Genomic DNA, 57,411 nt, shown 5'->3' on the forward strand with positions numbered 1-57,411 from the left:
GTCGGCGACGCGGTGAGTGTGGACGACTCGCTGTCCAACACCGGGCTGGTGCAGCTGGCCCTGGAGAACCGCAACCTGCGCGGCTCGGGCGTGGCGTTCGTGACCGCGCCGGTGGCCGGGCTGGAGCGGGAGGGGGCGCAGTCGGTCGTGTACCTGGACGAGCAGCGCAGCGCGCAGCTGTGGGGGGCGGTCCGCAACGGGTCGGTGGCGCAGTACGCGGACCTGAACCCGACCGAGGCGCTGAGCTCGACGCCGTCGTAGGAGACGACGACGGCCGGCCCGCCCGGGGGAGCGGACCGGCCGTCGCCGACGTCGGTCAGGCCCAGATCTTCCAGGGCGCCTCGCCGCGCGCCCACAGGCTGTTGAGGTACTCGTAGTCCTTGAAGGTGTCCATCGCCGACCAGAAGTCCTCGTGGCGGTGCACGTTGAGCTGCCCGTCGCGGGCCAGGCGCTGCAGCGGCTCGTGCTCGAGCCAGACGTCGTCGTCGCCGGGCTCGCCGAGGTAGGAGTCGAGGAACTCGCGCTTGAAGGCGAAGAAGCCGCCGGAGACGAAGCCCGTGACCTGGGTCGGCTTCTCGTTGAACTCGACGACCCGGTCGCCCTCGACCTGCATCTCGCCGAACTTCGAGGTCGGGTGCACCCCGGTGACGGTGCCGATCTTCCCGGACTGCTCGTGCTCCTTGGCCAGTGCGGTGATGTCGACGGTGGCGACGCCGTCGCCGTAGGTCAGGAAGAAGTTCTCGGTGTCCACGTAGGGCGCGATGGTGCGCACCCGGGAGCCGGTGGCGGCCTCCAGGCCGGTCTCGGCGAAGGTGATCTCCCAGTCCTCGTCGACGCCGCTGTGGAAGTCGATGCGGTGCCGGTCGGACATGGACAGGGTGAAGTCCGCGGAGCGGGCCCGGTAGTCGAGGAAGTACTCCTTGATCGCCCAGCTCTTGTACCCCAGGCACAGGACGAAGCGCCGGAAGCCGTGCTCCCGGTAGGTCTTCATGATGTGCCAGACGATCGGCCGTCCGCCGATCTCGACCATCGCCTTCGGCAGGCTCTCGGAGGCCTCCCGGATGCGGGTGCCCTTGCCTCCGCAGAGGATGACGACGGGGGTCTGGGGGTCCATGCGGTGTATCCGTTCCTTCGTGGGGAGCGTGGTGGGGCGACGGCGTCGTAGTGGTGCAACCGAACACCACTACCGCAGTGTTATCGACCGGGGGCTGTTCGCCGTCTCACACCGGGCGGAAACGGACAGCGGGGGGTCGCCGGGTCACGACCGGTCCGTCGACCCCTCCGCAGGTCATCCGGGGATCTGCTGTGGACGGGGCCGCCCGCCCGTCGTTTCCGTTCCGGAAACGACGGGGGCCCCGCCGGAGGTCAGGAGCGGGCGTCGACGAGGTCGAACACGCGGATCCGGCCGGCCGGACGGGCGGCACACGTCAGCGGCCGGTCCACCCCCACGAACCGTTCCCGCACCTCGACCACGTAGTCCGGGTGGTGGAACGTGACCCGCCAGGACGTGTGCCCGGGGGGCTGCCCGTCGGAGTCGACGCCCGCGACGCCCAGGTCGTCCACCCCGGTCGCGCCGGTGGCGACCCGCGCGTGGTGCTGGGCGGCCTGCACGGCGGGGGGCAGCGCGGAGCGGCCCCGCAGCGTGCCGGGGACGACGAGCCCGCGTCCGTACTCACGCACGACGGCGGGCCCCTCGGCCGGGGTCACGCCGCCGTAGGTCAGGCCGTGGGGGAGCAGCACCAGGGCGGGGGCGAACCGGCAGCCGCCGATGTGGCTGCACTCCCAGGTGCCGTCCGGATCGTCGGCGACGAGCGCGGCGGCGAGCGGCCGGCCGCGGACGGCGCAGCAGGCGTCGTGCCTGCCGTGGGCGCAGACCAGCACCAGCGGGTCCGGGTGCGGGTCGCCGTCGGCGTGGACGGCGGCGGCCAGCTCGGCGGGGGAGGACCAGGTGCCGGTCCGGACGTCCTCGTGCCCGGGCCGGGCGTCGACGCGGAACCAGCGCCGCCCCGGCTCGACGGCCTCGCGGTCCCGGCGCCCGGGCCGACGCACGAGCACGACCCGGGCGCCGACCAGGTCGGCCCACGTCCCGAGCGTGGTGGCGGTGTCCGGGTCGAGCGCGGCCAGTGCCTGACGCGGCCACGGCCCGGGGTGCTCGACGAGGAACCAGAACCGCGCGGGCGGCGCCGTGCCCTCGGCGGGGTCACCGGCCGCCTCGGCGAGGTCGGCGCAGCGCCGGAACCGTCGTGCGTCGCTCACGCGGTGGCCGGGACGACGACGCCCTCCCGCAGCAACCGCCGGACGAGGACGACCTGGTCGTCGGCGTCCAGACCGGGGAGGTCCCCGACGGTGTGGGTGCCGCCGCCGAGCAGGGCCCGCAGCGCGGGTACGACGACGGCGGGCAACGTCAGCGTCTTCTCGGCCAGCTCCAGCACGACCCGATCATCACCCGCGACGAGGCGGTGGTGCACCCCGAGGCGCCGGCGCACGGTGTCCCCGGGCGCGAGATCGCGGGCGAACGCGGCGGAGGCGACCGGCCGGACGGGTTCTGGGCGCCCGCCGGACCACACCCGGCCCCGGATCCGGCGCGACACGTCCTCGGCGGGGACGGCGGCGACGGCACCGGTCAGCGCGGTGCGCACCGCGTCCAGGTGCGGGGCGAGCTGCTCCGGGTCGGCCAGGTCGACGCCCAGCGGCAGGCTCGCACGGAGCCGCTCGTCCGAGGCGACCAGCGCCAGCAGCGACTCGACCAGCGCGTACCGGGTCACCACGTGCACGCCGACGGTCAGGTGCGCCGAGACGTCCCCGAGCGCGGTGGCGGAGTGCAGCCAGCCGCGGGGGAGGTAGAGCACGTCGCCGGGTTCGAGGACCCGGTCGATCACGGGCTCGTCGTCGCGGGCGCGGGCGGCGACGGCGTCGCCGTGGTCGCTCCAGGGCTGGCTGCGCAGCGGGTCGGTGTGGACCGGTGCGTGGACGCGCCAGTGCTTCTGCCCGGCCAGCTGCAGCACGAACACGTCGTGCACGTCGTAGTGGGCGGAGAAGCCCTGCGACTGCGGCGGGGTGATGTAGGCGTTCGCCTGGACCGGGTGGCCGAGGTCCTCGGCGAGCGCGGTGCAGAAGTCGATGACGCCGGGCCAGACGCGGTGCAGCGCCTGCAGGACGACGGTGCTGCCGTCGCCGAACAGCGCGGCGACCCTGTCGTCGCGGACCTGGTCGCCGATCTCGGCGCCCACCCCGCCCGGGCCGGTGAAGTCGGCCGAGCCGACGACGGACCCGTTGCGGGCCAGCCGCAGGAACGGGGTGCGCAGCCCGCGGCGGGACAGCAGCTCGTCGACGCCGTCGAGGTCGAGCAGGTCGCGGAACGCGCCGGTGTCCGCGCCGGTGCGCAGCAGCGCGGTGGTGCCCCAGTGCCGGGCGGCGAACGTGTCGGTGTCCGAGCCGACCAGCCGCGCGAGCGCACCGTTGCCGGACGCCGCACGCGCGCCGGCCGGTACCGGGGCGCCCGTGGGGGGCTGCCCGGCACCGGCCGTCGGCTCGCTCAGCTCAGTTCGCACCGCTGTCGGCGCCACCGTCGGCGCCGCCGTCGTGCTGGCCCGGGGTGCCCTCGCCGGCACCGGAGTCCGCGGGGCCCTCGGCGCCGGAGTCCGCGCCGCCGTCGGCGCCGCCGTCGTGCTGGCCGGGGGTGCCCTGGCCGGCACCGGAGTCGGCCGGGCCCTCGGCGCCGGAGTCCGCGCCGCCGTCGGCGCCGCCGTCGTGCTGGCCGGGGGTGCCCTGGCCGGCGCCGGAGTCCGCGGGGCCCTCGGGGCCGGAGCCGCCCGAGGTGGTGATGTCGTCGTCGTTCAGAGCCATGGTGTTCCTCCTGCGTGTGGCGGTGTGGACGGCGCTTACCCCGGACGGTCCGCGATCATGCGCCGGGACCGGCGGCCATGTCGTTCACCGCCCGACCCGGGCCCCGCCGCGGTGCTCGACGAACCAGCGGTAGGTCCGTTCGACGCCCTCACGCAGGCCGACGGCCGGCTCCCAGCCGAGCGCGGTGAGCCGGCTGACATCGAGCAGCTTGCGCGGGGTGCCGTCGGGCCGGTCGACGTCCTGCACGATCGCGCCGTCGAACCCGACGACGTCCGCTCGCGGATGGCCACGTCCGACCCCACACCGACGTCGATCACCGTGGGTACCGTGTCCAGCGACTCCACGTAGTGTTCGGCCACCGAATCATGCTTCACACGGAGAGGTCGTCGCGGGCCCGCGCGGTCCAGGCCGGGCCGGTGCTGAACACATCGCCGATCCGCAGACGCGGGACGCCGAGGGTCTTGCCGAAGCTCCTGAGCACGACCGCGCCGCACCGTCGAGCAGGACGACGTCATCCGGACGGCACACCTAGGTCTCGAAGTATCCCAGCACGACGGTGACGGTGGTGACGCAGTTCTCCTCCAGCGAGCCGATGAGCCGGTCGATGATGGTCCGGTCGCCGACCGGCAGCAGGGTCTTAATGGTGTCCCGGGTCAGCGCGCATCCGCGTCCCCCGCATCTCCTCGTCGACTCCACCGGCACGAGAGCCGTGTGGAGGGACTCGCGGAGCCCTGACCTCCTGTTACCCGGTGCGGGTGTCCCACCTCCGGGTGGTCCTCCGTCCGTCGCGCGGCGGGGCCCGGCGAACCGGGGAACGGTGTCGCGCATGACGATTCACCGCATTTCGCTCCTGATCGGACTGCTGTCGGCCGGCCTGCTCGTCACCGGCTGCGGAGGCAGCGACGCCGCTCCGGCCCCCGCACAGGCCCCGGCCGCGCTGTCGTCGGCGCCCACCACGGCCGCGCAGCAGCCCACCGGTGAGGCGTCGTCGGAGAGCGGGCAGGTGGCCCGCTGCACCAGCGGCACCGTGGAGGCGTCGGTCGGCACCACCCTGGGCGACAACCAGAAGGACACGACCATCGTCTGGCGCAACACCTCCGACGCGCCCTGCACGATGACCGGGTTCGGCGGCGTCGACCTGCGCGGCCCGGACGACCCGCAGTGGGGGCCGTCGTACTCGCTGCCGCGCGCCGGAGAGCAGCCCACCTCGGTCGTCGTGAAGCCGGGCGGCACCGCGCACACCGTGATCACCTGGCTGCCCGGCGACAGCTGGACGCCGACCGACATCGTCGTGACCGCGCCGGACGAGACCACGTCGACGACGCTGAAGTGGGACCAGGGCCCGGTCCTCCGCCAGGACGGCGCGACCCACCCCGGCACCTACATCCACCCGGTGGCGCCCGGGTCGGTCTGACGGGCAGATCGTCAATCGGCACGATTCGCCGGGGCCCGCCGCGTGATCGACTCGACCGATCCGCGGTGGCCCCGCCACCGTCGTCCCGAGCCAGGAGACCGACGACGACAACCCTGACGTTCGTCCCCGCCACGTCCGCCAAGTGGTTCCCCACGGGAGTCCACGTCGGTCGCGGCGGGACGGTCTCGATCACGGCGACGGGCCGGATCCGGATCCAGAACAGCGCGCGGGAGTTCGGTCCCGAGGGCGACGGCGGCCGGGCCGACGGCCGGTCGATGGTGGCGTCACTGCCCTCGGTCGCGCTCCTCGGCATGATCAGCCCGGAGGTGCCGCGCTACCCGCTCGCCCCGGACGCCCCGCCCCGTCCGGCCTTCCTCGTCGGACCGGCGGTGCAGCACACCGCGACCGAGGACGGCGAGCTGTACCTGATCGTCAACGACAACGTCGACTTCCACCACGACAACACCGGCTCGTTCACCGTGACCGTCGACGTGCGGTCGCCGGGGATCCCGGCGAAGACCGACCTGGAGCGCGGCCGCGAGTACACGTCGCCGTCGGGTGCCTATGCCCTGCGGTTCCAGGACGACGGGAACCTCGTCCTGTCCCGTCGCCCGGACGGCACCCCGGTCTGGGCGCTGCAGCGGGTGCTGGGTGACCGGTGGTCGGGCCACTCGCGCGTCGAGTTCGACGGCGACGGGCACCTCGTCGTCCACGACGCCTCCGGCGCCCCGGTGTGGACCAGCCCCGGTGCCGCCCGTCCCACGGCGCTCCTGTCCGTCACCGACGACGGCCGGATCGTCATCTCCGACAACGGAACGACGCTCTGGTCGAGTAGCTGACCGTGAGGACGGCGGCGGTCGCGCGCACGGAGCGTGACCGCCGTCGTTGCCCTCGCCACGGTCGTGGGGGGCCCCGATAACGGCCGACCGGCCCTGGCCGATGATGCCGGGCGTGGAGATTCACCAGACCCCGCTCCCCGGATCGGCTCTCATCGACCTGAAGCGACTCGAGGACGACCGCGGCTTCTTCGCCCGTGCCTTCTGCGAGCAGGAGTTCCGCGACGCCGGGCTGGACCCGACGATCACCCAGTGCAACCTCTCGTACAACCACGAGGCGGGCACCCTGCGCGGCTTCCACTACCAGCTGGAGCCGAACGCCGAGGTCAAGGTCATCCGCTGCGTCCGCGGCGCGATCTTCGACGTGATCGTGGACCTGCGCCCGGACTCCGACACCTACCTGCAGTGGTTCGGCGCCGAGCTGTCCCAGGACAACTACCGGGCGATGTACGTGCCGCGGAACTTCGCGCACGCCTACCTCACCCTCACCCCGGACGCGACGACGATCTACCAGGTCTCGACGCCCTACACCCCGGGCGCCGAGCGCGGCCTGCGCTGGGACGACCCGGCCCTGGACGTCGCGTGGCCGCACGCGGTCGACCACGTCTCGGACAAGGACGCGAACTGGCCGCTGCTGGCCGACAACGCCGACTTCCCGTCGGTCACCGGAGCCCGCTGATGCTGATCCTCGACACCGCCCTCGCGAAGCGCGCCGCCGAGAACCGCCCGATCCGCGTCGGTCTGGTCGGCGCCGGGTTCATGGGCCGCGGCCTGGTCAACCAGATCGTGAACTCCACCCCCGGGATGGACGTCGCCGCGATCGCCAACCGCACCGTCGCCACCGCCGTGCGCGCCTACACCGAGGCCGGGCTGGAGCCGGTCGAGGTGTCGACGACCGCGCAGGTCGAAGCCATGATCGCGAAGGGCGTCCCGGCCGTGCTGGACGACGCCTTCGCGCTGCTCGCGGCGGAGAACATCGACGTGCTCGTCGACGTCACCGGCGCGGTCGAGTTCGGCGCCCGGGTCACCGTCGCCGCCATCGAGCGCGGGCTGCCCGTCGTCACGATGAACGCCGAGCTCGACGGCACCGTCGGCCCGCTGCTCGCGCACCGGGCCCGCGCGGCCGGGGTCGTGCTGACCGGCGCCGACGGCGACCAGCCCGGCGTCCAGGCCAACCTGCTGCGCTTCGTGAAGGGCATCGGGGTCACCCCGCTCGTCGCCGGCAACATCAAGGGCCTGCAGGACGAGTACCGCACGCCCACCACGCAGCAGGCGTTCGCCGAGAAGTGGGGGCAGGACCCCTACATGGTCACCAGCTTCGCCGACGGCACCAAGGTGTCGTTCGAGCAGGCGATCGTGGCCAACGCGTTCGGCTTCACCGTCGGCAAGCGCGGCATGTACGGGCGCGACCACGCCGGGCACGTCGACGAGCTCACGCAGACCTACGACGTCGACGAGCTGCGCGAGCTGGGCGGCGTCGTCGACTACGTGGTCGGGGCCAAGCCGGGCCCCGGCATCTACGTGCTCGGCACCCACGACGACCCGAAGCAGCGCCACTACCTGAACCTGTACAAGCTCGGCGAGGGCCCGCTGTACAGCTTCTACACCCCGTACCACCTGTGTCACTTCGAGGTCCCGAACACCATCGTGCGGGCCGTGGACTTCGCCGACGCCGCGCTGAGCCCGCCCGCGGGGCAGCGGGTCGACGTCGTCGCCACCGCCAAGCAGGACCTGCGGGCCGGGCACACCGTCGACGGGCTGGGCGGCTACGACACCTACGGCGTCGCCGAGTCCTCGCCGGTCACGCGGTCGGAGCGGCTGCTCCCGATGGGTGTCGCGGAGGGCTGCACGCTCATCCGCGACGTCGCCAAGGACGCCGTGCTCACCTACGACGACGTGACCCTGCCCCCGGGCCGGCTCGTCGACGCGCTGCGCGAGGAGCAGGAGAAGCTCTTCGCCTGAGCGGCCCGCAGGCCGCGGCGCCGGGTCAGTAGGCGCCGCGGCTGCGGAGCACCGCGCCCACGGTCTTCCACAGGATCAGCAGGTCCAGCGCGGGGGTCCAGTTCTCGACGTAGCGCAGGTCGAGGCGGACCGACTCCTCCCAGGTCAGGGAGCTGCTGCCGCTGACCTGCCACAGGCCGGTCATGCCGGGCTTGACCAGCAGGCGGCGGCGGGCGTCGTCGGCGTAGGCGGCGACCTCGCGGGGCAGCGGCGGACGCGGCCCGACCAGGCTCATCGACCCGCCGAGGACGTTGAGCAGCTGCGGCAGCTCGTCGAGCGAGTACCGGCGCAGGAACGCCCCGACCCGGGTGACGCGCGGGTCGCGGCGCATCTTGAACAGCGGGCCGTCGCCGTGGTCGTTGGCCAGCGACGCGAGCCGCGCCTCGGCGTCGACGCACATCGACCGGAACTTCAGCATCCCGAAGGTCCGGCCGTGCGTCCCGACGCGCTCCTGGCGGAAGAACACCGGGCCGCCGTCGCCGAGCTTCACCGCGACGGCGAGCACCAGGAACAGCGGACCGACGAGCAGCATCAACAGCGCGGCCACCGCGCGGTCCGCGACGTACTTGACGATCTTCGACGCGCCCGAGAACCGCGGCTCGGACAGGCGCAGCAGCGGCATCCCGTCGACCGGGGTGATGTGCATGCGCGGCCCGGCGATCTCCATGAGGCCGGGATCGACGGCGAGCTCGGTCTCGGACCCCTCCAGGTCCCAGGCGAGGCGGTGCAGCCGCGCCGGACCCCAACCCGGCGAGCGGCAGATCGCGACGACCCGGTGCCCGCCGTCGCGGGCCAGCCCGGTCACGGCGTCGAGGTCGCCCAGCACCGGGACGCCGTCGACGACGTAGCCGCCCCCGGTGCCGGTGCCGGTCGGGGTGCACACCCCGGTGACCCGCCAGCCGAAGTACGGGTCGCGACGGGTGCGGCGGATCAGGTCCGCCACGCACGCCTCCTCGCCGACCGCCAGCACCGGGGCCAGGCCCCGGCCCCGCGCCCGCTGGGCGTGCAGCATCTTGCGCAGCGCGAACCGCACACCGAGCAGCGCGAGTCCGGTGCCCGGCACGAGCAGGAACACCCACTCCCGCGACGAGTCGACCATCAGCGCCAGGCCGCCCAGGGCCAGTGCCACGTCGGCGAGGACCACGGCCCGGGCCACCCGCACGAACTCCGCCGACCCGGTGCCGAGCACCCGGCCGTCCCAGGCGCGGGACAGCGGCAGCGCGACGGCCAGCAGACCGGCCGCGAGCAGACCCGAGCCGATCCGGGCGCGGTCGGCGGCCTCGAAGCCGGTGAGCCCCACCAGGACCGCGACCGCGGTGAGCACCGCGACGGTCGTGAGGTCGCCGAGGACGACCAGGGCGGTGAACCGTCGTCGCCCGTGCTCGGGGTCCGGATGCGGGCCGGGGCGGTGGGCCCCGCCGTCCGCCACGGGGACCCGTGGGCTCGGGACCGTCCACTCGGATGCGTGCGAGACGTCGGGGTGCGTGCTCACGGGACGGCAGGCTCCTTGGGAGAGGGGGCCACGGGGCCGCTGGGGTCGGCGCCGTCGCCCGGCCGGTACACGGAGTGCACCGTTCGCTGTCCCCGTTGTCGGCCCTCGCGCGCGGACCGTTAACGATCACCGGCCGGTATCCGCGGAAGTTGCGCCGATCGCCCTACAGCGGTCCGGAGGTTGTCATCACCTTTGTGGATCGCGGCGTCTCATCAGAATCGAGTAACGCCGCCGGGCCCGAATGCGACAGGTGATCGAACGATCATCCTGCGTGAGGAGGCGACGGGTGCCGTTGCGCCGCTTCGACCGGACGTCCTGGCCCGAGCACGGTCCGCACCGCGAGCTGCTCGACCTGCTCGACACCGTCCACGACCGGAACGGCTGCCGGTCCGAGCGCGACATCGCGCGCCGGCTGCGGACCCCGGTGACGCGGGTCCGCGGCATCGTCCGCGGACGGACCCTGCCCGACGACGAGGCCGCGACCCGCGCGCTGCTCGCCGCGCTGGCCGGGGACGGGGGAGTCGACCCCGCCACGGCCGACCGGGCCGCGGCGCTGACCGCGGCCGCCCGCCGGGAGCACGACGGCGTCGCGCCGTGGCCCGCCGCCCGCCGGACGGGCCGGCCCCTCTGGTCGCACCCGGGTACCGCCGCCACGTCGGCGGGTCCCACGACGGGGCGCCGACGGACGACGGTGGCCGCGGTCCTGGTCGTGCTCACCGCCGCCGTCGCCACGGCCGTCGTGCTGTCGGGGCACCTGCCGTTCTGAGCCTCCGGTGCCGGGGCCTCGCGGACCCGGGGCGCCGTGGGTAGTGTCCGGTGACGCCGGGGCGGCCTGATGACACCGCTCCCCGGTGAGCTCGTCCCCGCCCGGGCCCCGCACGCCTCCGCCGCGTGCCGCCCGGGACCGTTCCGCACCCGTTCCGCGGTGCCGTCATCAGGAGCTGCGATGCTCGACCGTCTTCCCGCCCTCGCCCTCGCCGAGCGCGGAGCCTCCCGCCCCGACCCGGTCGTCCTCGGTGGCGTCCCGGTCCTGCCGATGCCCGAGCACGTCGTCGAGGCGGTGCGTGCCGTGGCGGGCACCCCGTTCCCGCGGCTCAGCCGGGGGTCGCCCAGCCTGCGCGCGGCGCTCGCCGCGCGCATCGGCGCGGACGACCCGGACCGCGAGCTACTGGTCACCCACGGCGCCCAGCACGGCATGAGCGTGGCGCTGCGCGCGCTCCTCCGGCCCGGCGACGAGGTGCTGGTCCCGACCCCGACCTACTTCTTCGACGGCATGGTCCGGATGGCCGGCGCGCACCCGGTGCACGTCCCGGCCCGCGCCGACGACGGCTGGGCGGCCGACCCGGCGGCACTGGCGGCCGCGATCACCCCCGCCACCCGCGCGCTGCTGCTCTGCAACCCGAACAACCCGACCGGCCACACCCCCACCCGGGACCAGCTCGCCGAGCTCGTCGACCTCGCGGCGCGGCACGGGCTCGTCGTGCTCTCCGACGAGTCCTACGAGCGCTACGTCCACGACGGACCCGGCTACGTCCCGCTCCAGTCCCTGCGCGACCGGCACCCGGACCTGGTGACGGTGACGAGCCTCAGCAAGAACTACGCGTTCACCCACTGGCGGGTCGGCTACGTGCACGCCCCCGCGCCGTTGCTGGACCGCGTGCACACCGCGTTCGAGTGGGACGCGATCAACGTCGGGGACATCCCGCAGGCGGCCGCGGAGGCGGCGGTGACCGGCCCGCAGGACTGGCTCGACACGGTGTTCGGCCTGTTCCGGGGCAAGCGGGACCTGCTGGTCGAGACGCTGCGGACGGCGGACGTGCCGGTCGTGCCGCCGACGGCGGGCATCTTCGCGTTCGCCGACCTGTCCCGGATCGGCGCGGGCCGGGAGCTGGAGGACGCACTGCTCGCCCGGGGGATCGTCGCACTCGCGGGCGACGCGTTCGGCGGCCCCGCCGACCACGCCCGGCTGTTGTACGGCGGTCCGGACGCCGGGATCGTCGAGCTCGGGCGCCGACTCGCCTGACTACAGGGGGAGCGCGATCGGGGCGCTGGTCACCGCGGCACTCGCGGTCAGCGCCCCGACGATCTCCCGTTGCGCGGACGCCGTCCGCCGGGCCATCGCGGCCCGCGCGGTGTCCGGCTCCCGGGCGAGGACCGCGTCGACCAGGGCGCGGCGCTCGTCGATCCGCCCGGGCGGCATCGACGGGTCCAGCCGCAGCGCCAGCCGGACCACCCGCTCCATCTCGTCCAGCGTGTCGACCGCCGCCGCGGCGAGCCGGGCGTTGCGGCAGCCGTTGGCGATGATCGACTCGAACTCGTAGTTGTCCCGGAACCGCTCCTCGAAGCGCGGTCCGCCGAGCTGGCCGTCCTCGTCGTCGACGCAGAGCTCCTGCAGGCGGGCCGCCTCGGCGGCGGACAGGCCGTGCCGCGCGGTCAGCGCCGCGGTCTCGGACTGCAGCAGCGAGCGCATCGCGCACAGGTCGCCGACGTCGCTGAGGGTCACGGGGGAGACCACGTACCCGGCGCGGGGCTGCGGGGTGACCAGCCCGTCACGGTGCAGCCGGGCGAGCGCCTCGCGGACCGGGGTCTTGCTCAACCCGAACTCGCGCGCGACCGCCTGCTCGGAGAACTGGGTGCCCGGTGGACGGTGCAGCTCGATGATCGACCGCTTCAGCCGCCGGTAGGCGGTCTCCATCAGCCGGTCGGCCGGGGGCGGTTCGCGGAGCAGATCCGGCTCGTGACGCACCGTCGAACGATAGCAGCGCCCGGCCGGTGGAATATGTTGCAGCGACGCCAAGGATCTCAACGGGGTCTTGCTGAGATCTCAGAGGGCTTCTACTGTGCATTCCACTTGGCAACCCGGGCGGCGTCGCCCGTCATCACGACGCCGGTCCGGGTACCGCACTCGCGCAGACGGAGGTCGTTCGTGGCCCACTCACCCCCTGCCGGTTGGCGGGTCGGAGCCGATGTCGGTGGCACCTTCACCGACGTCGTCGCCCTCGGCCCCGGCGGACGGATCGTCCCCATGAAGGTGCTCTCGACCCCGCCGGCCTTCGGCGAGGGTGTCGTCACCGCGACGACGGCCGCGGTGCAGGCCGCGGGCGTCACCGCGGCGGAGGTGACCGGGATGCTGCACGGCACCACGGTCGCCACGAACGCGATCCTGGAGAAGGACGGCGCGGTGACCGCGCTGGTCACCACCGCCGGGTTCCGGGACGTGCTCGAGCTCGGACGGTTGCGTCGCCCCACGCTCTACGACCTCGGCTGGACCAAGCCCGCCCCGCTCGTCCCGCGCCGCAGGCGGTTCGAGGTCGACGGCCGGATCCACGCCGACTCCACCGTCGAGCCCGCCGCGTCGCCCGGGCGGATCGCACGGGTCGCGGAGGAGATCCGGGGCTCCGACGCCGCGTCCGTCGCGGTGTGCCTGGTGAACTCGCACCTGCGTGCCGACGAGGAGCGGCGGATCGCCGCGGAGCTCGGCCGGCTGCTCCCGGGCGTCTACGTGACCGCCTCGGTGGACCTCGGCGCCGAGCCCGGGGAGTTCGAGCGCACCAGCACCGCGGTGGTGAACTCCTACGTCGGCCCCACCGTCCAGGACTACCTGACCGTGCTGGAGCGGGACCTGGTCACCGCCGGGGTCACCGCCCCGCTGCTGGTGATGCAGTCCGGCGGCGGGCTGCTGGACGCGGAGAAGGTCGGCCGACGCCCGGTCGAGATCATCGAGTCCGGCCCGGCGGCCGGCGTGACCGCGGTGGCGGCGCTGGCCCGCGCGATGGACCTGCCCGGCGTCGTCGCCTTCGACATGGGCGGCACGACGGCCAAGGCCTCGCTGATCGAGGACGGGTCCCCGTTCGTCTCGGCCGACTACGAGGTCGGCGGCGGCATGAACGTGGCCCGCGGACTCGGCTCCGGCGCCGGCTACCCGGTGCGGGCGCCGTCGATCGACATCGCCGAGATCGGCGCCGGTGGCGGCAGCATCGTCCGCACCGACGCCGCCGGGGCGCTGCACGTCGGGCCGTCCAGCGCGGGCTCGCGCCCCGGCCCGGCCGCCTACGGCAACGGCGGGGAGCGGCCCACCCTGACCGACGCCAACGTCGTCCTCGGCTACCTCAACCCGGAGGCGATCGCCGGCGGGCGGGTGCGGATCCACCCCGACCTGGCCGCCAAGGCGCTCGCCGGGGTAGCCGCCGAGCTGGGCGCCGGGGTGCCCGAGACCGCCCGGGGCGCCTACGACGTCGCCGTCTCCGGGATGACCACCGCGGTCAAGGCCGTCACCAGCGAGCGCGGCCGCGACCCGCGCGAGACGACGATGGTCGCCTTCGGCGGGGCGGGCCCCCTCTACAGCGCCGCGCTGGCCCGCGAGCTGGGCATCGGCACCGTCGTCGTCCCCACCCACCCCGGCCTGTTCTCCGCGCTGGGGCTGCTCGTCGCCGACATCGAGCGGCACGCCTCGGCCGCCCACGACCCCGACCGGGCCGACGCGACCGCCGTCGGCGACGAGTTCGACCGGCTCGCCGCCGTCGTCGAGGCCGAGCTGCGGTCCGCCGCCGCGGACCGGGAGGTCGTCGTCGAGCGGTTCCTGGACCTGCGCTACCGCGGCCAGCGCTTCGAGCTCCGGGCGCCGGTGCCGTCCGGGCCGCTCGACGAGGCGGCGCTGGCCGCCGCCCGCGAGTGGTTCCACGCCGAGCACCGGCGCACCTACGGCCGCCGGGGCCCCGACGAGCTCGTCGAGATCGTGACCCTGCGCGTGGTCGGGCGGGTCGGGGCCGGTGTCCGGCTGGACGACGCGCTCGCCGCGCCGCTCCCGCCCGCGGCACCGGAGACCCGCCGCCGGTGCTTCTTCGACGGCCGGGAGGTCGACGTCCCGGTCGTCGGCCGGGCCGCGCTGGACGCGACCCCCCGGACCGGCCCGCTGGTCGTGGAGGACATGGACTCGACCACGCTCGTCCCGCCCGGTGCGACGGCGCACCGCGACCAGCTCAACAACATCGTCATCTCCTGGAGCCGACCGTGATCCGCGACGCCGCGACCTTCGAGGTCTTCCGCAACGCCGTCACCGGCGCCGCCGACGAGATGGCGATCACCGTGCTGCGCACCGCGCACAGCCAGATCGTCGCGTCGAGCATGGACTTCTCCGCCGCGCTGTGCGACGCCACCGGGCGGACCATCGCCCAGGCCAACACCTGCCCGGTGCACCTCGGCTCCATCCCCGACGCGATGGACGCGGTGCTGGAGCGCTTCGGCGACACGCTCGCCGACGGCGACGTCTACATCCTCAACGACCCCTCGCTCGGCGGGATGCACCTGCCCGACGTCTTCGCGGTGACCCCGGTCTTCGTCGACGCCGTGCTGGTCGGCTTCGCGGTCAGCGTCGTCAACCACGCCGACGTCGGGGGCTGGGCGGCCGGCTCGATGGCCGTCCAGTCGACGAGCATCTTCGCCGAGGGGGTGCAGATCCCGCCGTCCCGGCTCGTCGAGGCCGGCCGGACCAACGAGACGTTCCTCGAGCTGATCCTGCGCAACGTGCGCGAGCCCGAGCTGTTCCGCGGTGACCTGGAGTCCCAGCTCGCCGCCAACCACACCGGGGCCCGCGGCCTGCGGGAGCTGGTGGAGCGGCACGGCACCGGGGAGTTCGGCCGCCTCGTCGACGAGCTGCTGGACTACTCCGAGACCCTGCTGCGGGCCGAGCTCGACGGCGCGGTCGCAGGCACCTACGAGTTCGCCGACCGGATCGACGACGACGGGCTCGGCGGCGACCCCATCCCGTTCCGGGTCCGGGTCACCGTCGACCCCGACGGCCTCGGGTTCGACTTCACCGGCAGCTCGCCGCAGGTGGCCTCCGCGCTCAACGCCACGGCGTCGTTCACCCGCTCGGCCTGCTACGCCGCGGTGCAGGGCCTGCTCGCCGCCGACATCCCGGCCAACAGCGGCTTCCAGCGGGTGTTCCGCTTCGAGATCCCCACCGGCTCCATCCTCGACGCGCACCGGCCCGCCGCCCGCGGCGCGCGCGGGCTCGTCGCCTACCGGCTCATCGACACCGTCCTCGGCGCGCTCGCCCCGGTGTTCCCCGACCGCACCCCCGCGGCCGGCGACGGCGGGCCGAACTCGGTGGTGATCGGCGTGACCGGCGACGACGGCTCGTCCACCGTGCTCTGGGACGTCCTGTGCGGCGCCTGGGGAGCCCGGCCGGACCAGGACGGCATCGACGGGATCAGCCCGCTCGGCGCCAACCTCGCCAACACCCCGGTCGAGGACATCGAACGGTCCGGCCACGTCCGCATCGACGGCTACGGCTACCTCACCGACTCGGCGGGCGCCGGCCGCTACCGCGGCGGGCTCGCCACCTTCCGGGACATGACCGTCCTCGCGTCGCAGGCGACCGTCCAGATCCGGTCGGACCGGCGCACGTCGCTGCCCTACGGTCTCGCCGGTGGCTGCGACGGCACGCCGTCGGTGAACCTGCGCGACCCCGGCCCGGACGAGGTCCTGCTCGACACCAAGCCGCACCTCACGCTCCCCGCGGGCGCCCGGCACCGGCAGACCACCGCCGGCGGCGGGGGACACGGCGACCCGTTCACCCGCGACCCCGAGGCCGTGCTCGACGACGTCCTCGACCAGAAGGTCAGCCCCCGCGGCGCCCGCGAGGACTACCGCGTCGTCGTCACCGACGACGGGCACGTCGACCACCCCGCCACCGCACTCCTCCGCTCGGCCCACTGAGGCCACACACCGGAAGGCCACTGTCATGAGCAGCAGTGACGTCATGGGCACGGAACCGGAGATCCAGGACGAGGCGGAGCGCCGCCTGTGGCGCCGGATCGCCTGGCGCATCATCCCGATCGTCGGGCTCGCCTACCTGATGAGCTACATCGACCGGGCCAACCTGGGCTACGTCGCCCAGCCGATGTCCCGCGAGCTGGGGCTCGACGCGGCCCAGATCGGTCTGGCCGGTGGGCTGTTCTTCATCGGCTACGTCCTGGTCGAGGTGCCGAGCAACATGGCGCTGCGCCGCTTCGGGGCCCGCAAGTGGATCACGCGGATCATGGTCACCTGGGGCCTGATCACCGCGATGACCTCCTGGGTGGACTCCGCGACGCACCTCTACCTCGCCCGGCTGGCCCTGGGATTCGCCGAGGCCGGGCTCGCCGCCGGCATCCTGCTCTACCTCACCTTCTGGTTCCCCCGGAAGGTGCGGTCCTGGGTGATGGCGACGTTCTTCCTGATGATCCCGCTGTCGTCGATCGTGGGTGCCCCGCTCGCCGCGGCCCTGCTGTCCTGGGGCGACGCGCTGTTCCCGCTGGCCGCGTGGCGGTCGCTGTTCCTGGTCGAGGGCGTGCTGACGCTGCTGATCGCGGTGGTCGTCTTCTGCCTGCTGCCGGACCGTCCGTCCGACGCGAAGTGGCTGTCCGACGACGACCGCGCCCGGGTCGAGGCGGCCCTGCGCGCCGACGAGGAGAAGCGCATCGCCGGCGGGGCGATCAGCGGGTTCGGCGCCTCGCTGCGCAGCGGCCGGGTGTGGGGGCTCGCGATCGCGTTCTTCGCCGTCGTCTTCGGCCTCTACCCGCTCGCGTTCTTCCTGCCGACGATGATCTCCACGATCAGCGACGCGGCGGGCGGCGACGTGAACAGCGTGCTGGTCTCGGCGATCCCCGCGGCCTTCGCGATCGTCGTGATGATCATCTGGTCGCGGGTGTCGGGCCGGCTCAGCGCGGTCACGGCGACCGTGGTGCCGATGGCCGTCGGGGCCGCCGGGCTGGTGCTCGCGACCTTCGCCGGGAGCGGGTTCCTCTTCGTCGCGGCGGTGTGCCTGAGCACCGCCGGGATCTACAGCGCGATGCCGCAGTTCTGGCGGATCCCGCCGCTCGCGCTGACCGGCGCCGCCGCGGCCGCCGGCATCGCGGTGATCAACTCGGTGAGCAACCTGTCCGGCTTCGTCGGGCCCTACGTCACCGGTGCGATCCACGACGCGACCGGCAGCTACACCTGGGCGCTGCTGACGATCGCGGCGGTCATGGTGGCCGGCATCGGAGTCGTGCTGACCACGGGCCGGCGGATCGAGAGGACCATGGACCGCTGAGCCGCGCGGGCCGTCACGGTCGGGCCCGGGCCCGGCGCCGGTGGTCGCGGACCAGCAGCGCCCCGGTCACCAGGACGAGCAGCCCGGGGACGGCCGCGGCCACGGGCAGCGCGGCCAGCGACAGGCCGGCGTTCGCCGCCAGCGCCACGACGAGCAGCGTCCAGAGCAGCGGGCGGGACGGCGGGCGGGACGGTGCGGTCCGGTCGTCGGCGGTCATGGTGGTGCCTCCTCGCTGGTCGGCGGCCCGGGTGGCCGTCCGCTGCGACCGAGCCTGACCCGGCACGTGTCCCTCCGGCATCGGCCGGAGGGACACGGTCGGGCACCTCCGTCTTTCGATGCAGATCGCGCCCGGCCGCGCCCCGGGGCGGGCGCCGTGTCCGATGATGGGCGCGACCGATCGTCCCGCCGGGGGAGGCCCGCCGTGTCCACCGCAGCGCAGCAGCTCCGGCGAGCCCCGCTCCGGGTCCCGGCCGCGGCCGGGTGCGCGGCCCTCGCGACGGTCCTGCTGCTGGCCCTGCCGTCCGCCGTCGGAGGGGACCCGGACCTCGGGCCGGTGCCCCGCACCGGTGGGGCCGGGTGGTGGGCGGTCGTCGCGGTGCTGGTGGCCCAGGCGGTGACGGTCGTCTGGGTGAGCCGGGCGCCCGTCGTGGCGCTGCTCGGGGTGACCGCGCTGCCCCTGCTGCTCGCGTGGGCGGCGCCGGGCGGGGCGTACAGCCTGACCGCGGTCGCCGAGCTCGCCGCGGTGTTCCTCGCCGTCGTCGCCCGCCCCCTGCGACGGCTGTGGGGCGCCCTGGCCGGGGCCGGGCTGCTGCTGGCGACGGGCCAGTTCGTCAACGAGGTCGGCCGGGGAGCGGGTGCGGGGCCGGCCGCCGCCGGTGCGGTGGCGCAGGCGGCGGTCGTCGTCGGGCTGCCGTTGCTGGTCGGGCTGGTCGTCGCCGCCCGGCAGGACGCCGAACGGGCACGCCGCAACGAGGTGCTGGCGCTGCGCCGTGAGCAGGACGCGGTGCTCGCGGCCGCGATGTCCCGCCAGCGCACCGCGCTGTCCCGCGAGCTGCACGACATCGCCGCCCACCACCTGTCGGGGATCGCGGTCATGGCGGCGGCGATGGACCGGCAGATCGAGTCCGACCCGGCGACCGCGCGACGGTCGGCCCGCGGGATCCGGGAGCACAGCCGCGCCGTCCTCGACGACCTGCGCCGCCTGGTCGGTCTGCTGCGCGAGGAGACCGACGCCGACCGGCCGCCCGCCACCCTCGACGCGGTGGCCGCCCTGGTGCGGGCGCGGCGGGCGTCGGGCGCGGAGGTGGATCTCGTCGTGGCCGCACCGGAGGTCGACCTCGGGCCGCTCGCCCAGCTCGTCGCCCACCGGATGGTGCAGGAGTCCCTGGCCAACGCGGCCGTGCACGCACCGGGCGCCCGCTGCGTGGTCGAAATCGGCGCGCCCCGCGACGGGTGGGTCGCCGTCGTCGTCCGCAACGGTGTGCCCGCCGGACCCGACCCCGGCCCCGGCGGCGGGTTCGGGCTGGTCGGCATGGCGGAGCGGGCGCAGCTCGTCGGCGCGGACCTCACCCACGGGCCCACCGCCGACGGCGGCTGGGAGGTCCGGCTCACGCTCCCGCTCGGCGAGACGGTCGGTACGGTCGACGCGACCGCACCGCGCCCGGAGGCCCCTGCATGATCCATGTCCTCGTCGCCGACGACCAGCCGCTGGTGCGCGCGGGCCTGGCGTCGCTGCTCGGGGCGGAGCCGGACATCGACGTCGTGGGTGTCGCCGCCGACGGGACCCGGGCCCTCGAGCTGGCCCACGAGCTGCGGCCCGACGTCGCCTGCCTCGACATCCGGATGCCGGGCCGCAGCGGCATCGAGGTCGCCCGGGAGCTGGCCGCCGCCGGTGGCGAGGTGGCGGTGCTGGTCCTGACGACCTTCGACCTCGACGACTACGTGTTCGGCGCGCTGGAGGCCGGGGCGTCCGGGTTCCTCCTCAAGGACTCCGACCCCGACGACATCATCCGCGCGGTCCGCCAGGTCGCCGCGGGCCAGGGCACGATCGACCAGACCCTCACCCGCCGCATCCTGCGCGAGTTCGTGCACCGGCGGAGCCTGCAGCCGGTGACCGGCCGGCGGGCGGAGGAGCTGCTCACCCCGCGCGAGCACGAGATCCTCCTCCTGCTCGCCCAGGGGATGTCCAACGACGACATCGCCCGGACGCTGGTCGTCGAGCAGTCGACGGTGAAGTCCCACCTGGCCCGGATGCTGCCGAAGCTGGGGGTGACCTCGCGGCTGCAGGCGGTCGTCTGGGCCTACCAGAACCACGTCGTCGAGGTCCCCGACGCCCGGGGCACACCGGGCTGACACCGCGGCCCTGCATCCTTCGATGCAGCCGTGGAGCTTCCATCGCCGGTGGCTCGTCCGGGGGCCGTGACCGGCCGAGACTTCCCGGCATGGTCATCTCGACGGACAACCCGCCCAGGTCACGCGACGGATCCGGGCTCGCCGCGGCGATCCGGCGCCGCCCGCTGACGAGCTTCTTCCTGCTCGCCAACCTCATGAGCTGGACGGCGTGGACGCCCTACGTGCTCTCCCGCAACGGGCTCGGCGTCTGGGACTTCCGGTTCCCCGACGTCCTGGGGACCGGCCAGATCCTCGGCGTGCTGCCCGGCGCCTACCTGGGCCCCATCGCGTCGGCGTTCCTGGTCACGGCGGTCGCCGACGGGCGGCCCGGCCTGCGACGCTGGGTCGGGCGGATGTGGCGCTGGCGGGTCCGGTGGCACTGGTACGCGCTCACCCTGCTCGGGGTGCCCGCCGCGATGCTGGTGACCGGGTTCGTCTTCTCCGGCGGCCGGATCGTCGCGCCGTCGCTGCTCGTGGTCGCCGTCTACGTTCCCGCCCTGCTCCTCCAGATGGTCACCACCGGGCTCGCGGAGGAGCCGGGCTGGCGCGACTTCGCCCTGCCCCGCCTGCAGCGCCGGTTCGGCCCGCTGGCCGGGACGATGGTGCTCGGCCCGCTGTGGGCGCTGTGGCACATGCCGCTGTTCCTCACCGACTGGGGCGGCGGTTCCGGCGCGGACTGGACCCGGCCCGCGGCCTTCGTGCTGTTCTGCCTGGCCTTCAACATCGTCATGACCTGGGTGTTCAACCGCACCGGGGAGAGCCTGCCGATGGCGATGCTGCTGCACGTCGGCGTCAACAACTTCGCGTCGGTCGTGTGGTCGGAGACGTTCCCGGCACTGGACGTGAACCGGTCGATGCAGGCGATGGCCGCGGGCAGCGTCGTCGTGGCGGTCGTGGTCCTGGCCGGCACCCGGGGCCGCCTGGGCTACGACCACCGGCGCACCCGGTAGCGGCGCGCGGGGCCCTCCCGTCATCAGAACTGGGGACCTCGGCGGAGTTCGCGATGGATCATCAGAATCGATGATCCGACACATCGCGTAGCAGACGACTAGGCCGTTCGGTGCAGTGATGTGCGGCCGAAAAGATCACTGGCGGCGGGGTTTTCCCTGCTCACCGCACCTCTCGATCACGACGCGGTCACGGCGGGTCCCCGGCGGCCGGCGCGGACGGCCCAGTCCGGCCGCCACGCGTCGTAACGGGGTGTCGGGAAGCGTCGATGCACGCTCCACACGGGAACGATCACGCCCCCAGGGGGCCGGCGGGACAGCGCGCCGAGCCCTCGGTCCGGCGTGCCCACCGCACGTTCCCGACCGAGATCTGGGAGGTACGCCGGTGACCGCGAGCGTCGCGTCCGGCACCCCGCAGAACCGGGTGCCCGCCGTGGGGGCCCGGTCGCTGCACGACTTCAGCCGCATCTCCGGCGAGGTCACCGAGCCGCCGCCGGCCGGGGAAACGTACCGGGTGCGGTACCGCAACCTGCACGACGGGCAGGGCCGCCGCTGGGCGGGCACCCTGGCCATCATCGGCGCGAACGTCGCGTTCGAGGTGCTGTTCGTGGTCTGGCTGCTGCAGCCCTCCCACCACCCCGACGTCGACGAGCGCTGGTGGATCCAGGCCGCGAACGTCTTCGTCATCGGCTCCATCGCGCTGGTCGAGACGATGCGCCTGGTCAACGTGTTCTCGCTGTCGCTGGCCTCGGTGCTGGCCCGCGACCCGGTCCCGGTCCGGCCGGACCCGGAGCTGCGGGTCGCGTTCCTGACCACCATCGTCCCCGGCTCGGAGCCGATCGAGATGGTCCGCGCGACGCTGGAGGCCGCGCGGCGGATCCGGCACGCCGGCACCTTCGACGTCTGGCTGCTCGACGAGGGCGACGACCGCGAGGTCCGGCGGATGTGCGCCGAGATCGGTGTCCGGCACTTCTCCCGCAAGGGCGTCGCCGCCTACAACGAGCCGTCGGGCTTCTTCAAGGCCCGTACCAAGCACGGGAACTACAACGCGTGGGTGCACGCCGAGGGCCACCGCTACGACGTGTTCCTGTCCGTCGACCCCGACCACGTGCCGCTGGCGAACTACGCCGAGCGGATGCTGGGCTACTTCCGGGACCCCGACGTCGCGTTCGTCGTCGGACCGCAGTGCTACGCCAACTGCGACAACTTCGTCACCACCGCCGCGGAGTCCCAGCAGTTCCCGTTCCACTCGCTGATCCAGCGGGCCGCGAACGCCTACGGCATCCCGATGCTCGTCGGCACCAACAACGCCGTGCGGATCTCCGCGCTGCTGGCCGTCGGCGGCCTGCACGACTCGATCACCGAGGACATGGCGACCGGGCTGGCGCTGCACGCCCGGCGCAACCCGTGGACCGGGCAGCGCTGGCGCTCGGTGTACACACCGGACGTCGTCGCGGTGGGGGAGGGGCCGTCGTCCTGGACGGACTTCTTCTCCCAGCAGCTGCGCTGGTCGCGCGGCACCTTCGTGATCCTGCAGGGCATCTTCGTGAAGCGGCTGCGCCGACTGTCCCCGCCGCGGGCGCTGCACTACCTGCTGATCACCGCGTTCTACCCGTCGATGGCGATCGGCTGGATCCTCGGCGCCGTCAACGCCTCGCTCTACCTGGCGTTCGGGGTGTCGGGCATCGTCGTCCCGCCCGCGCTGTGGCTGGCGCTCTACGTCGACGCGACCGCGTTCCAGCTGTGGGTCTACATCCGCAACCGCCGCTACAACGTCAGCCCCTACGAGCACGAGAACTCGACCGGGCTGACGGGGATGGCGATGTCGGTGCTCTCGGCGCCGATCTACGCGTCCTCGCTGGTCGCGACGGTGCTGCGGCGCCCGGCGACGTTCGTCGTCACCCCGAAGGCGGAGGCGGCGAGCCCGGACCGGGTCGTCACCTTCGCCCGGCACCTGCGCTGGTCGGCGTTCCTGGCGGCGGCGATCGCGGCGTCGTTCGCGTTCGGCTACGCCAACCTCGACGTCCTCATGTGGCCGGCGCTCGCGCTGGTCATCTCCCTGGTCCCGATGACGATCTGGCTGGGCGGCCTGCTGCGCACCCGCGGCCGGATCGCGTCCGCGGCCGAGCTCGTCGAGCTCGTGCCCGCACTCCCCGAACCCCGTGACGAGAAGATCGGAGCCGTGGCGTGAGGCGCCTGCTCTCCCGGGCGGCGCGCGCCGTCCTCGGCCGCCGTCGGCTGATCGCGATGATCGGCGTGCCCACCGTGCTGCTGGCGGTCAACGCCCCGCCCGCGTTCGCCTGGATCTCCGAGGTGCGCCACGAGGCGTGGCTGCACAGCGCCGAGTACACCGCCGCGAACGGCCGCTGGGACGTCGTCGAGCTGCCCGCGGACGTCCGGATCAACGCCATCCACGCCGCGATGCTGCCGACCGGCAAGGTCCTGCTCGTCGCGGGCTCGGGCAACGACCAGAAGCAGTTCGACGCCGGCACCTTCCGCACGCTGGTCTACGACCCGGCCACCGGCGACGCGACGGAGATCGACACCCCGTCGGACCTGTTCTGCGGCGGCCACACCTTCCTGCCCGACGGCAAGCTCCTCGTCGCCGGCGGCACCCAGCGCTACGAGGTCCTCGACGGCTTCGTGACCCACGCCGCCGGCGCGATGCGGATCCGCAACGAGAACCCCGACCGCGAGCTGCACCTGGAGAAGGGCACCGTGTTCCGCAACCCCGACGGACGCGAGTACACCCTCACCAGCCCGGCCCACGTCATGGCCGCGACCAAGACCGGCGAGGGCGACGGGACCGTCGTCACCGCGAGCGAGACCATCGGCTTCGTCGAGTCCACCGAGGAGGGAGCCGCCGGGGTCACCGAGCAGCCCGCCCAGTACGCGATCCCGGGCCTGGCCCCCGAGGACACCGCGAACGTCTACGGCATGGGCGACAGGATGACCCTGGACAAGCAGGACTTCCAGGGCATCGCCGACTCCTACGAGTTCGACCCGTTCGCCGAGAAGTACGTGCGCGTCGGGGACATGACCCAGAAGCGCTGGTACCCCACCCTCACCGGGCTGCCCGACGGCCAGGTGCTCGCGATCTCCGGCCTCGACGGCACCGGGCAGATCCTGCCCGGCCAGAACGAGGTCTACGACCCGGCGACGAAGCGCTGGACCGACCGGCCGGACCTGTTCCGCTACTTCCCGACCTACCCGGCGATCTTCCAGACGCAGCAGGAGGGACGGCTGTTCTACTCCGGTTCCAACGCCGGCTACGGCCCGGCCGACGCCGGGCGCACCCCCGGGTTCTGGAACCTGGCCGACAACTCGTTCGCCCCCGTCCCGGGGCTGCGCGCGCCGGAGCTGATGGAGACCTCCGGGTCGTCCTGGGCCGGGCCGGTGCAGGACCAGCGGATGGTCGTCGTCGGGGGCGGCGGGGTCGGGGAGTCCCCGGTGTCCTCGGCGCGGATCGACACGATCGACCTGCGCGCCCCCGCGCCCGCGTTCACCCCGGGACCGGACCTGCGCACCCCCACCCGCTACCCGAGCGTCGTGCAGCTGCCCACCGACGACCTGCTGATCACCGGCGGCTCCGCGGACTACCGCGGCAAGGGCGCGAGCGACATCCTGCAGGCCAACCTGTACCACCCGGGCACGAACACGCTCTCGGCCGTCGCCGACCCCGCGGTGGGGCGCGACTACCACGCCGAGGCGCTGCTGCTGCCCAACGGCCAGGTGCTCACCGCGGGCGGCAACTCCCTGTTCAAGAACGTGGACAACACCAAGCCCGCCCCGTTCGAGCAGCGGCTGGAGATCTACACCCCGCCGTACCTGTTCCACGGGCCGCAGCCGGTGATCGCGAAGGCCCCGGGCGAGGCCACGCTCGGCAGCACCATGACCGTGACCAGCCCGGACGCGGCCCGGGTCGCGCAGGCCCGGCTGATCCGGCCCAGCGCGGTCACCCACGCGACCGACGTCGACCAGCGCTCGGTGCGCCTCGACATCGCCCGCAACCCGGACGGCTCGCTCGGCCTGGCCGTGCCCGCCGAGCCGACCCTGGTGCCGCCCGGCTGGTACATGCTCTTCCTGGTCGACGACGCCGGGGTGCCGTCCGTGGCGTCATGGGTCCACGTCAGGTGACACACTCCAGCATCGTGCGCTCGCTGCTGGCAGTCTCCTCCGGTGCCCTGGCCGCCGCCCTGGTGCTCGTCTCGTGCGGGGCGGGCGCGCCCACCGCGCCCGGCCCGGGCGCACCGGCGTCCGCCCCGCCGAGCGCGACGGGACTGTTCGTGGACCCGCGCAGCGCCGCGGCCGACCAGGTCGTCCGGTGGCGCGACGAGGGCCGCGACGCCGACGCCGACCAGATCGAGAAGATCGCGTCGCAGCCGTTCCCGCACTGGGTGAGCGGCGACGTCGCCGCGGCCCAGGCCGACACGAAGGACTACGTCGACCGGGCCACCGCGGCGGGCGCCCGGCCGCTGCTGGTCGCCTACAACATCCCGCACCGCGACTGCGGCAGCTTCTCCGGCGGCGGCGCCCCGGACGGCGGCTACTACCGGAACTGGGTCACCGAGATCGTCCGCGGGCTGGGCGGCACGACGGCCACGGTCGTCCTGGAGCCCGACGCCGTGCCGCACGAGCTGTCCGGCTGCGTCGACGGCGACCTGCGCGACGAGCGCTACCAGTTGCTGTCCGAGGCGGTCGCGGCGTTCAAGGACGCGGGCGCCCGGGTCTACGTCGACGCGGGCAACCCCGGCTTCATCAGCGACGTCGACGCCCTCGCCGGGGCGCTGGAGCGCTCCGGGGTCCGCGCCGCCGACGGGTTCGCCCTCAACGTCGCCAACTTCTACCCGACGCCGCAGGTCGTCGCCTTCGGCCGGCAGCTCTCCGATCGTCTCGGCGGCGCGCACTTCGTCGTCGACACCAGCCGCAACGGCCAGGGCGTCGCCGACGAGGCGTCGCTGGGCGGGGTGCCCGCGTTCTGCAACCCGCCCGGTCGCGGGCTCGGGGCGGACCCGACCACCGAGACCGGCGACGACCGCGTCGACGCGCTGCTGTGGGTCAAGCGCCCCGGCGAGTCCGACGGGGCCTGCCGTCCGGGGGAGCCCGCCGCCGGGCAGTGGTACCCCGACTACGCCCTGGGGCTCGCGCAGCGCCAGGCGGGCTGACCCGCCCGGCGCGGCCGCTCAGTGCCGGCCGCGCCGGACCAGCTCCCGCGCCGTGCGCACGACGATCTGGGCGTCGAGCCAGAGCGACCAGTTCGCGATGTAGTAGTTGTCGTGCCGGACGCGGTCGGCGATCGAGGTGTCACCGCGCAGCCCGGAGATCTGGGCGAGCCCGGTGAGCCCGACCGGGACGCGGTGGCGGGCGGTGTAGCGCTCGTGCTCGGCGGAGAACCGCTCGACGAACGACGGCCGCTCCGGGCGCGGCCCGACCAGGCTCATGTCGCCGCGCAGGATGTTCCACAGCTGGGGCAGCTCGTCGAGCGAGGTGCGGCGGATGAGCCTGCCGACCGGGCCGACCCGGGCGTCGCCCGCGATGGACCACTGTGTCTGCTGCTCGCGCTCGTCGACCGGGCGCATGCTGCGGAACTTCAGGACGGTGAAGGGCCGGTTGTCCAGGCCGGTGCGTTCCTGGCGGAAGATCACCGGCCGCCCGCTCTCGACGAGCACGGCGACGGCGACCGCGAGCAGCAGCGGTGAGGCCAGGGCCAGCGCCAGGGCGGACACCACAATGTCGCCGAGGCGCTTGAGCCGCCAGGACAGCCGGTTCCTCGGGTCCGCGGGCAGCCGCAGCAGCGGGATGCTGCGCAGCCGTTCGACGCCGGAGTGGTCGTGCACCAGCTCCGAGAGCCACGGGAGCAGCAGGACGCCGAGCCCGTCGCGGCGGGCCTCGATCGCCGCGTCGAGGACGGCGGTGTCGTCGACGGTGTGGCAGGCGAACACGACGACGCGCACCCGGTGCCGGGCCGCGGCGTCCCGGATCCGGGCGGACAGCGCCTCTCGCTCGCGCTCCACCACGAGGTCGAGGTCCTCGGACAGGACGTGGCCGAGCGGGCGCAGGCCGTACTCGGGGTGGGCGCGCATGGTCTCGTCGAGCTCCACCGCCCGCGACCCGGTGCCGACGATCAGCGTGGGCTCGCCGACGGCCCACCGGACCCGCAGCAGCCGGGCGGCGAACACCACCGCGGCGCGCAGGGTCAGGGCGACCAGGGTGGCCAGCAGCACGACCTCGACCGGCCCGGCGACGTCGATGCGGGTGTCCAGGTTCTGCTGCAGGGCCATCGCCCCGGCCAGCACGAGCCCCATCGTCACGACGAGGGCGGCCAGCTCGCGGGGCAGGTCGTCGAACCAGGAGAGACGGAGCCGGGAGCGGTGCAGGCGCGCCGCCGAGCGCACCGCGAGCAGCAGCACGGAGGCGGCGACGACGCCGCGGCGCCCGGTCGGCGCGACCACGAGCACGGCGGTCCCGACGGCGACGACGTCGGTCAGCACCAGCGCCGTCCGGACGAGGCTGACCCGGGCGGCCAGCCTGCGCACCGGCGCCGGGGCGGAGGAGATGTCGGCCCGGGCGGTCGGCCCGGCCGGGCCGGGGCCGTGGCCCGCGACCGGCCGCCGGAGCGGGGGCCGGTCGCGGGTACGGGGTGTGGCGCGCGCGGGTCGACGGGCCTGCGTCGGGCCGGCGCTCACGGCCGACCGGCTACGCGGAAGGTGTTCTGCGACAAGAAGATCCACACCGCGTGGCGCGCGCTCCTACGACGGAGCGTAGCGGCGGATGGTGCCAACGTTGTCACGACGAGTAACCACCAATCGCGGGGACGGACCGAGACGTGCGTACGGCCATAGCCCGTTCGGAGGCATCGCCTGAGAACTCGCCGTACACGTGGCAGGCTCGTCGAGCACGCTACGTGCGTTACATCGGCGAATGTGGGATCTCAGTCACTCTTTTGCTCCGCTTGCCTTCTCAACAACAACGCGTAGCGTCACAAGGCGGCATCCGGCCTCGTCGGGGATCGTGCAGTCGATCGACGACGGAGAGTGATCGATCAGCTCGACCCGCTGGTGGTGATGACCACGGTGCTCACCGTCGCCATCACCGCGGCGAGGACGGCGGCGTCGTACCGGGCCTTCAGCACCGGGTCGTCGGCCAGCCCCTTCGCGACGGCGCGGGCCCGCTTCTCCCCGGCCCGGCGCTGGGCGGTGTCCACGTCCGACAGGGCCGCCCGGACCTGGCTGGTGCTGTGCAGCAGCGCGACGAGCAGGGCGTCGTGGGCGCTCGGCGTCGTGCCGTGCACCAGGACCGAGCGCAGCCGCTCGCGCAGCGCGCGCTCGGGACCGGGGTCGGCCTCGGGCAGGCGGACGGTGCGGAACAGCCCGAGCACCTTCCCCTCCTCCCGGGACAGCACGCCGTCGGCGACGAGCCGCTGCGCGACGAGCTCGGCCGGCTTCGTGTGCTTCCACGGCAGCGTGCTCGTCCAGTGCGACACCGACCGGGGCTTCGGGTCCTCGGCGATCGTCGCGAGCACGGCGTCCAGGGCGGGATGACCGGGCGCGACGCCGGTCGGGTGGACCGTCGTCCGGTCGCCCACGGTCACGGCGCCCCGTTCGATGAGGTCGCAGAGCAGTGCACCGTGCAGCGACCCCGGGTCGAACATGCCCCAGGCCCTGCCGGACTCGTCGTCCAGACCGATGAGCAGCAGTTCCTCGGCGAGCAGCAGATCCACCATGCGGCTCGACGCTAGCGACCGGACGGGTGATGCGCCTCCTGCGCGAGGAGGAGGTCGTGCTCCGTGTACAGAGCGGAGCCGGACGCACACCGACAGTTGGCGAGACTGCCCCGGGTACCGCGCGTCTCCTTACGGTGATCATCGATCGGCGCGCGATCGAGACTCCCCGTCCCCGTCACAGAACGGTCCTTTCCGCATGCCCTTCTCCGCCCGCCGTCGCCTGGCCCTGCTCGCGCTGGCCGCACTCACCGCCGTCGCTCCCGCCCTGGTCGGAGCCGGTACCGCGGCCGCCGCCCCGGCCGCGCCGAACCCCACCGCCACCACCGCGGCCGAGCGCTACGGCTGGGGCAGGCCGACCACCGGCTCCGACGAGTTCTCCTACACCGGCGCCCCCGACCGGCGCGCTGGACGAGGGCCGGCGAGTGCTGGCCCGGCCACGCCGGGAACGGCCGTCGCTGCGCCTCGCGGTCCACGGTGGACGGGGCGAACCTGGTGATGACCGGCCTCGCGAACGGCGACACCGGCTGGCTCGCGAGCCGCGCCGAACGCCGCTACGGCCGCTGGGAGGCCCGCGTCCGGTCCTTCGCCACCGGCCCGGCGTCGGGCAACCGCGCCTACCACCCGCTGCTCATCGTGTGGCCGACCTCGAACCGCTGGCCGCAGGACGGCGAGTACGACTTCCTGGAGAACGGGAGGCCGGGCGCGCCCTGTGCGGAGAGCTTCACCCACTACCCGCACAACGCCCGGGTGGCGGTGCAGCAGCAGTTCGCCCGCGAGACGAACTGCGGCGCCCCGCTGTCGCAGTGGCACACCATCGCCCTCGAATGGACCCCGTCGGTCGTCCGCGGCTTCGTCGACGGCCGGGAGTGGTTCCGCTTCTCGGGCGGGGCGAACGGGGTGCGCCGGAACATCCAGGGCATGCCGCGCGGCCACCTGACCATCCAGCTCGACAACTTCTTCGGGTCCCGGATGCAGCCCGCGCGCTACGAGGTCGACTGGGTGCGGATCTACGACCTGAACTGATCCGCGACGGCCATGACGTACTCGCCGTAGCCCGAGCCCGCCTGCCGCGCCCCGAGGGCGTGGCAGGCGGCGGCGTCGATGAAGCCCATCCGCAGGGCGACCTCCTCGATGCAGGCGATGCGGACGCCCTGGCGGTTCTCCAGGACGCGGACGTACTGGCCCGCCTCCATCAGCGACTCGTGGGTGCCGGTGTCGAGCCAGGCGAAGCCGCGTCCGAGGTCCTGCAGGCGGGCGCGGCCCTGCTCCAGGTAGGCGCGGTTGACGTCGGTGATCTCGAGCTCGCCGCGGGCCGACGGGGTGATGCGCGCGGCGATGTCGACGACGCGGTCGTCGTAGAAGTAGAGGCCGGTGATGGCGCGGTCCGAGCGGGGGTGCTCGGGCTTCTCCTCGATCGAGAGCAGGGTGCCGTCGGGGGCGGCCTCGCCGACGCCGTAGCGCCGCGGGTCGCGCACCGGGTAGCCGAACAGCACGCAGCCCGCGTCGCCGGAGGCGACCTCGGCGGCGCGGCGGCGCAGCAGGTCGCCGAACCCGGCGCCGTGGAAGATGTTGTCGCCCAGCACGAGCGCCGACGGCCCGCCGCGGACGTGGTCGGCGCCGATGACGAACGCCTCGGCCAGGCCGTTGGGGTGCTCCTGGGCGGCGTAGGTGATCTGCAGGCCGAGCCGGCCGCCGTCGCCGAGCAGGCGCTGGAACCCGGGCAGGTCGTGCGGGGTGGAGATGAGCAGGATCTCCCGGATCCCGGCCAGCATCAGCGTGGTCAGCGGGTGGTAGATCATCGGCTTGTCGTAGACCGGCAGCAGCTGCTTGGACACCGCCGCGGTCAGCGGGAACAGCCGGCTCCCGGTGCCGCCCGCCAGCACGACGCCCTTCACCGCGGGACCCCCGCCGTGCCCAGGTGGGCGTCCAGCCCGTCGCGCCAGGCGGGCATCGCGACCCCGGCCCGGGTCGCGCGCGACAGGTCGAGCACCGAGTTCGCCGGTCGGCGCGCCAGGTGCGGCCTGTCCGCGGCGTACTCGGCGGTCGACACCGGGCGGACGTCGCCGGGGTCGCGGCCGCAGCGGGCGAACACCTCCCGGGCCAGTCCGTGCCAGCTGACCGGCTCGCCGTCGCCGGTCACGTGGAAGGTGCCGTGCCGCCCGGACGCGGCCAGCACCAGCAGCGCCGCGGCCAGGTCGGGGGCGAACGTCGGCCGCCCCACCTGGTCGTCGACGACGGCGGGACAGACCCCGTCGCGGGCCAGCCGCGCCATGGTGGCGACGAAGTTCCCGCCGTCGCCTACGACCCAGCTGGTCCGCACGATCACGTGCCGCTCCGGAAGCGCCGCCCGCACCGCCAGCTCCCCGGCGGCCTTCGACGCGCCGTACACCCCGAGCGGGGACGGTGGGGCGTCCTCGGGCACCGGGCCGGGCGCGGTGCCGTCGAAGACGTACTCGGTGGAGACGTGGACCAGCAGGGCACCGTGCTCCCGGGCCGCCGCGGCCAGGTGCGCGGGGCCGGCCGCGTTCGCCCGCCACGCCGCGCCCGGTTCGGTCTCCGCCCGGTCGACGGCGGTGTAGGCGGCCGCGTTGACCAGCACGTCGACGCCGGTGAAGTCGTACGCGGCGACGGCGTCGGCGTCGCCGATGTCCAGCGCCGCACGGTCGAGTGCCACCGCGCCGGGCAGTGCGGCGACCAGCGCCCGCCCGAGCTGCCCGTTCGCCCCCAGCACGCACGCGCGCACGCGCCCACCTCCCGATCGTCGGGGCCGACTCTGACACGCTGGCGGGGCCGGACAGTGAGCGGGGAGGGCACGTGCGCATCGTGGTGACCGGCGGGGCCGGGTTCATCGGGTCCTGTTTCGTGCGGGAGGTGCTGGGCGGGGAGCACCCCGAGCTGGCCGGGGCCGGGGTGACCGTGCTCGACGCGTTCACCTACGCCGGCCGGATCGAGAACCTCGCGCCCGTCGCCGACGACCCGCGGCTGACGGTCGAGCGCGGGGACATCCGTGACCCCCGGCGCGTCGCCGAGGTGCTCGACGGCGGTGCCGACCTGCTCGTGCACTTCGCCGCCGAGACCCACGTGGACCGCTCCATCACCGGCGCGGCGGACTTCGTGACGACCAACGTCGTCGGCACCCAGGTCCTGCTGCAGGCCGCGCTGGACGCGGGCGTCGGCCGGTTCGTGCACGTCTCCACCGACGAGGTGTACGGCTCGATCGCGTCGGGCTCGTGGCCCGAGACCCACCCGCTGGAGCCGAACTCGCCCTACAGCGCGGCGAAGGCGGGCAGTGACCTGCTGGCGCGCAGCTACCACCGCACCCACGGCCTGGACGTGGTGGTCACCCGCTGCTCGAACAACTACGGGCCGTACCAGTTCCCGGAGAAGGTGGTCCCGCTGTTCACCACCCGGCTCCTCGACGGCGGCACCGTCCCGCTCTACGGCGACGGCCTCAACGTCCGCGACTGGCTGCACGTCTCCGACCACTGCCGCGGGATCACCCTGGCCGCCACGACGGGCCGCGCCGGGGAGGTCTACAACATCGGCGGCGGCACCGAGCTGACCAACCTGGACCTGACCCGCGCGCTGCTCGCCGCCGTCGGCGAGGGGGAGGACCGCATCGAGCGGGTCGCCGACCGCAAGGGGCACGACCGCCGCTACTCCGTGGACTGGTCGAAGATCCGCGACGAGCTCGGCTACACCCCCCGGGTGCCGTTCGACGAGGGCCTGGCCGCCACCGTGGCCTGGTACCGCGACCACCGGAGCTGGTGGGCGTGAAGGCGACCCCGCTGTCGATCGAGGGCGCCTGGCTGTTCGAGCCGACCACCTTCGCCGACCACCGCGGCTCGTTCACCGCGCCCTTCCAGGGCCCGGCGTTCCGCGACGCGCTCGGGTTCGACCTGACCGTCGCCCAGACCAACCAGTCGGTGTCGGCGCGCGGGGTCGTGCGCGGCGTGCACTACGCCGACGTGCCGCCCGGCCAGGCCAAGTACCTCTACGTGGCCGCCGGCGCCGTCCGCGACGTCGTGGTGGACCTGCGGGTCGGGTCGCCGACGTTCGGGCGGGTCGAGGCGGTCGACCTCGACGCCGCCTCGATGCGGGCGGTCTACCTGTCCGAGGGACTCGGGCACGCCTTCCAGGCACTCGCCGACACCACCGTCGTCGGGTACCTGTGCTCGACGTCGTACACCCCGGCGGCCGAGCACGGGATCAGCCCGGTGGACCCGGCCCTCGTGCTGCCCTGGGCCGAGGGGGTCGAGCCGGTGCTGTCCGACAAGGACCGTGCCGCGCCCACCCTGGAGGAGGCCCTCGCCGCGGGAGCCCTGCCGACCTGGGAGAGCTGCCGCGCCCGCCTGGCGCAGCTGCGCGGGTAGCGGCTCAGTTCCCGGCCCAGCCGGACCGCACCGCGAAGTAGGCCCGGACGAACGGGTCCCGCGCCGCCCCTTCCGCGACGAGCGCCGCGCGGTGCTGCGCGACCCCGCGCGTCTCCGCGTCGATCTCCGGCGGCAGGACGTCACCGGCGAGGTCGGTGAGCCCCAGCAGTGCGAGCAGCAGGCCGTCGTGCCCGCCCGGCGCCGTCTCGGTGACCAGCAGCGACGCCAGCCGGGTCCGCAGCGCCCGGGCCGGCTCCGGGTCCTGCTCGGTCAGCAGCACCCGGCGGAACAGCCCGAACCGGCGGTACTCCTGCGCGGCGAGGACCCCGTCGGCGACCAGCTGCCCCACGGCGCCGCCCGCCGAGCCCGCCGGGGTCCGCGCGAGGTGCGCCGCGGTGGCGGCGACGGCGTGCGAGCCGGTGTCGGTGCCGTCCCGGGTGACCGCGGCCAGCGCCGCGGCCAGCGCGGGGTGGTCGGGCTCCCCGCCCGACGGCGTCACGGTGTCGCCGCCGTCGGGGCCGTCCCCGCCGTCGAGGTGCAGTGCGCCGGCGTCGACCAGGTCGCGCACCAGCGCGACGGGCAGGACCCGCCCGTCGAACCGGTCACCGATCCGGCCGGTCGAGCGGTCGAGCCCCAGCAGGAGCAGTTCCTCGGCCAGCAGCAGGGTCCGCACGGCCGAGGACGTTAGTGCCGGCGCGACACCTCGGCGTCACCGGGACGCACACTGCCCGACGTCTGCGACAGCCCGTCCGGGGCGGCAGCTAACCTCCGGCCATGTCGGAGAACACCACCCCGCTGAAGCTGTCGGTCATCGGGTGCGGCTACCTCGGAGCCGTGCACGCGGCCTCGATGGCGGAGCTGGGCCACGAGGTCGTCGGTATCGAGGTCGACGTCGCGAAGGCGGAGTCGCTGGCCGCGGGCCGGGTCCCGTTCTTCGAGCCGGGCTTCGAGGAGCTGCTGCGCCGGTCGCTGGACTCGGGGCGGCTGTCGTTCTCCTCGGACATGGCCGACGCCCGGGGCGCCGCGGTGCACTTCGTGTGCGTCGGCACCCCGCAGCGGCGCGGGGAGTACGCCGCGGACCTGACCTACGTCGAGGCGGCGACGGCGTCGCTGATCGAGGTGCTGGGCCCCGGCGAGCTGGTCGTCGGCAAGTCCACGGTGCCGGTGGGCACGGCCGCCCGGCTGGCCGAGCAGGTCGCGGCCCGGGTGCCGGACGCGGCCCTGGCGTGGAACCCGGAGTTCCTGCGCGAGGGCTTCGCGGTGGCCGACACCCTGCACCCGGACCGGCTCGTCTACGGCGTCCCGTCGCTGTCCGGCGTGGACACCGCGGTGGACGCGGAGAAGGTCCTGGACACCGTCTACGCGCGGATCGTCGCCGACGGCACGCCGAAGGTCGTCACCGACTACGCCACCGCGGAGATGGTCAAGACCGCCGCGAACTCCTTCCTCGCCACCAAGATCTCCTTCATCAACGCGATGGCCGAGCTGTGCGAGGCCACCGGCGCCGACGTGAAGCAGCTCGCCGACGCGATCGGCCACGACGACCGGATCGGCCGCAAGTTCCTCAATGCCGGGCTCGGCTTCGGCGGCGGCTGCCTGCCCAAGGACATCCGGGCGTTCATGGCCCGCGCCGGCGAGCTGGGCGCCGACCAGGCGCTGACCTTCCTGCGCGAGGTCGACAACATCAACATGCGGCGCCGGATCCGGATGGTCGAGCTGGCCCGCCAGGTGTGCGACGACTCCCTGCTCGGCAAGCGGATCGCGGTGCTGGGCGCGGCGTTCAAGCCCGACTCCGACGACATCCGCGACTCCCCGGCGCTGAACGTGGCCGCGCAGCTGCAGCTGCAGGGCGCGAACGTCCGGGTGACCGACCCGCAGGCGCTGCCCAACGTGCGGCGGCACTGGTCGCAGCTGGACTGCGTCGACACCCCGGAGGAGGCCGCCGAGGGCGCCGACGTCGTCCTGCTGCTGACCGAGTGGAAGCAGTACCGCGAGCTCGACCCGGGCTCGTTCGGGAAGGTCGTGAAGACCCGCCGGGTGCTCGACGGCCGCAACGCCCTCGACCGCGAGGCCTGGGAGTCCGCGGGCTGGACCTACCGCGCGCTGGGCAGGCGCAACGTCTGAGGCCGGCCCACGGTCCGCGCCCACGCCGCGAACCCGACGGGGTCGAGCCCGAACTCCCGCGCCCGCTCCGGACCGGCGGTGCGGGGGTGGGCGTCGACGAAGGCGTGGGACTGCACGAACGCCTCGACCAGCCCCTCCGCGCGGGCCTGCTCCGGGCTCTCGGTCAGGGTGAACGGCACGTCCCAGGCCTCGGTGAGCGCCGCGGCCGCCTGCCGGTAGCTCAGGCGCTCGCCGACCAGGTCGAGCGCGACGCCGTCGAACCGGTCCGGGTCGGCGAACGCGGCGGCCGCCGCGGCCCCGATGTCGGCCACCGCGACGAACGGGTGCACCAGGTCCGGGTCCAGCGCCAGCAGCAGCCGCGGCGCGTCGCCCCCGGCCAGGTACATCGACCACGGCACGAAGTTCTCCATGAACCCGCTGGGCCGCAGCCGGGTGACCCACCGGGCCCCGGCCCCGGCGAGCGCCTCCTCCGCGACGGCCTTGGACCGCCAGTAGTGGGCCATGTGCTCGCCCCAGACCGCGGCGTCGACGGCGCCGGGGTGTCCCAGCTCGCCGACCCCCGACACCGAGGTGTGCACCACCTGCGCGACGCCCGCGTCCCGGACCGCGGCCGCGATCGCGTCGGCGTGCCGCAGCTCCCGGTCGCCGAGCAGGTCGTCGAGGTCGGGCATCTGCACCGAGAACACCCCGCGGGCGCCGCGGGCGGCCGCCGTCACCGACGCCGGGTCGTCGAGGTCGCCGGTGACCAGGGTGGCGCCGGCGTCGGCGAGCGCCCGTGCCGCGGTGGTGCCGGGGTCGCGGACCAGCGCCCGGACCGGGATCCCCGCGGTGAACAGCGCCCGTGCCGCCGCCCCGCCCTGCCTGCCGGTCGCGCCCGTGACCAGTACCGGATCGTCCATGTCGTGCTCCTCCCGATGAAACGGGGTGGCCCCCCGTTTTCTCTCGCCTACGATATGGAGGACCACCCCGTTTTGTCGAGCCGTCCGGGAGGACCCATGCCGCGCGACGCCACGGCGGCCCCGCGGGCCGACCGCCTCCGCAACCGGGAACGCCTGCTCGGCGCCGCGATGGAGGTCGTCGCACGGGACGGGGCGCAGGCGTCGATGGAGGAGATCGCCCGCCGGGCGGGGGTCGGGTCGGCGACCCTGCACCGGCACTTCGCCTCCCGCCGGGCGCTGCTCGAGGCGGTGTTCGCCAACGGCGTCGACACCCTCTGCGCCCGCGCCGAGGCGCTCCGCCGTGCCGAGCCCGCCACCGCGCTGTGGACCTGGCTCGACGAGTTCGTCCACTACGTCGCGACCACCCGCGGCGTGGTCGAGGTCCTGCTCGCCGAGCCCGCCGAGGACGCCCCGGTCTGCCACACCGACCGGGTCCGGGCCGCCGTCCGCCCACTGGTGGCCGCCGCGGCCGAGGCCGGCGGGCTGCACCCCGACGCCCGCCCCGAGGACGTCGTCGCCCTCACCGCGGTCGTGTCCACGGCGGCGGGGGAGGACCCGTCCGCCGCACGGAGGCTGCTGCGCCTGACCGTGGACGGGCTCCGGGGGGCGGGCTGCGGTAGAACGCAGGCGTGACCTCGCACCCCGTCCTGGCCGGCTCGGACCGCGCGGCGTTCGGCTCGCTGCAGCGCGCCTCGACGCCCCGCGCCGAGCGCTACCGCATCGGCAAGGGGCTGCGGAAGGTCGCGCCCCGGTCCGGGCTCGCCGAGTGGTCCGCGCAGCTGCGCCGGGCCGACCCGGTCGACGTCGTCGAGGCGCAGAACGCCGGGCGCGTGCACGAGCTCGTCCCGCTGCGGATCCAGCGGATGACCGCCTCCCCGCACGCGTTCCTGCGCGGCGCCGCGGCCCTGCACGCCGCGGACTTCGCGGTGCTGCCCGAGACCGGCGTGCACCCCGTCATCTGCGGCGACGCCCACCTGGGCAACTTCGGCTTCTACGCCTCGCCCGAGCGCGACCTGGTCTTCGACCTCAACGACTTCGACGAGGCCCACCCCGGCGCCTGGGAGTGGGACCTGCGACGGCTGGTGTCCTCCACCTGGGTCGCCGGCCGGGACTCCGGCGCGACCGAACAGCAGTGCGGCGAGGCCGTCACCCGCTGCGTGACCTCCTACGCCGAGCACCTGCGCCACCTCGCCGACGAGCCGCTGCTCGCCCGCTCGTTCGACATCATGGACATCGACACCCTGCGCTCGGACGCCGACCACAAGACCTCGCGCCGGGTCATCGACAAGGCCGCCGAGCGGGCGCGCCGGCGCACCAGCGACCGCGCGCTGCCCCGGTTCGTGACCGAGGAGGGCGGGGCGCGGCGGATCGTCACCGAGCCGCCGCTGATCACCCACCCCGACGACGAGCACACCGCGCGCATCCTGGCCGCCCTCGACGAGTACCTCGCGACGCTGCCGCCGCACTGGAGCCGGATCCTCGGCGGTTACCACGCCGTCGACGTCGCCCACAAGGTCGTCGGGGTCGGCTCGGTCGGGCTGCGCGCCTACCTCGTGCTCTGCGAGGGCTCCAGCCCCGACGACGTGCTGTTCCTGCAGCTCAAGCAGGCGCGCCGGTCGGTCGTCGCGCCGTGGGTGCACGGCGGCGAGGCCTGGCACGCCCACCAGGGCCAGCGGGTCGTGGAGTACCAGCAGGCCCTGCAGACCGTCTCCGACCCGCTCCTGGGCTGGACGACGATCAACGGCCGCCAGTACTACGTCCGCCAGTTCCGCGACATGAAGGGCGCGATCGTCCCCGACACCCTCGACGCCCCCGCGCTGGCCGACTACGCCGACGTCTGCGGCAGGCTGCTCGCCAAGGGGCACGCCCGCACCTCGGGGGCGTCGATGATCGCCGGCTACCTGGGGAAGGGCGGCAAGGTGGCCGCGGCGCTCGCGACGTTCGCCAGGGCCTACGCCGACCAGACCGAAGCCGATCATGACGCGCTGGTCCGCGCGGTGCGGTCCGGGCGGCTGTCGGATCGGACACCTGAGCAGGTGCCGGGCACGGCGATCGGCTAGGTTCTGGCCCCGTGACCGTCGTCGAAACCCTGCTGGTCTTCGTGGTCGCGCCGGCTGTCCTGTACTTCGCGATCTGGGGCTGGATCGCGATGCGGAACCGGAGCAACCGCCCCCGCTACAACGCGGGTGACCCCTGGCCGTACGAGCCGCTGTTCTGGATCGCCGAGCCGTCCGCCGCGGGGCACCACGCCGCGCACGCCGGACACGGCGACACCGCCCCGTCCGAGGGCGGCGACACCCGAGGAGGTACCGGTGGCAAGTGGTGACCTCGCCGTCTTCACCGGCAACGAGGAGGACCTGCCCGAGGGGTCGGTCGTCACGAACTCCGGTCGCCTGTCGGTGGCCGAGAACTTCGTCGAGCCGTCCGCGGCCGCGCACCCGTTCACCCCGGTGCAGCTGACCCGCCTGGACGAGGCGCTGTACCTGGCCAGCCGCGAGACCGGCCTGCGGTTCGCGCTGTACCTGGGCGACCTGGGTGCCGACGCGCGGGCCACCGCGGTCGACCTGCACGGGCGCGTCGACGACCACGAGGACGCGGTGCTCGTCGCCGTGAGCCCCGAGCAGCGCCTGCTGGAGATCGTGACCGGCGCCGAGGCGAAGGTCCGCCTCCCCGACCGTGGCGCCAAGCTCGCTCTCATGAGCATGGTCGCGTCCTTCAAGGAGGGCGATCTGTTCGGTGGAATCCTGTCCGGACTGAGGATGCTGGCGGACCAGGCCGGCAGCCGCCCCTGAGCTGGGGTTTCCCACCCGGTGGACACCGCGGGCGGACACCCGGGCGCGTCCGTGGACAGTGCGGCGCCCGCGTGTCCGTCACTCGCGGCCCACCACGATCGGCGCAGCGGCTCTAAGGTGTCCCCCATGGTGCGCAGCGGGAGGACCGAGCGGTGACCGGCCCCACCGGCAGCCCGATCCTGATCGTCGACGACCACGAGCTGGTCGGGTCCGCTCTCGCCCTCAACCTGCGCGCCGAGGGCGAGGACGCGACCTTCCAGCCGGTCCGCTCCGCCGCCGCGGTGCTGGAGCACGCCCGGCGCGTCACGCCCGGGCTCATCGTGCTCGACCTCGACCTGGGGCGTGACCCGGAGGGCAACCGCATCGACGGGGTCCGGCTCGTCGGCCCCCTCTGCGAGGCGGGCTGGCGGGTGGTGGTGCTGTCCGGCAGCTCCGACGCCGGCCGGGTCGGCGCCGCCCTGGACGCGGGCGGGTTCGTGTTCGTCCCCAAGAACGCGCCGTTCCCGGCGCTGCTCAGTGCCATCCGCGAGGCCCACGCCGGGCGCTCGATCATGCCGCCGGGCCGCCGTGAGCAGTTCATCCGGCTGCACCGCGACCGGGAGCACGAGCGCCGCGACCTGCACGAGAAGCTGGGCAGGCTCACCCAGCGCGAGCGCGAGGTCCTCGCCCTGCTGGCGGGCGGCAAGCGTGCGCAGTCGGTGGCCGACCACTTCGTCGTCTCGCTGGCGACGGTCCGGACGCAGATCCGCGCGGTGCTGACCAAGCTGGAGGTCGGCTCCCAGCTGGAGGCCGTCGCGCTCTACCGCAAGGCCGCCGGGATCTGACCCGTTCGGCCCACAACACAGCCACCGAACGTCACCGAGAATGACGAGTCCTATCATCGCTTTCTCATCAGTCCGGCGACTTCTTCGGGGCGGAGGGGACGTGGCGTCCGGTTTCCTCGGCGCGCTCCTGGGGCCGCAGCGGCGGGCCCGGTTCCTGGCCGGACACCTGACCGACGTGCTGGTCGTCGCGGTCCTGGCCGTCCTCGTGGTGGCGGTGAGCCGCCCCGCGGTCGTCGACGGACGGATCGACCTGTCCGACGCGACGGCGGTGCTCACCCTCGTCGCGGCCGCGGTCGGCTCGGCGGCGGCGATCGTCGCGCTGGTGACGGGGCGGCTGTCCGGGGACCCCCGTCCGTCGTGGTTCGGGGCCGCCCTCCTGCTCTACGGCGTCGTGCTCCTCCCGCTGTCCGCACTGGTCCTGCCGCAGTACCCGGCGGGCACCCCGCGGCTGGCCGTGCTGACCATGTTCGTGATCAGCCTGTGCATCCTGGTCGCCGCGCTGCGGCCGCCGCTGGTCCTCGGGGCCTGGGGCGGCTGGGCGCTGGCCGCGGTCGCCCTCGTCATCGGCGGGGTCGTCGCGTCGCAGGCGGAGAGCCCGTTCACCCGGATGGTGGCGACCTCGCCGCTCTACTCGATCGTGGTGCAGAGCGGCTGGGCGCTGGTCGCGGTGCTGTTCCTGCTCGACGGCTACCGGCGCCCGAGCCGGATCCGGGCCCGGATGGGGCTCGGCCTGCTGATCGTCGCGGTGTCGCAGCTGTACCGGGCGATCGTGCCCGGCCAGGAACCGACGGCCGGCCTGGTCTACCCGTCGCTGCGGGTGCTCGGGATGGGCGTGGTGCTCACCGCGCTGCTGACCATGGCGCTGCGTGCGGTGACCCAGATGCAGGACGACTACGACCAGCTCCAGGACACCCTCGGCGAGGCGTCGGCGCTGCTCGAACGGGCCACCGGCCAGACCGCCGAGCGCGACCACGAGCTGCGCAACGGCCTGGCGGGCCTGGCCGGCGCCGCGCAGCTGCTGACGACCCGCCCCGGTGACGACCCCCAGGTCGCCCGGATGCGGGAGGCGGTGCTCGCCGAGCTGAACCGGCTCCGCCAGATGCTGCAGACCCCGATCACCGTCGAGGACACCGTGGCCGACCCGATGGTCGACGGGCGCGACGCCGCCCTGCTCGACTACGGCCCGGACTACGCCCCGGTCGCCCCGTCGCCGGGGGCGGACACCGGCGGCGAGCACGACGTCGGGGAGGCCCTGCGCACCCTGGTGGACCTGCGCGACGGCCGCTGCATCACCCTCGACACCCAGGACGACCTGCCCCCCGTCGCCGCGCCCGAGTCGCTCACCCGCCAGGTCGTGACGAACCTGCTGGCCAACTGCGACCGGCACGCGCCCCGGACCCCGGTGGTGGTGCGGGCCCGCCTCGCCGACGAGCCGGGTCTGGTCGCCGTCGAGGTCCGCGACCACGGCCCCGGCCTGCCGGACGGGCAGGAGCAGCTCGAGATCGTCCGCGGCCGGCACGACGAGGCCGCCGGCGGCTCCGGGCTCGGGCTGCACATCAGCGCCCAGCTCGCTCAGGAGCACGGCGGCACCCTGGTGCTCCGTACGGTGGACGCACCCCGCGGCTGTCTTGCCGTACTCACACTTCCGGTGGCCCGCTGATCGGGTGGCGACGTGTCCACGACCTGCCGTTCCGTCCACGGAAGGTCTTTTCGTCGCCGCGAGCCATTCCCACGCGCCCCACGCGATCTCATACTGGGTGACGCAACGGCACGGTGCGATGACGCGATGGTCGTCCGCGCTGCCGTTCGCCGGCACGAAGGAGGTCACCATGGCGCACGAGAACGACGGCACCGACCGCAGGACCCCCGCCACCCCCACGGCCGCGGTCCTGACACCGCCGACGGGCCTGGAGCCCGTCCCGGCGCTGCCCCGGCCGCGCACACCGTCCGAGCCGCGGACCCCGGCCGGTCCGCCCGCGCCCGTCGTCCCGCAGGTGGGACTGTGCACCTGCGGCCACCCGGAGGACCTGCACGACCACTACCGCCCGGGCACCGACTGCGGCAGCTGCGGGCCGCGTGTCTGCGCGGGCTTCCGCTCCGCCGACGAACCGGCGTCGACGAACCCGCTGCGGCGGTGGCTGCGCCGCCGCTGACCACACCCCGACACACGAACGGCGCCCCGGGAGCACGGACTCCCGGGGCGCCGTCGTGCGTGGGTCAGGGCTGCTGGACCGCGGTGGTCCGCTCCGGGTCCGGAGTGGCCTGACCGTCGAACTCACGGGCGGCCAGCGCGCGCACGATCCCGGCGCGCCCCTCGGACACGAGCCGGCGCAGCGACGCCGGCTTGGACTCGTCGGCGAGCCAGGCGTCCGCCGCCGCGACGGTCGGCTCCGCGACCGCCCAGGACGGGAACAGTCCGACGACGACGTTCTGCGCCAGCTCCGAGGTCCGGCGCGCCCACACGCCGTCGATCTCGTCGAAGTACCGCTGGACGTAGCCGTCGAGCAGCCCGGGGCTCACCGTCGACAGTGCGGGGTGGGAGAACCCGGAGATCGCCGACTCGTTGATCGCGTTCGGCAGGGAGTCGTCGTGCACGGCACGCTGCCACGCCCGCTCCTTGGCCTCCGCGGTCGGGATCAGCGCGCGAGCCCGCTCGGCCTGCCGCGCCCCGGTGGAGGTGGCGTCGCGCTCGGCCTCCTCGGCGATCTCGGTCTCGCCGGCCTTCCCGTGCGCGACGAGTGCGTGCAGCAGCCGCCAGCGCAGGTCGGCGTCGACGGTCAGTCCCTTCGGGACGTCGACGTCGAGCAGCCAGCCCTTCATCCGGTCCAGGGTGTTCTCCGGCAGCACCGAGGCGGTCAGCGCGTTGACCACCGCCAGCTGGACGTCCGACCCGGGCGGGGCGGTGTCCAGGCGGAACCGCAGCGCGTCGGTCAGCAGCGGCCAGCCGCGGCCCTGCGCCCACTCCGGGGTGCAGTACGACGCCGTCGCGGTCTGGGCCTGCAGCAGCAGCCGCTGCACGACGCCGATCTCGGACTCGGTGTCGAACCCGCCGGCGACCAGGGTGACGAAGTCACGGGCCTTCAGCTCGGCCTCACGGGTCATCTCCCACGCCGAGGACCAGCACAGCGTGCGCGGCAGCGACTCGGCGATGTCGCCGATCCGGTCGACCAGGGTCGCGAGCGAGCCCGGGTCCAGGCGCAGCGCGCAGTAGGTGAGGTCGTCGTCATTGACCAGGACGAGCTTGCCGCGGGGCAGCCCGACCAGCTCCGGGACGGCCGTGCGCTCGCCGGAGATGTCGAGCTCGACGCGGTGGGTGCGGACGAGCTTGCCGGTCTCCGGGTCGTCGTCGTAGACGCCGACGGCGATCCGGTGCGTGCGCAGCTCACCGGCACCCGGCCGGGCGCCGCCCTGCACGACGTCGAACGAGGTGAACTTCCCGGCCTCGTCGAGCTGGAACGACGGGCGCAGCAGGTTCAGGCCGGTGGTGCGCAGCCACTGCGCGCCCCAGTCCGACAGGTCCCGGCCGGACGCCTTCTCCAGCGAGCCCAGCAGGTCGTCGAAGGTGGCGTTGCCCCAGGCGTGGGCGGCGAAGTAGGCGCGCAACCCGGCCAGGAACGGCTCCAGCCCGACGTAGGCGACGAGCTGCTTGAGGACCGACGCGCCCTTGGCGTAGGTGATGCCGTCGAAGTTGACCTCGACGGCCTGCAGGTCCGGGATGTCCGCGGCGATCGGGTGCGTCGAGGGCAGCTGGTCCTGCCGGTAGGCCCAGGACTTCTCGAGGTTCGCGAACGTCGTCCAGGCGCCCGTGTACTCGGTCGCCTCGGCCTGGCACAGCACCGACGCCCAGGTCGCGAACGACTCGTTGAGCCACAGGTCGTCCCACCAGCGCATGGTCACGAGGTCGCCGAACCACATGTGCGCCATCTCGTGCAGGATCGTCTCGGCGCGCCGTTCGTAGAGCGTGCGGGTCACCCGCGACCGGAAGACGTAGTCCTCCAGGAACGTGATCGCGCCGGCGTTCTCCATCGCACCCGCGTTGAACTCGGGCACGAACAGCTGGTCGTACTTGCCGAACGGGTAGGTCACCCCGAAGTTGCGGTGGTAGAAGTCGAAGCCCTGCCGGGTCTCGGTGAAGATCCGCTCGTGGTCCATGTGCGGGGCCAGCGAGGCGCGGCAGAAGATGCCCAGCGGGATCTCGGCGTGCTCGTCGCGGTAGGTGTCGTGCCAGCTCGCGTACGGCCCGGCGATCAGCGCGACCAGGTAGGTCGAGAGGATCTCGGTCCGCTCGAAGCGGTGCACCCCGCCCTCGACCGTCGCCGGGGCGTTGGAGATGACCTTCCAGTCCTCCGGCGCGGTCACGGTGAGGGTGTAGCGGGCCTTGAGGTCGGGCTGGTCGAAGCAGGGGAACAGCCGCTTGCAGTCGGCCGTCTCGAACTGCGAGTACAGGTAGACGGCCTGGTCGACGGGGTCGACGAAGCGGTGCAGGCCCTCACCGGTGTTGGTGTAGAGCCCGGTCGCGACGATCGTCAGCTCGTTCTCCGCGGCGAGACCGGGCAGCGCGAGGCCGTCCTCCTCGGTCCACGCGGCGGCGTCGAGCTCGGTGCCGTTCAGCGTCGCCGAGGTGATGCCGTCGCCCACCCACTCGATCCACGTGCTCCCGCCGGGCTCGGCCGCGGTGAAGCGCACCGTGGTCGTCACCGCGAACGTCCGCTCGGAGGGGGCTCCGGCGCCGTCGGTCAGGTCGATCGTGACGTCGTAGGTGGAGACGTCGAGCAGCGCCGCGCGCTCCTCGGCCTGGGCACGGGTGAGGTTGGGCGGGGTCACGTCGTTCGGGGTCCTCTCGGGGAGTGGTGTCGTCGGCATCCAATCACGGTGCCCGGGGCGCGGCCCGTGGAATCCGCGGCCGGTGCCCGGTGTTGCGCCGGGTATGACGACTCCTGCTGCCGACGGCCGCGCACGCATCGACATCTGGTTCGACCCGCTGTGCCCCTGGGCGTGGCTGACCTCCCGCTGGGTGCTGGAGGTGGAGAAGGTCCGCGCCGTCGACGTCACCTGGCACGTCATGAGCCTGTCCGTGCTGAACGAGGGCCGTGAGCTGCCCGAGCAGTACGTCGAGCTCATGTCGAAGGGCTGGGGCCCGGTGCGCGTGTGCATCGCCGCCGCCGAGCTGAAGGGCCCGGAGGTCCTCGCGCCGCTCTACACCGCGCTCGGCGAGCGCATCCACAACCAGGGCAACAAGGACTTCGACGACGTCATCGCGGGCGCGCTCAAGGAGCTCGACCTCCCGGCGTCGCTGGCGGAGGCCGCGCACTCCACCGAGTACGACGAGAAGCTGCGCGCCAGCCACCACGAGGGCATGGACCCGGTGGGTCTCGACGTCGGCACCCCGACCATCCACGTCGACGGCGTGGCGTTCTTCGGGCCGGTCATCTCCCGGGTCCCGAAGGGCGAGGACGCCGGCCGCCTGTTCGACGGCGCCCGGCTGCTGGCCGAGAACCCGCACTTCTTCGAGCTCAAGCGCACCCGTACCGAGGACCCGTCCTTCGACTACTGAGCCGGTGACGGCGTGATCGCCGCGATCGAGGGGGCCGGTGCCGGATGTGGCACCGGACCCCTCACTCGTGACGATCACCCGGCGGCGCCGCTCGCGATCGCGAACGGGATCGCCCGTTCGGCCGTGGCGGGCGCCGCGGGGGCGCACAGTGCCCGGCCGTGGACACCTGGTTCTCGCGGCGGACGACGTCGGTGCTCGGAGCGGTGGCGCTGGTCGCCGGGACGCTCGCGGGCGGACAGCTCGCGGTCGGCGCCGTGCTGGACCGGGGCGCGCTCGCCGACGCGGTGCCCCGGACGTCGCTGAGCCCGTACTCCGACGGCGCGTTCACCGTGCGGGCCGCGGCGGTGGACAGCCGGGTCGACATCGCCGGGGCCGAGGACGGCTCCTACGTGCTCGGCCACACCCCGGCGGGCAGCGACGTGGTCCTCGACCTCGACCTGCTCTCCGGCGACACCGCGCGCCCGTGGTGGGTGCAGCCCGCCACCGGGACGACGCTGGAGCTGGCCCAGCTCGCGAGCTCGGGGATCGCCCGGTTCCCGGCCCCACAGGGCGCGGGCGGGAGCCGCGACTGGGTCCTGGTGGTCGACGACGTCGCCGCCGGGTACGGCGCACCCGACGCCGACGCCGTCGCACGGGCGGTGGGGGAGCGGGTGCGGTCCGCGGTGGCGAGGGCGGGGTCCGGCCGGGTCTCCGGCGCGGACGGTTCCGGTGCGGACGGCGCGGCCGGGGGACCGGACCCGGCGGGGCCCTCCGGCGGTTCCGGCGACGGCCACGGTTCCGGCGACGGCCACGGTTCCGGCGACGGCCGCGGTTCCGGCGACGGCCACGGCTCCGGCGGCGGCGCGGGCGACGCGGCGGGTGGGGACGGGGGCCGGGGTGGCACGGGCAGCGGTGCCGACGGGGCCCCGGACAGCGCCGGGCCGGACAGCGGCTCGGACGGCGACGGCTCGGGTGGCAATGGCTCGGGTGGCGACGACTCGGGTGACGACTCGGGTGACGACTCGGACGGCGCCGGTTCGACCGGTGGCGACGGCGGCACCGGTGGCGGCGGCGGGGGCGACGACCGCTCCGATACCCCGTCGGGCTCCGGCGGTTCCGGCCACCGCTCCGGCGGCAGCGCCGGTGACGGCCCGGCCTCCGGCTCCGAGCCGGAGGACCGCGACTTCGGCGGTTCCGGCGGGGACGGGGGCTCTTCCGGCGGGAGCGGTGGATCGTCCGATGGCGACGACTCCACCGAGGGCGGCAGCGGCGGGTCCGGTAGCGACGGGGACCGCGAGGACAAGGGCGACGAGGACCGCGGGGGCAAGGCGGACGAGGACCGCAGGAACGGGAGCGGCGGGGGAGAAGCTGACGCCCCGGCCCCCGCGGCCCCCGCGCCGAAGCCGGAGAAGAAGAAGGAGCCGGCGCCGTCGTCGTCGGCGAAGGCGGCCGACGGCACCTGGGACGAATTGGCGCAGTGCGAGTCCTCCGGCGACTGGTCCATCTCGACCGGGAACGGCTACCACGGTGGTCTCCAGTTCGACAAGGGCACCTGGAGCGACTTCGGCGGCACGAAGTACGCCCCCACCGCCGACGGCGCCAGCAAGGAGCAGCAGATCGAGATCGCGACCAAGGTCCGCGACGCCCGCGGCGGTTACGGATCGTGGCCGGCATGTGCCAACAAGTTGGGCCTTCCGAGGTGATCGATCGTCCTGTGGTGTGGCGTACGGTCGCTGGCTGCGCGACCGGTGGTCGCGTAGGGTCCGTGGTCCCTCTCCCGGTCGTTCGCAGCACCTGCCCTGCCGACGGCGGCCCGGCCTCGATTCCCTACCCTTGGACCTCATGAGTTCGCCCATCCCCGACGCCCACCGGATCGGGAACCGCTACCGGCTCGACGAGCGGATCGGTGCCGGTGCGATGGGTGCCGTGTGGCGGGGGACGGACGAGCTGCTGAACCGCACGGTGGCCGTCAAGGAGCTGCTCGCGGCGGCCCTGCCGTCCGACGAGCAGCTGGAGGAGTCCCGCCAGCGGATCCTGCGCGAGGGCCGGATCGGCGCCCGCCTGCAGCACGCGCACGTGATCAGCATGTTCGACGTCGTCGTCCACGACGACCGTCCGTGGCTGGTCATGGAGTACCTGCCGTCGCGCTCGCTGGCCGCGGTGCTCGCCGAGAAGGGTCCGATCCCGCCGCGGGAGGCCGCCGCGATCGGCCGTCAGGTCGCCGACGGGCTGGCCGCCGCGCACACCGCGGGCGTCGTGCACCGTGACATCAAGCCGGGCAACGTCCTGATCGCCGAGGACGGCCGGGCCAAGATCACCGACTTCGGCGTGTCCCGCGCCGTCGACGACGTGCAGCTCACCCGTACCGGCGTCATCGCCGGCACCCCGGCCTTCCTGGCCCCGGAGGTCGCCCGCGGCCAGGAGCCGACGGCCGCCTCGGACGTCTTCGCGCTCGGCGCGATGCTCTACGCCTCGGTCGAGGGCGAGCCGCCGTTCGGCCTCGACGACAACGCCTACGCCCTGCTGCACAAGGTTGCCACCGGCGCGATCACCCCGCCGCAGGAGGCGGGCCCGCTGACCGCGCTGCTGATGCGCCTGCTGGCCAACGACCCCACCGAGCGGCCCAGCTCCGCCCAGGCCCGCGAGGCGCTCGCCCGGATCGCCGCGGGCCAGTCCGTCGCCGGTCTCGCGACGCCGTCCACGGCGACCGCGGTGATGGACACCGGCGACGGCGCGGGCGCGCCCGACGGGCTCGAGGCGCAGGGCGGCGGGACCGTCGTCGACGCGCCGGCCGTGCCCGCACCGCAGGTCATCCCCGGTCCCGGCGGCCGTGGTGGCCGACGGGGCGGTGCCACCCGCTCCCGGGACGGGCGGGGTCGTCGCACCCCGGTCGTACTGGGCGCGGTGGCCGTGCTGCTCGTCGTCGGCGGCGGTGTCGCGTTCGGCGTCTACTCGACCAGCCGGCAGCAGGACGCCCCGCCGGTGATCGCCGCCCCGCCGACGAGCGGGTCGCCGTCGCCGAGCGCGGCACCGACGACCACGCCCGCGCCGACGACCACCCCGACGCCGACACCGACCACGGGGACCGGCGAGGTCCAGGACCCGGTGTCGTTCGTGCAGAACTACTACCGGATGCTGCCCGGCGACATCGACGGTGCGTTCGCGATGCTCAGCCCGCAGGCGCAGGCCCAGAGCGAGGGCATCCAGGGTTTCCGGACCTTCTACAGCGGCGTCCGCAACGTCTACGCCGAGAACCTGCGCAACGCGGGCCCGAACACGGTCACCGCGACCGTCGTGTTCATGCGCAACGACGGCACGACGACCCGGGAGAACTACCGGTTCGTCGTGGGCACCGACAGCGAGGGCCAGGAGATCCTGCAGTCGTTCAGCACGGCCTGACCGTTCCGATCGGTCAGCCGGGGCGCAGCGACGTCACGAAGTCCGTGGTCGCGGCGACGATCTGCCGTTGTGCGGTCGCCCGGTCCACGCCCGCCTCGCCGTCGCCGGTCTGCGGGCCGTAGTCGCCGAAGTAGGCGTGCACCCCGCCGTCGACGACGACGAAGCGGGTCCCCGCGGGCAGCTGCGCCCAGGAGTCCGCGATCGCGTCCGGTGTGGCCAGCGCGTCGCGGGAGCCGGACACCGACAGGGCCGCCACCGGCGCCCCCGACACGTCGGCGGCCGGGTAGGACGCCCACAGCACCAGCCCACGCACCCCGGGCACGTCGAGTGCCCGCGCGGCCGCCACGCCGCCGAGGGAGTGTCCGCCGACCGCCCAGGTGCGGACCTCGGGCGCCGAGCCGACCGTCCGCGCGACGGCCCCCGGATCGGTCAGCGCGACGCCCAGCGGCGGCGCGGTCACGATCACGCGCACCCCCTGCTCGGCCAGCGGGCGCAGCAGCGCCAGGTAGGCCCGCGGGTCGACCAGCGCCCCGGGGACGAACACCAGGCCCCGGCCGGACGGCGCGGTCGGGCGCATCTCCCACGTCGTCGCGGTGTGCACCACCGCGACCCGGTCCGACGGTGTGGTCGCGGCGAGCGCGGTCGCGTCGGCCTCGTAGGGCCGCAGCCACAGGACGGCGGCGACCAGTGCGACCAGCAGCACCGCACCGGTGGCCCGCCCGGTCGTCCGCAGCCGTCCGGGCCGCGCCGGGCGCGCCGACCGCACCACCAGGACCAGCCCCACCAGGGCGACGACGGCGAGCAGCACCGGGTAGGCCGGGTGCCCGGCGAGCAACACCGGTCCCCCGACGACGACGATCCCCACCACGACGACCACGGCCACGATCCCGACCAGCGCCCGCACCGCGACCGCCCACCCGGGCCGGGCCGCCCGGTCAGCCACGGGCCACCGTCGCGGTCACGAACTCCACGATCCGGGCGTTCGCCGCGGCCCGGGTGTGCCGGTCGTGCACCTCGTGGCCCTCGTCGGGGATGCGCAGCAGCTCCACCGGCGCACCGCGCCCGGCCAGTGCCGCGTGGATCGAGAGTGCCTGTGTCAGCGGGACGTTCGTGTCGTGCTCGCCGTGCACGACCAGCAGCGGTGCGGCGATGCGGTCCGCCGCGCGCAGCGGGGACAGCTCCTCCAGCAGCGCGCGGTCCCGGCGCGGGTGTCCGTACTCGGTGGTCGCGGGCCCGCTGATCCACGGCTCGGAGTCGGCGTAGAAGGCGGTCATGTCGGACATGCCGCACACGTCGACGCCCGCTGCGAACAGCTCCGGGAACCGGGTCAGCGCGGCCAGGGTGAGGAACCCGCCGTAGGACCGGCCGCCGACGACGATCCGGCGCGGGTCGACGTCGGGCACCCCGGCCAGCAGTCGGGTCGCGGCCCGCACGTCGGCGATCGAGCCCGGCCGCAGCGGGCCGTCGTCGAGCCGGGCGAAGGCCCGCCCGCGCCCGGAGGACCCGCGCACGTTCGGCGTGAGCACGGTGACCCCGGCGGCGACGAGGCCGTGCAGCAGCGGCGCCCAGCCGGGCCGTTCCTCGGACTCGGGCCCGCCGTGCAGCCACACGAACCCCACCCCCGTCGGCGACGACGGCCGGTGCAGCCATCCGGTCAGCCGCAGCCCGTCCTCGGCCGGGAAACCGACCGCCTCCGGACGCGGGGGCCGCGGTGTCACCGGGGTGCCGCCGAGCAGCGGGGTGGCCGGGCGCGCGTCGAGCGGCATCCGCACCACGTACGGCGCCACCCCCGGCGAGTGCCCCGCGACCAGCAGCGACACGCCGTCGCGGGCGAAGGCCACGCCGGTGACGACGTCGCACGGCGCGGGCAGCCGCTCCGGCCTGCCGCCACGCAGGTCGGCGATCTCGACCTGGCTGCGCCCGCCGACGTTCCACACCAGAGCGGCCCGCGGACCACCCGGGTCCAGCGCCACGACCTCCAGGTCGGCGCCGGGCCGGACGGCGACCGGGCGGGCGGGGGACAGGCGGTGCTCACCCGCGGGGCCGAGGGCGACGGCGAGCAGCGCGGTGTGCTCGCGGTCGGCGTCGGTGTGCACCCAGAGCGTGCCCGGGGCGCTGCCGAAGCGGGCGGCGGCGGTGAGCGCCCCGCCGGGCCCGCCGATCACCCGGTCCCGGGTGCCGCGGTGCAGGTCGACCAGCTCCAGGGCGCGCTCCCCGCGACGGCCGGTGCGCAGCACGACCCGTCGTCCGTCGGCCGACACCGCCTGGACGACGGCCGACTGCCCGGACCCGAGCACAGTGGAGGAGCCGTCGCGTACGTCGACCAGGCAGGCGGTGCCGTCGCCCGGCTCGGCGCCGCGCGGGGTCGCGTCGGACAGCACGGTGACGCCCAGCGACCGTCCGCTCGGCGCCCACGCGCCCAGCACGACGGCGGTGGCGTGGGTCGCGATCCCGACGGCGGGCCCGCCGTCGGGATCGAGCAGCGCCACCCGGGTGCGGTCGCCGCCGCACGGGGCGACCTGCACCGCGATCCGGCTGCCGTCGGGGGACCAGGACAGCGCGGTCACGTCGGCGTGCGGGCCGGGGGCCTCCAGGACCCGCGCCCCGTCCGGGTCGACCGGTCCGTCCGCCGGCAGCGCCGCGACGTGCACCCGCGGGCGCCCGGTGCGGTCGGAGATCCAGGCGATGCGGGTGCCGTCGGGGGACGCTGCGGGCGAGTGGTGCCCGGGCTCGGCCCCGGCGACGGCACGGTCGGGGGCGGTCTGGGTGATCTGCACGGTCTGCCCGGCCTCCACCGATCACATCCCCCGTTCCTGCTGTCGTGTCCTGCGGTTCCGCGCGGCCGGACGCCGAAACTACCCGGTGGGTCCGCACCGGGTTCCACCTCACGTGCGCCGGGCCCCGCCCGCAAGACCCACTGCGTTTCGGGGTGGTGACAAGCGCTACGGCGAACGAGGGATTCGTTCGTACGGAACACGAACAAACCCTGGACCGGGGCCGCTGCCGGGAGCATGCTCGCCGGAGCCGCCCCCACACCTCCAGGAGCAGACGATGGCCGTCCCCGCCCCGACCCCCGCCGACAAGTTCTCCTTCGGACTGTGGACCGTCGGCTGGACCGCCGCCGACCCGTTCGGCGCCCCGACCCGCCCGGCGCTCGACGTCGTCGAGGCGGTCGAGCGGCTCGCCGAGCGCGGCGCGTGGGGCCTGACCTTCCACGACGACGACCTGTTCGGCTTCGCCCCCGAGCGCGCGCACCGCGACCGGCAGATCGCCCGGCTGCGCGAGGCCTGCGCGGCCACCGGCATGACCGTCCCGATGATCACCACGAACCTGTTCTCGCACCCGGTGTTCAAGGACGGCGGGTTCACCTCCAACGACCGGACCGTGCGGCGGCTCGCGCTGCGCAAGGTGCTGCACAACGTCGAGCTGGCCGCCGAGCTCGGCGCCCGCACCTTCGTCCTCTGGGGCGGACGGGAGGGCTCGGAGTACGACTCCGCCAAGGACGTCCGCGCCGCCCTGGACCGCTACCGCGAGGCGATGGACCTGCTCTGCGGGCACGTCCTGGAGCAGGGCCACGACATCCGGTTCGCGATCGAGCCCAAGCCCAACGAGCCCCGCGGCGACATCCTGCTGCCCACCGTCGGGCACGCGCTGGCCTTCGTCGAGCGGCTCGCCCACCCCGAGCTCGTGGGCGTCAACCCCGAGGTCGGGCACGAGCAGATGGCCGGGCTCAACATGGCGCACGGCGTCGCCCAGGCGCTGTGGGCGGGCAAGCTGTTCCACATCGACCTGAACGGCCAGCGCGGCATCAAGTACGACCAGGACCTCGTGTTCGGCCACGGCGACCTGCTCAACGCCTTCGCCCTGGTCGACCTGCTCGAGACCGCGGGCTACGACGGCCCCCGCCACTTCGACTACAAGCCCTCGCGCACCGAGGACGTCCGCGGCGTGTGGGACTCCGCCGAGGCGAACATGCGGACCTACTTGCTGCTGCGCGAGCGGGCGGCCGCGTTCCGGGCCGACCCCGAGGTCGTCGCCGCGCTGGAGGAGGCCGGCGTGCCCGCGCTGTCCGAGCCGACCCTGAACGACGGGGAGACCGTGGCGGACCTGCTCGCGGACCCGGCGTTGGACGCCGTCGACCCGGACGCGCTCGGGCGTCGCGGGTACGGCTTCGTCCGGCTGCACCAGCTCGCGTGTGAGCACCTCGCCGGGGCACGCTGACCCCGTGCACGACCGATCTCCCCGCCCGCAGGCCCCGCCCGCGCGTCCACCGGCGGTGCGCCGGCACAACCTCGGCCTGCTGCTGGGGGCGCTGCGGGCGGCGCCGTCGTCGCGGGCGTCGCTCGCCGCGGCGACCGGGCTGACCCGCGGCACCGTCGCGGGGCTCCTGGACCCGCTGGTCGCCGCGGGTGTGCTCGCGGAGGGGGAGCCGGACCGCAGCGGGGTCGGGCGGCCCGGGACGCCGCTGGCGTTCGCCGGCACCGGGCCCGTCGTGCTGGCCGTGTCGGTCGAGGTCGACGGCGTCGACGCGCTGGTCACCGGCCTGGACGGGCAGGTGGTGCACCGGACGCGCCGGCGCCGCGACCACCGCGGTCTCGACCCGGACGCGGTGTTCGGGCGGGCCGCGCGGACCGCGGCGAACCTGGCCGCGCGCACCGGCCGACCGGTCGCCGGGGCCGGGATCGCCGTCCCCGGACCGGTGCACGGCTCGGACGGCGCGGCGGTGCTCCTGCGGGCCCCGAACCTGCCCCGGCTCGACGGCTGCCGCCCCGCCGAGCACGCCGGGGCGCTCGGTGAGGTGCCGCTGCTCGTCGGCAACGAGGCCTCGCTCGGGGCGCTCGCGCACCTGGGGCAGGCCGACGACTTCCTCTACGTCTCCGCCGACGTCGGGATCGGCGGCGGGATCGTCGTCGACGGGCGGGTGCTGCCCGGTGCCCGCGGCGTCGCCGGGGAGATCGGGCACGTCGTGATCGAGCGCGACGGGCGGCGCTGCGGCTGCGGCGGCACCGGCTGCGTCGAGGTCTACGCGGGCCTGCCCGCCCTGCTCGGCGACGCGGGCGCCGCCGACGTCGCGGCGCTGCGGACCGCCGCCCGCGCGGGGGTCCCGGCCGCGACGGGGGCGCTGGCCCGGGCCGGCGCCGCGCTCGGGACGGCGCTGACGTCGGTGCTCCACGTCGTCGACGTCGGCACCGTCGTCCTCGGTGGCAGCTACGCCGAGCTGGGCACCTGGCTGGTCCCCGCGGTGCACGCGGAGCTGGTGCGCCGCGGGGTCGCGACCGGGCCGGACGTCGCCGTGCTCGTGTCCCCGCACGGCCGGGCGGCCACCGTCACCGGGACCGCCCGCGCCGTCGCCGACCGGGTGCTGGGCGAGCCGGACCTGCTGCTCGCCGGCTGAGCCCGCCTCAGGCCAGCACCCAGGTGTCCTTCGCCCCGCCGCCGCGCGAGGAGTTCACGATCATCCCGCCGGGCGGGGCGACCCGCGACAGCGCCGCGGGCAGCACGTCGACCTCGGGCACCCCGCCGACGCCGGGGGACTGCACCGCGAAGACCCGCAGGTCGACGGCCTGGGGCCGCAGGGCGCCGTCGGTGAAGGTGGGATGGGTGGAGATCCCGACGAGGTCCTGGGCGACCCAGCCGGCCGGGGTGTCCCGGATCGCCGCGGCCACCCGGTCCAGCTCGGTGCGACCGGCGTGCGGGCCGATCACGATCCCGGCGCCGCCGTAGCCGTCGACGGGCTTGAGCACCAGCCGGTCGAGCCGGTCCAGGACCTGCTCACGGGCGGCCGGGTCGACGCAGGGCAGCGTCGGCACCGAGGCCAGCACCGGCTTCTCGCCGAGGTAGTAGCGGATCATCTCCGGCACGTAGGCGTAGACGAGCTTGTCGTCGGCGACGCCGTTGCCGGGCGCGTTGCGCAGCGCGACCCGCCCGCGGGCCATCGCCGCCCACAGCGCGCGGCCGAGCGGCCGGTGGTCGGCGCCGCGGGCGGTCGCGAGCTCGTTCTCGTCCATCCGACGGTAGAGGGTGGTGATCCGGCGCCGCCGCCCGCCGCCGACGAGGAACAGCGCGCCGTCGGTGACCTGCAGCCGGGCCGGGGTCACCAGCGGGACGTCCATCGCCTCGGCGAGCAGCCGGTGTTCGAAGAACGCCGGGTCCACCTCGCCCGCGGTCAGCAGTGCGGCCTCCCCGTCGGGCCCGTCGGGGTCGCCGGCCGCGAGCGCCGCCCGCAGCCGGTCCGGCACGTCGTCGAGGTGGCGCACCTCCGACGGCGACTCCAGGTCGGGCAGCACGCTGCGGATCAGCCGCCGGCTCATCATCGAGAACCCGATGCCCGACGGGACCCGGAGGTTGTCCTCCAGCACGACCCAGCCGTCGGCGTCGTCGCGGACCAGGTCGATGCCGCCGACGGCGATCCGCACCGCGTCCGGCGGCACCAGCGCGCCGGCGCGGGTGCGGCCGGGCGCCTGCCCGACCACCGACGCCGGGACGACCCGGTCGCGCACGATCTCGCGGCGGCCGTAGACGTCGCGGACGAAGCACTCCAGGGCACGCATCCGCTGCTCCAGCCCGGAGGCCAGGTGGGCCCAGTCCTGCGCCTCGATGATCCGCGGCACCAGGTCCAGCGGGAACAGCCGCTCGCCGTCGTCGCCGGGCTCGACGCCGGGCACCGGGAACGTGACCCCGCGGGCGCGCTGCTCGGTGCGCAGGGCGTTCTCCGCCGCGGCCAGCCCGCGCGGGCCGAGCCGCTCCAGCGACCGGAACAGCCAGCCGTAGCCGGGCCGGACGGCGCCGGTCGCGTCGACGGCCTCGTCGTAGCGGGGCGGGACGTAGCCGTCCAGCAGCTCCGGCGCGGACGGCACGGTCTCCGCCGGTGCCGACGGCGGCCGCTCGCCGTAGGTGCGGGCCAGCAGGTCGTCGACGACGTCGGTCAGCGACCCGCGACGCCCGAACGCGCGCCGCTGCGCCGCCGCGCCCGACCCGCGGGCCAGGACGCCCTCGGCCAGCTCGGCGACCTGCTCGTGGTCGCCGACCTCCTCCAGCCACGGCCGCAGCTCCTCGACCAGCGCGCGCAGCTGCACCGACGGGGAGCTCAGCGTCGGGGGACCGCCGGGGGCCCGGCCGATCTCGACGAGGTCGCCCTCCAGCCCGGACCGCGCGGCCCGCCACCCGGCCGCGCGCAGCAGCTCGTGCCGGGCGCGGGGCAGCGGCCTGCCCGCCTCGGTGTCGGCGCGGGCACGGGCGACCAGGGCACGGAACAGCCCTGCCACCAGCACGACGTCGTCGACGTCGGGGCAGGCGTCGCACAGCCGCAGCTCGACGGTCGGCAGGTGCGCGCTGGGCCGGACGTCGAAGTAGAGCATCCCGGCGTCGCTGATCGTCCCGGACGCGATGAGCTCGTCGATCATCGTGTCGTACTCGGCGGCGGTGGTGACGTCGCCGGGCGGCCCGGCGGTGGGCCAGCGCTGCCAGATCATGCTGCGGTAGCTGGCGTAGCCGGTGTCGTGGCCGCGCCAGTACGGCGAGCTGGCGGTGATCGCGAGCAGGGTCGGCAGGGCGGGGGAGACCCGGCGCGAGACCTGCACGGCGGTGTCGCGGTCGGGGACGTCGACGTGCACCTGCACCCCGCAGATGTGCTGCTCACGCACCAGCATCTGGTACTCGTGCTGCATCCGCTCGTACCGGGCGCCGGCGGAGATGTCGTCGCCGGACAGGTCGACCAGCGGCACCGTCCCGGCCGCGACGACACCCAGCCCGAGCGGCTCGGCCGCCTCGCGCAGCCGGGTACGCAGGCGTCGCACGTGGGTGCGCAGCTCGTCCAGCGACGGCGTCGCGGGCGAGTTGGTCTCGACCAGCGACCGTTGCAGCTCGGGGAAGAACTCCGCCCCGTCCAGGTGCTCCAGCAACCGTTCCGCGTCGGGCGCGGCCCGGCGGTCGGCCAGGCCGACCACGTGGAACTCCTCCTCGACCCCCACCAGCGGCACGTTCCCCACGGCCGGTGACGCTAGGTGTCCGCTGTTACGTCCGTGTGTCCTGCGGCGATCGCGCCCGACGCCACCCCGTCCGCTGGTCCGTACGGCGGTACTCGGACGTCTGTCCGGACCAGTTCCCATCTGCTGTTCTCGCTAGCGTGTCCGGATCCGCCGACCCCAACGGAGCCGCTCATGACCGCCGGCCGCCGCGCGCGGGCTCTGGTCGCGCTCGTCCAGGTGCTCGGGCTCGCCGTGTGGTTCTCCGCGTCCGCGGTGCTGCCCGAGCTGCGCGCCGAGTGGGACCTGTCCGCGACGGCCGGGGTGTGGCTGACGACGTCGGTGCAGCTCGGCTTCGCCGCCGGCGCGGTCGTCTCGGCGGTCCTGACCCTCGCCGACCGGGTCCCGCCGCAGCGGCTGCTCGCGGGCGGTGCGGCCGCGGCGGCGTCCTGCACGCTGCTGCTCGCCGCCGTCGTCGACGGTCCGGTGGCCGCGCTGGTGCTGCGGACGCTGACCGGGGTGTGCCTCGCGCTCGTCTACCCGGTCGGCATGAAGATCATGACCTCCTGGTCGGACCGGTCGCGCCGGGCCCGTGACCTCGGGGTGCTGGTCGGGGCGCTGACCGTCGGGTCGGCGCTGCCGCACCTGATCGGCGGGCTGCCCGGGCTGCCGTGGCGCGGGGTGCTCGCCGGTGCCGCGCTGTGCGGTTTCGTGGCCGCCGCGCTGGCCCGCTGGTG

The 57,411-nt window shown here is 74.6% G+C and carries 53 protein-coding genes (2 of these 53 cut by a window edge); 34 read left to right on the forward strand and 19 right to left on the reverse strand.

The annotated features are described in order from the left end of the window. On the forward strand, positions 1 to 261 hold the 3' end of the coding sequence (locus KPL57_RS02350; protein WP_226350236.1) for an LCP family protein. Its footprint begins 807 nt before the window's first position; only the last 261 of its 1,068 coding nucleotides appear in the window; its start codon lies off the left edge, out of view; the stop codon is at positions 259 to 261. 55 nt (positions 262 to 316) lie between these two features. Here KPL57_RS02350 and KPL57_RS02355 read toward each other — a convergent pair whose 3' ends face one another. The 6 genes from KPL57_RS02355 to KPL57_RS02380 all read right to left on the reverse strand — a co-directional run bounded on the left by KPL57_RS02355 (position 317) and on the right by KPL57_RS02380 (position 4,548). Next, on the reverse strand, positions 317 to 1,114 hold the full coding sequence (locus KPL57_RS02355; protein ID WP_226350237.1) for a glucose-1-phosphate cytidylyltransferase: 798 nt from the start codon (positions 1,112 to 1,114) through the stop codon (positions 317 to 319). A 251-nt stretch (positions 1,115 to 1,365) separates the two neighbouring features. Further along, a complete protein-coding gene (locus KPL57_RS69245; RefSeq protein WP_226350238.1) occupies positions 1,366 to 2,256 on the reverse strand; it encodes a sucrase ferredoxin in 891 nt (296 codons plus the stop codon). Further along, positions 2,253 to 3,551, reverse strand: a complete 1,299-nt coding sequence (locus tag KPL57_RS02365; RefSeq protein WP_226350239.1) for a JmjC domain-containing protein — start codon at positions 3,549 to 3,551, stop codon at positions 2,253 to 2,255. The genes KPL57_RS69245 and KPL57_RS02365 overlap by 4 nt, the downstream gene beginning before the upstream one ends. Next, on the reverse strand, positions 3,541 to 3,846 hold the full coding sequence (locus KPL57_RS02370; protein WP_226350240.1) for a hypothetical protein: 306 nt from the start codon (positions 3,844 to 3,846) through the stop codon (positions 3,541 to 3,543). Before KPL57_RS02370 ends, KPL57_RS02365 begins: the two co-directional genes overlap by 11 nt. Positions 3,847 to 3,930: 84 nt before the next feature. Further along, complete coding sequence (locus tag KPL57_RS02375; protein ID WP_226350241.1) at positions 3,931 to 4,092, reverse strand: hypothetical protein; 162 nt, start codon at positions 4,090 to 4,092, stop codon at positions 3,931 to 3,933. A gap of 282 nt (positions 4,093 to 4,374) precedes the next feature. Further along, a complete protein-coding gene (locus tag KPL57_RS02380; RefSeq protein ID WP_226350242.1) occupies positions 4,375 to 4,548 on the reverse strand; it encodes a hypothetical protein in 174 nt (57 codons plus the stop codon). A 124-nt stretch (positions 4,549 to 4,672) separates the two neighbouring features. Here KPL57_RS02380 and KPL57_RS02385 point away from each other — a divergent pair, with 124 nt between their 5' ends. The 4 genes from KPL57_RS02385 (at position 4,673) to KPL57_RS02400 (ending at position 8,058) form a co-directional block, all read left to right on the forward strand. Next, a complete protein-coding gene (locus KPL57_RS02385) occupies positions 4,673 to 5,260 on the forward strand; it encodes a DUF4232 domain-containing protein (protein ID WP_226350243.1) in 588 nt (195 codons plus the stop codon). Between the two features lie 65 nt (positions 5,261 to 5,325). After that, the gene (locus KPL57_RS02390; protein ID WP_226350244.1) at positions 5,326 to 6,099 is read left to right on the forward strand and encodes a hypothetical protein; all 774 of its coding nucleotides are present in this window, start codon (positions 5,326 to 5,328) and stop codon (positions 6,097 to 6,099) included. 112 nt (positions 6,100 to 6,211) lie between these two features. Continuing rightward, positions 6,212 to 6,775 (forward strand): dTDP-4-dehydrorhamnose 3,5-epimerase, encoded by a 564-nt coding sequence (gene rfbC, locus KPL57_RS02395; protein ID WP_226366692.1) that lies wholly within the window; start codon positions 6,212 to 6,214, stop codon positions 6,773 to 6,775. Continuing rightward, entirely contained in the window at positions 6,775 to 8,058 is a 1,284-nt protein-coding gene (locus tag KPL57_RS02400; protein WP_226350245.1) for an NAD(P)H-dependent oxidoreductase, read from the forward strand. Before rfbC ends, KPL57_RS02400 begins: the two co-directional genes overlap by 1 nt. Before the next feature lie 25 nt (positions 8,059 to 8,083). Here KPL57_RS02400 and KPL57_RS02405 read toward each other — a convergent pair whose 3' ends face one another. After that, positions 8,084 to 9,589, reverse strand: a complete 1,506-nt coding sequence (locus KPL57_RS02405) for a sugar transferase (RefSeq protein WP_226350246.1) — start codon at positions 9,587 to 9,589, stop codon at positions 8,084 to 8,086. A 286-nt stretch (positions 9,590 to 9,875) separates the two neighbouring features. On the opposite strand from KPL57_RS02405, the gene KPL57_RS02410 reads away from it, so the two are divergent. Further along, positions 9,876 to 10,355 carry a hypothetical protein gene (locus KPL57_RS02410; RefSeq protein WP_226350247.1) on the forward strand — a complete coding sequence of 160 codons (480 nt, stop codon included), beginning with the start codon at positions 9,876 to 9,878 and terminating at the stop codon, positions 10,353 to 10,355. A gap of 180 nt (positions 10,356 to 10,535) precedes the next feature. After that, a complete protein-coding gene (locus KPL57_RS02415; RefSeq protein WP_226350248.1) occupies positions 10,536 to 11,612 on the forward strand; it encodes a pyridoxal phosphate-dependent aminotransferase in 1,077 nt (358 codons plus the stop codon). Here the strand turns inward: KPL57_RS02415 and KPL57_RS02420 are convergent, their stop codons facing one another. Beyond that, the gene (locus KPL57_RS02420; protein WP_226350249.1) at positions 11,613 to 12,335 is read right to left on the reverse strand and encodes a GntR family transcriptional regulator; all 723 of its coding nucleotides are present in this window, start codon (positions 12,333 to 12,335) and stop codon (positions 11,613 to 11,615) included. A gap of 180 nt (positions 12,336 to 12,515) precedes the next feature. On the opposite strand from KPL57_RS02420, the gene KPL57_RS02425 reads away from it, so the two are divergent. The 3 genes from KPL57_RS02425 to KPL57_RS02435 are packed head-to-tail and all read left to right on the forward strand — an operon-like array spanning position 12,516 to position 17,666. After that, positions 12,516 to 14,603 (forward strand): hydantoinase/oxoprolinase family protein, encoded by a 2,088-nt coding sequence (locus KPL57_RS02425; protein WP_226350250.1) that lies wholly within the window; start codon positions 12,516 to 12,518, stop codon positions 14,601 to 14,603. After that, positions 14,600 to 16,309 carry a hydantoinase B/oxoprolinase family protein gene (locus KPL57_RS02430; protein ID WP_226350251.1) on the forward strand — a complete coding sequence of 570 codons (1,710 nt, stop codon included), beginning with the start codon at positions 14,600 to 14,602 and terminating at the stop codon, positions 16,307 to 16,309. The genes KPL57_RS02425 and KPL57_RS02430 overlap by 4 nt, the downstream gene beginning before the upstream one ends. A 25-nt stretch (positions 16,310 to 16,334) precedes the next feature. Further along, complete coding sequence (locus KPL57_RS02435) at positions 16,335 to 17,666, forward strand: MFS transporter (RefSeq protein WP_226350252.1); 1,332 nt, start codon at positions 16,335 to 16,337, stop codon at positions 17,664 to 17,666. Positions 17,667 to 17,679: 13 nt separating this feature from the next. On the opposite strand, the gene KPL57_RS02440 is transcribed toward KPL57_RS02435, so the two are convergent. Next, the gene (locus tag KPL57_RS02440) at positions 17,680 to 17,883 is read right to left on the reverse strand and encodes a hypothetical protein (RefSeq protein WP_226350253.1); all 204 of its coding nucleotides are present in this window, start codon (positions 17,881 to 17,883) and stop codon (positions 17,680 to 17,682) included. Between the two features lie 204 nt (positions 17,884 to 18,087). On the opposite strand from KPL57_RS02440, the gene KPL57_RS69250 reads away from it, so the two are divergent. The 6 genes from KPL57_RS69250 to KPL57_RS02470 all read left to right on the forward strand — a co-directional run bounded on the left by KPL57_RS69250 (position 18,088) and on the right by KPL57_RS02470 (position 26,169). Beyond that, positions 18,088 to 19,344 carry a histidine kinase gene (locus KPL57_RS69250; protein WP_226350254.1) on the forward strand — a complete coding sequence of 419 codons (1,257 nt, stop codon included), beginning with the start codon at positions 18,088 to 18,090 and terminating at the stop codon, positions 19,342 to 19,344. Beyond that, positions 19,341 to 20,018, forward strand: a complete 678-nt coding sequence (locus KPL57_RS02450) for a response regulator transcription factor (protein ID WP_226350255.1) — start codon at positions 19,341 to 19,343, stop codon at positions 20,016 to 20,018. The genes KPL57_RS69250 and KPL57_RS02450 overlap by 4 nt, the downstream gene beginning before the upstream one ends. Positions 20,019 to 20,107: 89 nt before the next feature. Then, positions 20,108 to 21,007, forward strand: coding sequence for a CPBP family intramembrane glutamic endopeptidase (locus KPL57_RS02455; RefSeq protein WP_226350256.1), 900 nt, complete (start codon positions 20,108 to 20,110; stop codon positions 21,005 to 21,007). Positions 21,008 to 21,389: 382 nt separating this feature from the next. After that, the gene (locus KPL57_RS02460; protein WP_226350257.1) at positions 21,390 to 23,195 is read left to right on the forward strand and encodes a glycosyltransferase family 2 protein; all 1,806 of its coding nucleotides are present in this window, start codon (positions 21,390 to 21,392) and stop codon (positions 23,193 to 23,195) included. After that, positions 23,192 to 25,141: a kelch motif-containing protein gene (locus KPL57_RS02465; RefSeq protein ID WP_226350258.1), complete on the forward strand. Its 1,950-nt coding sequence runs from the start codon at positions 23,192 to 23,194 to the stop codon at positions 25,139 to 25,141. Before KPL57_RS02460 ends, KPL57_RS02465 begins: the two co-directional genes overlap by 4 nt. Positions 25,142 to 25,155: 14 nt before the next feature. Beyond that, positions 25,156 to 26,169, forward strand: coding sequence for a glycoside hydrolase family 6 protein (locus KPL57_RS02470; protein ID WP_226350259.1), 1,014 nt, complete (start codon positions 25,156 to 25,158; stop codon positions 26,167 to 26,169). Positions 26,170 to 26,187: 18 nt separating this feature from the next. Here KPL57_RS02470 and KPL57_RS02475 read toward each other — a convergent pair whose 3' ends face one another. Beyond that, positions 26,188 to 27,690, reverse strand: coding sequence for an exopolysaccharide biosynthesis polyprenyl glycosylphosphotransferase (locus KPL57_RS02475; RefSeq protein WP_226350260.1), 1,503 nt, complete (start codon positions 27,688 to 27,690; stop codon positions 26,188 to 26,190). A gap of 356 nt (positions 27,691 to 28,046) precedes the next feature. Then, a complete protein-coding gene (locus tag KPL57_RS02480) occupies positions 28,047 to 28,727 on the reverse strand; it encodes a GPP34 family phosphoprotein (protein WP_226350261.1) in 681 nt (226 codons plus the stop codon). A gap of 196 nt (positions 28,728 to 28,923) precedes the next feature. On the opposite strand from KPL57_RS02480, the gene KPL57_RS02485 reads away from it, so the two are divergent. Then, positions 28,924 to 29,223, forward strand: a complete 300-nt coding sequence (locus tag KPL57_RS02485) for a hypothetical protein (RefSeq protein ID WP_226350262.1) — start codon at positions 28,924 to 28,926, stop codon at positions 29,221 to 29,223. Further along, positions 29,202 to 29,750, forward strand: coding sequence for a glycoside hydrolase family 16 protein (locus KPL57_RS02490; protein ID WP_226350263.1), 549 nt, complete (start codon positions 29,202 to 29,204; stop codon positions 29,748 to 29,750). The genes KPL57_RS02485 and KPL57_RS02490 overlap by 22 nt, the downstream gene beginning before the upstream one ends. Here the strand turns inward: KPL57_RS02490 and rfbA are convergent. Further along, on the reverse strand, positions 29,735 to 30,622 hold the full coding sequence (rfbA, locus tag KPL57_RS02495; protein ID WP_226350264.1) for a glucose-1-phosphate thymidylyltransferase RfbA: 888 nt from the start codon (positions 30,620 to 30,622) through the stop codon (positions 29,735 to 29,737). The two genes, KPL57_RS02490 and rfbA, sit on opposite strands and share 16 nt — an antisense overlap. After that, positions 30,619 to 31,470 (reverse strand): dTDP-4-dehydrorhamnose reductase, encoded by an 852-nt coding sequence (gene rfbD / locus KPL57_RS02500; protein ID WP_226350265.1) that lies wholly within the window; start codon positions 31,468 to 31,470, stop codon positions 30,619 to 30,621. Before rfbD ends, rfbA begins: the two co-directional genes overlap by 4 nt. A 71-nt stretch (positions 31,471 to 31,541) precedes the next feature. Here rfbD and rfbB point away from each other — a divergent pair, with 71 nt between their 5' ends. Together rfbB and KPL57_RS02510 are read left to right on the forward strand one after the other, a co-directional pair. Further along, positions 31,542 to 32,504, forward strand: a complete 963-nt coding sequence (gene rfbB, locus KPL57_RS02505; RefSeq protein ID WP_226350266.1) for a dTDP-glucose 4,6-dehydratase — start codon at positions 31,542 to 31,544, stop codon at positions 32,502 to 32,504. Next, positions 32,501 to 33,100, forward strand: a complete 600-nt coding sequence (locus tag KPL57_RS02510; RefSeq protein WP_226350267.1) for a dTDP-4-dehydrorhamnose 3,5-epimerase family protein — start codon at positions 32,501 to 32,503, stop codon at positions 33,098 to 33,100. Before rfbB ends, KPL57_RS02510 begins: the two co-directional genes overlap by 4 nt. A gap of 4 nt (positions 33,101 to 33,104) precedes the next feature. Here the strand turns inward: KPL57_RS02510 and KPL57_RS02515 are convergent, their stop codons facing one another. Continuing rightward, entirely contained in the window at positions 33,105 to 33,773 is a 669-nt protein-coding gene (locus KPL57_RS02515) for a GPP34 family phosphoprotein (protein ID WP_073575552.1), read from the reverse strand. A gap of 101 nt (positions 33,774 to 33,874) precedes the next feature. Between KPL57_RS02515 and KPL57_RS02520 the strand changes: the two genes are divergently transcribed. Next, positions 33,875 to 35,224 (forward strand): UDP-glucose/GDP-mannose dehydrogenase family protein, encoded by a 1,350-nt coding sequence (locus tag KPL57_RS02520; protein WP_226350268.1) that lies wholly within the window; start codon positions 33,875 to 33,877, stop codon positions 35,222 to 35,224. Here the strand turns inward: KPL57_RS02520 and KPL57_RS02525 are convergent. Beyond that, positions 35,194 to 36,123 carry an NmrA family NAD(P)-binding protein gene (locus KPL57_RS02525; protein WP_226350269.1) on the reverse strand — a complete coding sequence of 310 codons (930 nt, stop codon included), beginning with the start codon at positions 36,121 to 36,123 and terminating at the stop codon, positions 35,194 to 35,196. The two genes, KPL57_RS02520 and KPL57_RS02525, sit on opposite strands and share 31 nt — an antisense overlap. 96 nt (positions 36,124 to 36,219) lie before the next feature. Between KPL57_RS02525 and KPL57_RS02530 the strand changes: the two genes are divergently transcribed. From KPL57_RS02530 to KPL57_RS02560, 7 genes are all read left to right on the forward strand, one after another. Further along, positions 36,220 to 36,795, forward strand: coding sequence for a TetR/AcrR family transcriptional regulator (locus KPL57_RS02530; RefSeq protein WP_226350270.1), 576 nt, complete (start codon positions 36,220 to 36,222; stop codon positions 36,793 to 36,795). Next, entirely contained in the window at positions 36,792 to 38,222 is a 1,431-nt protein-coding gene (locus KPL57_RS02535; RefSeq protein WP_226350271.1) for a DUF2252 domain-containing protein, read from the forward strand. Before KPL57_RS02530 ends, KPL57_RS02535 begins: the two co-directional genes overlap by 4 nt. A gap of 11 nt (positions 38,223 to 38,233) precedes the next feature. After that, entirely contained in the window at positions 38,234 to 38,488 is a 255-nt protein-coding gene (locus tag KPL57_RS02540) for a hypothetical protein (protein WP_226350272.1), read from the forward strand. Next, positions 38,475 to 38,954 carry a DUF5130 family protein gene (locus KPL57_RS02545; RefSeq protein ID WP_073575554.1) on the forward strand — a complete coding sequence of 160 codons (480 nt, stop codon included), beginning with the start codon at positions 38,475 to 38,477 and terminating at the stop codon, positions 38,952 to 38,954. The genes KPL57_RS02540 and KPL57_RS02545 overlap by 14 nt, the downstream gene beginning before the upstream one ends. A gap of 152 nt (positions 38,955 to 39,106) precedes the next feature. After that, positions 39,107 to 39,778: a response regulator transcription factor gene (locus KPL57_RS02550; RefSeq protein WP_073575555.1), complete on the forward strand. Its 672-nt coding sequence runs from the start codon at positions 39,107 to 39,109 to the stop codon at positions 39,776 to 39,778. Positions 39,779 to 39,878: 100 nt separating this feature from the next. Further along, entirely contained in the window at positions 39,879 to 41,438 is a 1,560-nt protein-coding gene (locus tag KPL57_RS69255; RefSeq protein ID WP_226350273.1) for a sensor histidine kinase KdpD, read from the forward strand. A 118-nt stretch (positions 41,439 to 41,556) separates the two neighbouring features. Next, positions 41,557 to 41,931, forward strand: coding sequence for a hypothetical protein (locus tag KPL57_RS02560; RefSeq protein WP_226350274.1), 375 nt, complete (start codon positions 41,557 to 41,559; stop codon positions 41,929 to 41,931). 64 nt (positions 41,932 to 41,995) lie between these two features. Here KPL57_RS02560 and pepN read toward each other — a convergent pair whose 3' ends face one another. Beyond that, a complete protein-coding gene (gene pepN, locus KPL57_RS02565; RefSeq protein ID WP_226350638.1) occupies positions 41,996 to 44,602 on the reverse strand; it encodes an aminopeptidase N in 2,607 nt (868 codons plus the stop codon). A 103-nt stretch (positions 44,603 to 44,705) separates the two neighbouring features. Here pepN and KPL57_RS02570 point away from each other — a divergent pair, with 103 nt between their 5' ends. The 3 genes from KPL57_RS02570 to KPL57_RS02580 all read left to right on the forward strand — a co-directional run bounded on the left by KPL57_RS02570 (position 44,706) and on the right by KPL57_RS02580 (position 48,710). Beyond that, complete coding sequence (locus KPL57_RS02570) at positions 44,706 to 45,332, forward strand: DsbA family protein (protein WP_226350275.1); 627 nt, start codon at positions 44,706 to 44,708, stop codon at positions 45,330 to 45,332. 158 nt (positions 45,333 to 45,490) lie between these two features. Beyond that, a complete protein-coding gene (locus KPL57_RS02575; RefSeq protein ID WP_226350276.1) occupies positions 45,491 to 47,014 on the forward strand; it encodes a transglycosylase family protein in 1,524 nt (507 codons plus the stop codon). A 139-nt stretch (positions 47,015 to 47,153) separates the two neighbouring features. Further along, entirely contained in the window at positions 47,154 to 48,710 is a 1,557-nt protein-coding gene (locus tag KPL57_RS02580; protein ID WP_226350277.1) for a serine/threonine-protein kinase, read from the forward strand. A 13-nt stretch (positions 48,711 to 48,723) separates the two neighbouring features. Here the strand turns inward: KPL57_RS02580 and KPL57_RS69260 are convergent, their stop codons facing one another. Further along, a complete protein-coding gene (locus tag KPL57_RS69260) occupies positions 48,724 to 49,653 on the reverse strand; it encodes an alpha/beta hydrolase (RefSeq protein WP_226350278.1) in 930 nt (309 codons plus the stop codon). Continuing rightward, positions 49,646 to 51,505, reverse strand: coding sequence for a prolyl oligopeptidase family serine peptidase (locus KPL57_RS69265; RefSeq protein WP_226350279.1), 1,860 nt, complete (start codon positions 51,503 to 51,505; stop codon positions 49,646 to 49,648). The genes KPL57_RS69260 and KPL57_RS69265 overlap by 8 nt, the downstream gene beginning before the upstream one ends. A gap of 256 nt (positions 51,506 to 51,761) precedes the next feature. On the opposite strand from KPL57_RS69265, the gene xylA reads away from it, so the two are divergent. Next, complete coding sequence (xylA, locus tag KPL57_RS02595) at positions 51,762 to 52,931, forward strand: xylose isomerase (protein WP_226350280.1); 1,170 nt, start codon at positions 51,762 to 51,764, stop codon at positions 52,929 to 52,931. A gap of 4 nt (positions 52,932 to 52,935) precedes the next feature. Next, on the forward strand, positions 52,936 to 54,105 hold the full coding sequence (locus tag KPL57_RS02600) for an ROK family protein (RefSeq protein ID WP_226350281.1): 1,170 nt from the start codon (positions 52,936 to 52,938) through the stop codon (positions 54,103 to 54,105). A gap of 7 nt (positions 54,106 to 54,112) precedes the next feature. Here KPL57_RS02600 and KPL57_RS02605 read toward each other — a convergent pair whose 3' ends face one another. Continuing rightward, positions 54,113 to 56,698 (reverse strand): carboxylate--amine ligase/circularly permuted type 2 ATP-grasp protein, encoded by a 2,586-nt coding sequence (locus tag KPL57_RS02605; RefSeq protein ID WP_226350282.1) that lies wholly within the window; start codon positions 56,696 to 56,698, stop codon positions 54,113 to 54,115. A 171-nt stretch (positions 56,699 to 56,869) separates the two neighbouring features. On the opposite strand from KPL57_RS02605, the gene KPL57_RS02610 reads away from it, so the two are divergent. Further along, positions 56,870 to 57,411 carry the 5' portion of an MFS transporter gene (locus KPL57_RS02610; RefSeq protein WP_226350283.1) on the forward strand. 1,000 nt of this gene lie beyond the right edge of the window, so 542 of the gene's 1,542 nt are visible here — the first part of the coding sequence; it begins with the start codon at positions 56,870 to 56,872; its stop codon lies off the right edge, out of view.

The organism is Pseudonocardia sp. ICBG601 (assembly GCF_020496245.1).

What these genes read in the sequence shown, in the direction of transcription:
- KPL57_RS02355 (WP_226350237.1), bottom strand. Translation starts at nt 1,114, where the DNA reads ATGGACCCCCAGACCCCCGTCGTCATCCTCTGCGGAGGCAAGGGCACC.
- KPL57_RS02370 (WP_226350240.1), bottom strand. Translation starts at nt 3,846, where the DNA reads ATGGCTCTGAACGACGACGACATCACCACCTCGGGCGGCTCCGGCCCC.
- KPL57_RS02385 (WP_226350243.1), top strand. Translation starts at nt 4,673, where the DNA reads ATGACGATTCACCGCATTTCGCTCCTGATCGGACTGCTGTCGGCCGGC.
- KPL57_RS02400 (WP_226350245.1), top strand. Translation starts at nt 6,775, where the DNA reads ATGCTGATCCTCGACACCGCCCTCGCGAAGCGCGCCGCCGAGAACCGC.
- KPL57_RS02415 (WP_226350248.1), top strand. Translation starts at nt 10,536, where the DNA reads ATGCTCGACCGTCTTCCCGCCCTCGCCCTCGCCGAGCGCGGAGCCTCC.
- KPL57_RS02435 (WP_226350252.1), top strand. Translation starts at nt 16,335, where the DNA reads ATGAGCAGCAGTGACGTCATGGGCACGGAACCGGAGATCCAGGACGAG.
- KPL57_RS02440 (WP_226350253.1), bottom strand. Translation starts at nt 17,883, where the DNA reads ATGACCGCCGACGACCGGACCGCACCGTCCCGCCCGCCGTCCCGCCCG.
- KPL57_RS02450 (WP_226350255.1), top strand. Translation starts at nt 19,341, where the DNA reads ATGATCCATGTCCTCGTCGCCGACGACCAGCCGCTGGTGCGCGCGGGC.
- KPL57_RS02455 (WP_226350256.1), top strand. Translation starts at nt 20,108, where the DNA reads ATGGTCATCTCGACGGACAACCCGCCCAGGTCACGCGACGGATCCGGG.
- KPL57_RS02480 (WP_226350261.1), bottom strand. Translation starts at nt 28,727, where the DNA reads ATGGTGGATCTGCTGCTCGCCGAGGAACTGCTGCTCATCGGTCTGGAC.
- KPL57_RS02485 (WP_226350262.1), top strand. Translation starts at nt 28,924, where the DNA reads ATGCCCTTCTCCGCCCGCCGTCGCCTGGCCCTGCTCGCGCTGGCCGCA.
- KPL57_RS02520 (WP_226350268.1), top strand. Translation starts at nt 33,875, where the DNA reads ATGTCGGAGAACACCACCCCGCTGAAGCTGTCGGTCATCGGGTGCGGC.
- KPL57_RS02525 (WP_226350269.1), bottom strand. Translation starts at nt 36,123, where the DNA reads ATGGACGATCCGGTACTGGTCACGGGCGCGACCGGCAGGCAGGGCGGG.
- KPL57_RS02530 (WP_226350270.1), top strand. Translation starts at nt 36,220, where the DNA reads ATGCCGCGCGACGCCACGGCGGCCCCGCGGGCCGACCGCCTCCGCAAC.
- KPL57_RS02560 (WP_226350274.1), top strand. Translation starts at nt 41,557, where the DNA reads ATGACGCGATGGTCGTCCGCGCTGCCGTTCGCCGGCACGAAGGAGGTC.
- KPL57_RS02570 (WP_226350275.1), top strand. Translation starts at nt 44,706, where the DNA reads ATGACGACTCCTGCTGCCGACGGCCGCGCACGCATCGACATCTGGTTC.
- KPL57_RS02580 (WP_226350277.1), top strand. Translation starts at nt 47,154, where the DNA reads ATGAGTTCGCCCATCCCCGACGCCCACCGGATCGGGAACCGCTACCGG.
- xylA (WP_226350280.1), top strand. Translation starts at nt 51,762, where the DNA reads ATGGCCGTCCCCGCCCCGACCCCCGCCGACAAGTTCTCCTTCGGACTG.